Source organism: Nannocystis sp., from assembly GCF_016714285.1.
Classification (GTDB): domain Bacteria; phylum Myxococcota_A; class Polyangia; order Nannocystales; family Nannocystaceae; genus Nannocystis.
Map to the genome: position 1 here is coordinate 402,556 of NZ_JADJNN010000001.1, position 57,671 is coordinate 460,226.

Below are 57,671 nucleotides of genomic sequence, written 5' to 3' on the forward strand. Positions count from 1 at the left end.
CTCGCCGAGCTGGCGCGCCGACCCGGCGTCGACACGGCCCCCGTCGAGCGCGCCTTCGAGCTCGCGCGCCGCTGCCACGCCGGCCAGATGCGCAAGAGCGGCGAGCCCTACCTCATGCACCCGCTGCGGGTCGCGGAGACGATCACCCGCATCGGCCTCGACGTGAACAGCGTCGTCGCCGGCCTCCTGCACGACGCCGTCGAGGACTCCGACCTCTCGATCTTCGACCTCACCGAGGGCTTCGGCAGCGAGGTCGCCAGCCTCGTCGACGGCGTCACCAAGCTCGGCAAGGTGCCCTACCTCTCGCGTCAGGAGCAGCAGGCCGAGAGCTTCCGCAAGATGCTGCTGGCGATGAGCCAGGACATCCGCGTCCTCCTCGTCAAGCTCGCCGATCGCCTCGACAACATGCGGACCCTCGAGCACATGCCGCTCGACAAGCAGCTTCGCATCGCCCGCGAGACGATGGAGATCTACGCCCCGCTGGCCAACCGCCTCGGCATCCAGTGGCTGCACGCCGAGCTGCAGGACCTCAGCTTTCGTTACCTCGAGCCCGCGATCTACCGCGACGTCGCCGCCCGCATCGCCGCCATGCACACGGCCGATCCGGACTACGTCGAGCGCGGCCTGGGTCAGCTGCGCGCCGCCTTCACGCCGACCGCCGCGGACCCCGAGAGCCCGCCCGAGCCCGGCAACCCGATCATCGGGATCACCGGGGTCAACGGCGAGGACGTCCAGTGGTCCGACGATCGCTTCGGCCCGGTCGAGCTGCGAGCCACGCTGCGCACGCCCTACCAGGCCTACAAGCTCGCGGAGGACGCCGATCTCGAGGTCGACAAGGTCTCGAGCCTGGTCAGCTTTCAGATCATCACCCGCGACCGCGCCAGCTGTTACACCGCGCTCGGCGTGCTGCACGGCAGCTTCACGCCGGTGCCCGGCCGCTTCCGCGACTACATCGCCCTGCCGCGCCCGAACCGCTACCAGGCCCTGCACACCGCGGTGGTCCGCGGCGTCCGCCTCGAGCTGCAGATCCGCTCGCAGGTGATGGACGCGGTGGCCGAGCGGGGCATCGTCGCCGAGTGGCAGCGCAGCGGCGGCAAGGACGGCGGCTGGCAGCGCCTCACCTGGTTGCAGGGCCTGATGGACTGGCTCGGCGAGGTTCAGGACCCGCACGAGTTCATCGAGGCCGTGAAGGCCGATCTCTTCGCCGACGAGGTCTACGTGTTCACCCCGGAGGGCGACATCCACACCTTCCCGCGGGGCGCCACGCCGATCGACTTCGCCTTCGCGATCCACACCAACATCGGCGTTCACTGCTCGGGCGCGCGGGTCAACGGCCACCTGGTCCCGCTGCGCTACCAGCTGCGCCAGGGCGACACGATCGAGATCCTCACCAACCCGGCCCCGTGTGTGCGCAAGGAGTGGCTCAAGATGTGCCACACCTCGCGCGCTCAGACGCGGATCAAGCAGTGGCTGCGCCAGGAGGAGCGCCTGCGCCTGCGGGCGCTCGGCCGCAGCCTGGTCGAGCAGGAGCTCTCCGGCCGCGGTCGGACGCTCACCGAGTTCGAGGAGATCGGGCTCGTGGCTCGCCGCGCCGCCGAGTTCGACCTCGGCAAGGATCTGCGCGACGTCCCCGGCGCTGACGGGCTCTACGAGGCCGTCGGCAGCGGTCAGCTCGCCTCGCTGCGGGTCGCCGACGCGCTCGCCCCGCGGGACCTCGGCCGCGAATCTGGCGAGGACGACAACCTCATCCGGCGCATGTTCCGGCGCATGTCGGGCAGCAAGATCGGCGGCAAGATCGGCGAGGGCATCAGCGGCAGCCTGGCCGGGAACTTCGCCGGCTTCGGCCGCGGCAGCAAGTCGACGGCCCGCGGCGAGCGCCCCGAGCCCGGCGAGGGCGCCCCGGGATCGCCGATGATGATCACCCGCGAGCGCACCGAGGGCGCCGGCTCGGGCGTGCCGATGATCCAGCTCGCGCCGTGCTGCTCGCCCGTCCCCGGGGATCCGCTGCTCGGCTACTTCGCGCCGGGCAAGGGGATCATCGCCCACGTCGAGACCTGCCCCCAGGCCCTCGATCGGGTCGAGGAGCGCCGGGTGTACCTCGCCTGGCAGCCCGAGCTCGAGCTCGACGGGGCCCAGGTCGTCGAGGTCCGCACCGCCAACGCCGTCGGCCTGCTCGCCGAGATGAGCCGGGCCTTCTCGCACCACGGCATCAACATCAAACAGGCCAACTGCCGCACCTACGACAGCGGCCAGCGGGCGATCAACACCTTCCACACCTCGGTGAAGACCCTGGCCCAGCTGAGCTCGCTGATGCGCACCTTGAAGGGCATCCCCGGCGTGCTGGGGGTCGAGCGGGTGTTCTCACGCAGCGCCGCGGGTCTCAGCGACTGACTGCAACCGGGCCCGCATGGCCTGGGGCAGGGCGGTTGACAAGCGCGCGTCGCCCGGTTATTTGAGCCCCCCTCCCGTAACCAGGTCTCACCGCAATGGCTTCCTTCGCCCAACGAACCAAACGCAAGCGCTCACGCCGCAAGAAGAACGCGGGGCACGCCCGCAAGATCAAGCTCAGCCGCAAGAGCACGCCGACCAGCCAGGAGTTGTTCGCGGCCCTCGGCGAGCCCGGCAAGCCGGCCCCCAGGTCGGCAGCCACGCCCGCGCCCGCGAGCAAGGCCTGAGCACGGGCCCGATCAGCGCGATCGGGTCCGGGCGCGCCTGTCCGAACGGCCAGCAATCAGCGCCTGATCGGCGCCCAGTGCCCCATCAGCGCCCGGTGTGATCGCCCGCCTGATCGTGCATCGGCGTGATCGTCAACCTGATCGCCAGCCGGGGCCCGATCATCACAAGGGACCTGCCTCTTCGGGCATGTCCTTTTTTTTACTCCGCGAAGGCCGATGCCCCCGGCGATCGGGCGCGTCCGCGTCTAGTTTCCCTGCCCGGCGATTCTGTGCGAAGGTTTGCGCGCGACTCGTCTCGCGCCCGATCCAGGCCTCGCCGCGTCCCCTGGCGTGCGCTTGATCAACCATGCTCCAGCGCATAGTCTCGGCGCGACTGCCCCTTGGAGACCCCCCGATGAACAATGCGACCACCGCGGCGCCCCAGCTGCCTCCGGGTACAGTGATCGATGGGACCTACACGACCGGCGCCGTGGTGCGCAGCCGGCTCGGGTCGGTGACCTACGCTGCCACCGATCTCTCCGGCGCACGCGTCGACGTCACGGTCTACGCCCCGGCCTGCTTCGTCTCGCCGGTGGCCATGGAGCGCAGCCTGCGAGAGCTGCGGCAGCTCGAGAAGGTCCACGCGCCGCAGGTGCTGCAGGTGATCGACGCCGGCAAGCTGCCGCAGGGCGGGATCTACGAGGTGCACGAGCGCTTCGACGCGACCTCGCTGGCGGAGATCGGTCGGCTCCGGCCCGCCGAGGTGAGCCGGCTGATCCCGGAGATCGTCGCGGCCTTGCAGGCGGCCCAAAAGGTCGGTGTGTTGCACCGCAACCTCGGCGCCGAGGCCGTGCTGCGCGGCGAGCGGGGCATCAAGCTGACGGGCTTTGCGGTCGGTGATCCGCAGGGCGGGGTCAGCTTCGGCGCGCTCGACTGCATCGCCCCCGAGCAGGTCGAGGGCAAGAACATCGACGAGCGCACGCTGGTCTACAACCTCGCCGCGCTCACGTATCGCTTCCTCCGCGGCGCCTCGCTGTTCACCGGCGGTGACAGCGGGACCCAGCTGCTGCAGGCCGCGGCCAGCGTACCGCCGTCCGAGTCGATGCCCGCGCCGCTGTTCGCCGCGCTGGCGAAGGACCCGAAGTCGCGGCCCAACCTGCTGCAACGCTTCCTGACCGATCTCGACGCCATCGTCCGGGATTTCCCGCAGGACGAGGCCGTCCCGGAGACGCGCGATCCGGAGCCAGCTTCGATCGCGTCCAAGGGTGGCGAAAGCCGCGAGGTCAGTGATACCCTCGCCGCGCTGATGACCGACCCTGACGCGCCCAAGTTGCCGTCCAGCGACGCGAAGGCCGGTCCAACGGCCACTGCTGGCGTACCTCCTGTATCCCACCTGCCTGCATCTCCTCTGGCTGCATCTCCTCTGGCTGCATCTCCTCTGGCTGCATCTCCTCCGCCTGCAACTCCTCCCGCTGCCGCGCCCGAGCGGCCCGCCACGACGCCGCCACGGCCCGCCATCATCACTGGCCCTGGCACCCTCGGCGCACCCCCGTCGATCGGGGTTCGACCGGTGCCGACGCTCGCGCCGCCGCCGTCGCTCGGCGGGCTGCCCAACGCCCCGTCGCTCGGATCGCTCCCCAACCTCGGCAAGCCCGCCGTCCTCGGTGTCCCGACCCTCGGCAAGCCCGGCGCACCGACGCTGGGCGCACCAGTGTTCGGCGCTCCGTTGGCACCACCCGTGGCACCCCCCGTGGCTTCGGCTCCCAGCGTGGCCCCGCCGGCCGTCGCCGCGCCGAGCGTGACCCCACCCGCGGCGACCGCTGGCGCCGCGGCGACCTCGGCCAAGCCCCGTACCCGCGGCTGGACGATGTTCATGGAGGTCACCGAGGACGAGGCCGGTGCTCCGGCCGCGCCTGGTGTGCCGCAGCCCGGGGCGCCCGTGACGGCAGCGCCACCGACCACCACGCCCGCTGCTGCCGCGCCCGTGGCCGCCCCGCTACCCGTTGTTGCGCCTGCGCCGACGCCGACGCCCGCTCCGGCCCCCGCCGCGCCTGCCGGTGAGGTCAAGCCGAGCACGCGCGGCTGGACGATGATCATGGACGACCCGGCCGAGGCCGAGGCCGCCAGCGGGCTGTCGACGCCCGCCGCAGCCGCTGCTCCGCCGCCCCCGAGCCCGACCACCCGCGGCTGGACGATGCTCGAGGAGCTCAACGATTCGCTGCCCGCCGCAGCGGCCACCCCGGCCACCCCGGTCGCCGCGACTGCGTCCGCATCTCCGGCGACGCCAGCGACCCCGGCCTCCGAGGCCAACGTCGCAGGCAGCGCGCCGAGCTCGCGCGGCTGGACCATGTTCATGGAGGCCGAGCTGCAGGGCGGCGCGGCCAAGCCGGAGGAGGCACAGCCCGAGACCGATCCGGAGTTCTACGACGGCCCGGTCCAGACCGAGACCGGCACCACCGTGGCCTTCGCGCCCACCGCCGACAACCCGAACGCCTCGCTCGCCCGCACCAAGGCCCCCGAGGCGACCCCGGACCTCGGATCGCAGGAGCCGATGACCTCGTTCGGCGCCCGCCTGCGCGGCGAGCCCGAGGAGGCCGCGCCATCGGCCTCGCTCTCGCCCGCGAGCGTCCCGTCAGCGTCCGCCGAGATCCCGAGCTTCGCCGGCAACAACCTCGGCTTCGTCGCGGTCAAGCCAGTCGAGCCCGCCGATGGGCGCCCGCCCGCGCAACCCGACGCGCTCGACCAGGACGACGCCGCTGCCAGCGGCGGGAACACCAAGCTGATCGTCGTCGGTGTGCTCGTGGTGGTGGCGATCGTGGTCGCCATCATCCTCGCCACCAGCAAGTGATCCTGTCCTTCGGGACAGGTCCTGACGCGGGTCGCTGCGAACACGCAGCCGCCCGCGTTCTTGCGGGCAGTGAGCTGCGGCCCCGCCGGAAGCGGGGCTTCGGCCGCGCTACTTGTCAGCAGCCGGGGCCGGAGCTGCAGCCGGAGCCGTGGGCTTGGTGTACTTGGTCACCCGCAGCACGGTCCGGTTGTTCTTGGCCCGGCCCGAGGCCGTCATGTTGACCGCGACCGGCCGCGACGCGCCGAAGCCGACCGCGACGATGCGCTCCGGGCTCACGCCCTTGCCGAGCAGGTAGTTGCGCACGTTGTCGGCGCGCTCGGTCGTCTTCTGCTTGGGGTTGCCGCGGTCGTCGCTGTGCACGCCGATCTCGATCGTCTCGTACTCGGGGTGGACCCGCAGGTACGCGGCCAGCTCGTCGAGCAGCGGCAGGGTCTTCTCGTTCGGGCTGTTACCGTCGTACTTGATCGACTTCTTGAGCCGCAGCGACTTGCCCTTGCCGACCACGTTCGGGGTGCTCGGCGGCACCGATCGCGTGAGCGTCTCCTTGACCACGACCGCCTGGTCGCCCGCGGCCACCGTGAAGCGCAGCGACTTGTCCTCGAAGCCCTCGGCGCGGGCGATCGCCCCGTACTCGCCGGCTGGCAGCTCGAGGCGGATGAGGCCGCTCTCGTTGGCCTGGAACGGCTCGTCGATGCCCATGCCCGTGACCGCGAGGGTCACCGCCACCGGGGCGCCGGCGTCGTCGACGAAGGCGCCGTCGACGAAGCCCGCCGGCGGCGTGTTGGCGACGTCCATCGTGATCGTCAGCGGCGTGTCCTCGCCCGGCTTGACCTCGGCGCTGACCTCCTTCGTCGCCTTGTTCTGCAGCTCGACCAGGATCGTGACCGCGCCCTCGGGGAAGCGGAAGCTGGTGAAGTTGCCGGCCTCGTCGGTGAGGATCGCGTTGCCGGCGGAGCCGGGGAAGCGCACCTGGGCGTTGGCCACCGGCGCGCCCGCGCTGTCGAGCACCTGGCCGACCACGCGGCCGTCCTGCACGGCCGGCGGTGGCAGCGACGTGGCCGGGGCCGGCACCTCCTTGATCACCGGGTTCGGGTCGATCGCCCAGCCGAGGCCCAGGATCACCGACCACGGCGCCACGGGCGGGCCGTACTCGAAGTTCGGCGAGACCATGCCGATGTCGGCCGCGAGGTCGAGGTGCAGGCCCGACACGACGTTGGCGCGCAGGCCGATCGTCGCCCACATGCTCGAGCGCGGCAGCGGCGAGGGCGTCGCCCCCATCTGCTTGAAGGCCGTCATCTCCTGGGTGGCGACGTCCCAGCTGAGCTCGGCGATCGGGTTGAGGCCGTACTGCTTCTCCTTGCCGAGGCGGATCGGGAAGTCGAAGCCGTAGCGCATGCGCACGCGGCTCGGGTTGATGCCGAGGGCGAAGCGCGAGACCTCGCGGCTGGTCGCGTCGCTGATCGCCGCGAAGTCGTAGAGCTTGGCCGAGTTGTCGAGGATCCAGCCGATGTTGGTGGTGAAGCGGAACGGGAACTGCTTCTTCGTCAGGTAGCGGACGTCGACGGTGAACAGCGCGTCGATGTTGAAGTTGACCTTGTCGGCGCGCAGCCGGCCGGGGCCCGAGAGCAGGCCGATGCCCATCTGCCCGCCGATGCCGATCGCCCCGCCCTTGACCATGCGGTGGGCGCCCTTGATGCCGAAGTCGAGATCGCCGAGCGCGAACTGCTGCGGCGGGTCCTGGCGTCCCGGCTGCTTGCGGGTATTGCGGTTGGCCTGGCTGTGGATCGCGACGAACAGCTCGCCCCACTTGAAGGGGCTGTAGCCGAGGTTGATCGTGCCGCGCACGCGGGCGTGCTCGTCGGCGCCGAGGTCGGGGTCGCTGCTGTTGTAGATGAAGCCGGTCTTGCGGAAGAAGTCCGTGTGCAGGCGGAAGCGGACGCTGTGGCGCGCGCCGACGTCGGCGAGGTTGGTGTGATAGAGGCCGACGCCGCCGCGCAGGCTGTTGATCGCCGGCTCACGCCGGCCACGGACCATGCCTGGCTCGTCGCGCTTGACCACATCGGCCTCCGCGCTCGTCGCGGCGCTGGCGTCGGCGCCGGTGCCAGCACTGGTGTCGAACTCGGCGCTGGTGGCCCCCTCGACCGCGGGCGGGTCGGCGGCCACGTCCGGTGGCGCTGCGTCGGTCGGCGGCGCGCCGCTGTCGGGCAGCGTCGGCGGCGCGTCACCTCCGGGGGGGGCCACGGAGGTCGTCGCGTCGGCGGGGGGCAGGCTCGGCTCGGACTCGGCGGGCAGGGGAGGCGGCTCGGCGGCGACGGCCGCCCGGGGCAGCGCGAGGCACAGGCCCGAGAGCGCGAGGAGAGAGGCGCGACGCATATGCAAGGGAGCGTCCACCATCGGCCACGGGGCTGTCAAACCTTTCGGGTGGATCGCGGCCCCGCGGCGGCGTCCTCTCGTAATAGTTGGAGCAGCGGGCGCTGGTGGGCGCTGCAGTGGGCGCTGGTGTGGCGCCGTGGCGAAGGCGGCGGGTCAGCTCCGCGCGGGCCTCACCACACCTCGCAGGCGTTCTCGCCGGCGTGCATCGGCGTGCCGGGGCTGCACTGCCACGCGTCCCAGAAGCCGGGGAAGTGGGCCAGGGGCACGTTGACGCGCTCCCGCGGCGGGCTGTGCGAGTCGATCATGGCGAGCAGGCGCCGGCTCTCGTCGGTCGACAGGGTGCACCAGCCCTGGGCGAAGCCGAGGAAGAACAGCTGGTCGTTGCTCAGGCCCTGGACCAGCGGCGCCTCGCGCTTGTCCTTCTGCCAGTCCTTGTAGCCCGCGTAGGCCGCCTTGATGCCGCCGAAGTCGGCGATGTTCTCGCCGAGGGTGAGCTTGCCGTTGAGCTTGACCCCCGGCAGCGCCTCGATGCCGTCGTAAAGGGTCTCGACGCACTGGGCCCGCTCGTTGAACTTGGTGCTCGCGCTTGGCTCCCACCACTCGCGCAGCACGCCCTTGCCGTCGAACTTGCGGCCCTGGTCGTCGAAGCCGTGGGTCAGCTCGTGGCCCATCACCATGCCGATGCCGCCGAAGTTCATCGCCATCGGGAACTCGGCGCTGAAGTAGGGCGGCTGGAGGATGCCGGCCGGGAACACCATCTCGTTGACCGACGGGTTGTAGTAGGCGTTGACGATCGCCGGCGGCATGTGCCACTCGCGCTTGTCGACGGCCTTGCTGATGCGGTCGGCGTCGCGGACGAACTGAAACCGGCGCGCGGCGATCACGTTGGCGAGGTGGTCCTTGCGCGACAGCTTGAGCTTGCTGTAGTCGCGCCACTCCTCCGGGTAGCCGATCTTGTTGATCACCGCCTTGATCTTCTCAACCGCGCGCGTGCGGGTCGTCGGATCCATCCACGCCAGCGACGGCAGCCCGGCCTCGAAGGCGCGCTCGATGTGGCCGATCATCGTCAGCGCGGTCTCCTTGCTGGTGCCGGCGAAGCGCTCCTTGACGAAGGCCTGGCCGACCAGCTCGCCGAGCCCGCTGTTGGCGACGCCGACGCAGCGCTCCCAGCGGGGCGACAGCTCCTTGGCGCCCGTCAGCGCGCTGGTGAAGGTGAAGTCGGCCTCGACGATCGCCTTGCCGAGGTGCGGCGCCGCGGCCCGCAGCACGTGCCAGCGCAGGTAGGCCTGCAGCGTCGCCGCGTCGGTCTTGCGGACGATGGCGCCCAGCTGCGTGAAGTAGGTCGGCGTGGCGACGTTGAGATCGGGGCCGATCTTTTCGTAGCCCAGCGCGCTGAAGTAGCCGGGCCACGGCGTCGCCGGATCGAGGCCCTGGAGGCCGACCACGCCGAGCATGTGGTAGGTCTTGTCGGGGTCACGCAGCTCGGCCCGCGGCAGGGCGATGTTCGCCAGCTCCGTCTCGAACGCGACGATCTTGGCGGCCTGCTCCAGCGCGCTGGTCGGCGTCTCGCCGAGGAAGCCGAGCATGCGCGCCACGTGCTCCTGGTAGGCGACCAGCAGCGCCCGGCTGCGGGCGTCGGTCTTCAGGTAGAAGTCGCGGTCGGGCAGACCCGTGCCGCCCTGGGCCAGCTGCGCGACGTAGACGTCGGGGCGCTTGGCGTCGGGCTCGATGAACAGCGAGAACAGCGGACCACCGCCGGCGAAGAAGCTGCCCTGCAGCTTGCCGACCACGCGATAGAGGCTGGCCTCGTCCTTGACCGCCGTGATCTGCGAGAGCACCGGGACGAGCGGGGTGATGCCGGCCCGGTCCTGCGCCTCCTCGTCGTTGCACGCCAGCCAGAACGCGCCGAGCTTGCTCTCGACCGGACCCTGCTTGCCCTTGCCCGCGGCGGCGGCCTCGAGGATGCCGCGCAGCACCGCGTTGTTGCGATCCGCCAGCTCGCCGAAGCCGCGGCCGTAGCGGCTCTTGTCGGCCGGGCGCGTCGTCTTCTTGAGCCAGCCGCCGCAGGCGTAGCGGTAGAAGTCGGTGCAGGGGTCGACCGTGGTGTCGAGCGACGCGAGCACCTCGGCGCCGATCGGGTCGCGCGCCACCAGGCTCTCGCGCTGCACCGGCGCGGGCGCCGGGGCGGGGGTCACGACCGGAGCCGAGGTCGCGGGCGCCTGGGTGCCGCCCGGACGATCGCAGGCGGCGGACAGCAGGAGCGGGACGAGGACGAGGCGGCGCACGAGCATTGCGCGCGAGGGTGCCACAGCGGCCCGTCGTCGCGCGTGCCCGCGCCCCGGCGCGGGAGGCGAGGAAGTTCACGCGCGCCGCGCCACGGCGCCGCGAAACCCCCCGACCACGGTCCGGCTCAGCGGTTCCGCGGGTGACCTCCTGGCGAAGGACTGCCTCAGCCCTGCAGGTGCCACTGATCGGCGAGCAGACCGTCGACGATCGCCCGGGTGCGGTGCCCCCAGATCGGGTGCGGCTGCAGGGCCAGCTCGTCGGCCAGCTTGTTGGCCGCGGCCGCGGTGGTGATGCCCTGCGCCGTCGCCAGCTCGAGCGCCCGCCGCGTGATCACATAGACGCTGTTGTCCCAGTCGCGGCCGAAGTGACGCTCGATCGCCGGGTCGTGCGGCACCTGGCCGTACTGCTCGTTGGCGCAGTGGACGATGCCCATCCGGTTGCACAGGTAGTCGGGCACGTAGACGATGCCGCGCGCCGCCAGGGCCCGGGCGTCGCGCTCGTCGTCCAGCAGCTGGTTGTTGGCCGCGCCACAGACCACGCGGGCCTGGATCGCCGGGATCGTGTCCGGGTTCAAGATCCCCCCGAGGGCGTTGGGCGCGAGGATATCGCAGGGCGTGGCGAGCACGCTGTTGTCGCCCGGCTCGGCGGGCACCAGCGCCAGCGGGGCCCCGGCGAACTGCTGCATCAGCTGGGCCCGCCGCTCGAGCGAGAGCTCGCTGGCGACGATGCCCGCGACCCCGCGCTGCAGCAGCTCGCCGATCATCGCCGCGCCGACGTTGCCGGTGCCCTGCATCGCGATCTTCTTGCCGCCGAGGCTGCCGAGGCCGAGGTGATCGAGCGCCCCCTCCATCGCGCACACCACCCCGCGGGCGGTCGCCGGCGAGGGGTTCCCGGAGCCGCCGACCTGCGGCGGGATGCAGGTCGCGAAGCGCGTGCCCTGGTGGACGATCGCCATGTCGTCGGGCCCGGTGCCCGCGTCCTCGGCCGTGATGTAGCAGCCGCGCAGGCTGGTCACGAAGGCCGCGTACTCGCGGTACAGCTCGGCGCGGTGGCCCGGATCGCGGAAACCATCGCCCGGCGCGCGGGCGATGAGCCCCTTGCCGCCGCCCCACCACAGCCCCGCCAGCGCGTTCTTGCGGGTCATGCCCATGGCCAGGCGCAGGCCGTCGCGCAGGAACGCCGTCATCGTCGCGTAGGGCCAGTGGCGCAGCCCGCCCTGGCCCTGACCGCGGTGGGTCTTGTGCACGAAGGCGCCGAACAGCGCCCCGCTGCGCGGCCCGATCGCCAGAAACAAACCCTCGTGCTGCTGGTAGTCGCGGTTGCCCGCCAGCAGGAAATCAGCGAGTTCGCCGAGCGCCGGGTGCGAGCGGTGGATCTGCCCGCTCTGGGGATCGTGGATGAGGTAGGCCCGGTGTTGACCGAGCGAGCGCAGCTGCGAGACGAAGGCTTCGGGGCTCTGGTCCACCAGGCTCATGGCGCGGCAAGATAGCCGAAGCTCCGCCGCCGATCCGTGAGGCCACACACGTCCTTACCAACGCCGGACGATCATCCGATCACGGCGAGACCACTGGAAGCGCGACCAGGCTCAGCCCCTTGGTCCCGGTCTCCTTGTTGAGCACGCCCTCGATGTCGGCGTAGCGCAGCATCGGGTTGCGCGAGCGGTTCTTGCGGTCGCCGAGGCGCTGCTTGAAGTCCGCCAGCGGCTGGACCTGGTAGGCCCACAGCTGATCGGCGTGGACCCACTGCTTGTTGTAGATCGTCCGCAACAGCACAGCCCCGTCGGCGATCGGGAAGGCCTCGAAGTTGGCGACGAACTGCTTGGTGTAGTCGAAGTACTCCTCCGCGTTGCTCAGGTAGATCACCGCGAAGGGCACCCCGAGCTCGCGCGCCGCAGCGGCGGCCGTCTGCAGCGAGTTGGCCCCGGTCAGGTCGCCGCCCATCGCCCGCACGCGGTCGGCCTGGAACAGCGCCCGGATGTGCTCATACATCGCCGGATCGGACAGCCAGGTGCTCGCCAGCTCGCCCTGCTTCCGCTTGATCACGTGGCGCAGGTGGATCAGCACCGTCTCGCGCGCCGCCCCGTAGAGCCGCACGATCCGGCGTCGCTCGGGCTCCGGCAGATCGGCGAACGCGGTCTCCAGCAGCGCCCGGCTGGCCGTCGCCGCCGACTCCTCGAAGCGCCCGAGCAGCAGCTCCGGCGTGTCCGAGGCCTCGATCAGCACCTCGTAGACCCGGTGGAGATCGACCACGCTGCGGTCGATGTCCGAGAGGAACATCAGCTCGCTGCGCGCCGCCGCGGCCACCGTGTAATTCTGGTCCGAGCCGACCCCCAGGTACGCGCCGCCCTTGCCGCGCACGTACGGGAACCACACGTCGTGGCGGACCTCGTTGCTCTTCACGTAGTGGATCGGCGTCGGCGTCAGCGTGTCCTCGGCCCCGGCCAACAGCGTCGCCCGCTGCGAGGCGCTGAGCGGCGTGAGCCCACCGGCACCGCCGGACGCGGGCGCGACGACGGGTGTCGGTGCCGGCGTGGGTGCGGGCGTTGGCGCCGGCGCGGCGACCACGGGTGAGCTGGCCGCAAGGACAGGTGGAGGCGCCGGGCTGGTCCCGGCCGACAGCGCCAGCGGGGCCTGCTTCTCCGGCGCCGACGCGGGCGGGTGGGCGCCGCAGGCCCCTGACGCGGGGATCAGCAGGCAGAGCGCGAGCGAACGGGCGGCGCGGGGCAGGGCGGGGCGGCGTTCCAACATCGGCGCGAGGCTATGCCACAACTCCCGCCGCATTGAGAATTCGCCGCCGTCGCGGGCTCGACGAGATTTCCCCCGCGATCGCCCCAAAAACCGTCGGGACGGCCTCGCCGGGCTTGTCAGGGCCGTGGGGAAGGAATACACATGCGACGCGCGAGGTTTGGCACGCGCCGCGGGGCGCTGACGCTTCAGCGCCTCTCCCTCGCCCTCTCCATCTATCAATTCGACGGGATCCCACGATGACCAAGCAGGACCTCTCCAGCCGAAGCGTCACGATCCGCGCCGAGAACCTCTCCAAGATCTACGGGGACTTCGCCGCCCTGCACTCGGTGAGCTTCTCGGTCCGGCAAGGCACGGTGGCCGCCTTCCTCGGGCCCAACGGCGCCGGCAAATCCACCACCATGAAGATCCTCACCGGCTACCTCGCGGCCACCAGCGGCCGCGCCGAGGTGCTCGGCCTCGATCCCGGGGACCCGGAGCAGCGCATCGCGCTCGCCCGCCGCCTCGGCTACCTGCCGGAGAACGGCCCGCTCTACGCCGACATGACCCCGCGGGAGACCCTCGAGTTCGTGGCCCAGATCCGCGGTCTCGGCAGCAGCACCCCCGCCGCGATCCGCCGCGTCACCGAGCAGTGCGCCATCGGCGAGGTCATGAGCAAGCCGGTCGCCAAGCTGTCTAAGGGCTACCGCCAGCGCGTCGGCATGGCCCAGGCCCTGCTCCACGACCCCGAGGTGCTGATCTTCGACGAGCCCACCTCGGGCCTCGATCCGCTGCAGATCCGCGAGGTCCGCCAGCTCATCCGCGAGCTCGGTCGCAGCAAGACCATCCTGCTCTCGACCCACATCCTGCAGGAGGTCGAGGCCGTCGCCAGCGAGGTCATCGTGGTCGGCGAGGGCCGCCTCGCCTTCGCCGGCACCATCGACGAGCTGCGCGCCAACTCCACGGTCGAGCAGCGCTTCTACGAGCTCATGGACAAGAAAAAGAAGGAGGCGGCCTGATATGTCCGCCAGCGCTGTCATCAGCGCGCTGTTCCGCAAGGAGCTGCGCAGCTTCCTCGGCAATCCCACCGGCTACGTCTTCCTGACGCTGTTCATCGTCGCCTCGGCGGCGGCGGCCTTCCTCACGGACAGCTTCTTCAGCCGCAACCTCGCCGACCTCGCCACCCTCAACCGCTGGATGCCCGCCATCCTGATGTTCTTCGTCCCGGCCATCACCATGGGCCTGTGGGCGGACGAGCGCAGCACCGGCACCGACGAGCTGCTGCTCACCCTCCCGGTGCGCGACGGCGAGGTCGTGCTCGGCAAGTTCCTCGGCGCCCTCGGGGTCTACACCGTCGGCCTGCTGTTCAGCCTGGTCAACGTGGTCGTCCTGGCCTACCTCGGCGACCCCGACGCGGGCCTCATGTTCGCCACCTACCTCGGCTACTGGCTGATGGGCGCGCTGTTCGTCGCGGTCGGCATGGTCGGCTCGATGTTCACCGCCAACACCACCGTCGCCTTCATCCTCGGCGCCCTCGGCTGCGCCAGCCTGGTGTTCGCCGGCACCGCCCCGTGGGCCAGCGCGATCGTCGGCGTGGTCCTGCTCGGGGCCCTCGGCGCGCTCAAGTGGGCCGTCTACTTCGGTCGGGCCGCCAGCATCGGCGCCCTGCTCAGCGCCGCCATCGGCCTGCTGCTGTGGCTCGGCGGGGCTCGCCTCGGCCTCGGCACCTGGTTCTCCGACTTCTTCGGCTCGGTCGGCGCCCCCAGCCACTTCGCCAGCTTCGGCGACGGCGTCCTCCGCCTCGGCGACATCGCCTTCTTCGTCGGCGGCACCGCCGTCGCCCTCTATCTGTGCACGATCCTCATCTCCCGGAGGCACTGGTAGCCATGCACCCGCGCATCCATCGCTTCATCCGCTTCTCCTCGCTCCTCGTCACCGCGGTCTCGCTCGGCTACGTCGCCCAGCGCACCAACGTCCGCGCCGACGTCACCGAGGAGGGCCTGTCCCAGATCACCAAACCCACGCAGGCGTTGATCGCCAGCATCAGCCCCGAGCGACCGGTCGTCATCCACGCCTACGTCTCGAAGGAGGTGCCACGCGAGTACGTGGCCGTCCGCTCGCAGCTGCTGTCGATCCTCCGCGAGATGCAGGCCCGTGGCGGCGCCGGACTCACCGTCCGCATCGTCGAGCCCGAGCCCTACTCGCCCGAGGCCCAGGAGGCCGTCGACAACTACGGCATCAGCCCGTCCCCGGTCACCAGCCGCGAGGCGGGCCGCGTGCAGCAGATGCAGCTGTTCCTCGGCGTCGCCTTCGTCAGCGGCCCGCACGAGGAGGTCGTGCCCTTCCTCGACCGCGGCCTCTCGCCGGAGTACGAGATCGTCCGGGCCCTGCGCACCGTCACCCAGGAGAAGAAGAAGGTCGTCGGCGTGCTCCGCACGGACGCGACCATCATGGGTAACTTCGACCTCCAGGCCCGCCGCCAGCAGCCGGCCTGGCGCGTCATCGCCGAGCTCAAGAAGCAGTACGAGGTCCGCAGCCTGAACCCCGGCGCCGAGATCCCGGCCGACGTCGACGTCCTGCTGGTCCCGCAGCTGAGCAGCACCACCACGCCGCAGCTCGAGTTCATCCAGAAGTACATCGACGCCGGCCGCCCCGCGCTGCTCACCGTCGACCCCATGCCGCTCTTCGACATGAGCCTGTCCCCCAGCGAGCCGATGAAGCCGCCGCCGGGCCAGCAGCAGAACATGTTCGGCCCGCCCCCTCCCGGCGAGCCCAAGGGCGACTTCCGCGGCTTCCTAAGCAAGCTGGGCGTCGACTGGGACCCGGAGAAGATCGTCTTCGACACCGACAACCCGCACCCGAGCTTCGCCGGCACCCCGCCGCACGTCATCTTCGTCGGCAAGCGCCCCGACGGCACCGACCCCTTCGCCGGCGAGGATCCGATCGCCGCCGGCCTCAGCGAGGTCGTGGTCCTGTTCGGCGGCGAGCTCAAGCCCTCCGCCGGACACGAGGCCGAGTTCGTCCCCCTGCTGCGCACCGGCACCCGCGGCGGCTTCAACAAGTTCGATGACATGGTCGAGCGCCACATGCTCTTCGGCCTCCAGGGCCCCGTGCTCCCGCGCCAGCGCACCATGCTCGCCGAGAGCCAGGTGCTCGCCGCCCACGTCACCGCCGGCGAGACCTCCGGCGAGGGCGCCAGCAAGGGCAAGAACGTCGTCGTCGTCGCCGACCTCGACCTCTTCGGCGACCAGTTCTTCGTCCTCAACGAGCGCGGCGGCGACCTCGACGGCGACGGCGTCGACGACATCCGCTTCGACAACGTCACCTTCCTGCTCAACGCCATCGACGCGCTCTCGGGCGACGCCGGCCTGGTCGAGCTGCGCGGCCGCAAGTCCAAGTACCGCCGCCTCAGCAAGGTCGACGACCTGACCAAGGCCGCCAGCGACAAGCGCAACGAGGAGGTCGCCAGCGCCAGCGCCAAGGCCGAGGCCGACATCAAGGCCGCCCAGGACGCCCTCGACGCCGCGGTCAAGAAGATCAACGACGACACCAGCCTCGACGAGACCACCAAGGCGGTGCTGCTCAAGAGCGCCGAGGAGGCCGAGAACCGGCGCCTCAACGCCAAGCGCGAGCTCATCATGCGCGACAAGGTGCGGGCCATGGAGCGCACCGAGTCGGAGCACCTCGCCGAGGTGCGCAAGGTCGAGGACTGGATCCGCGTGCTCGCGGTCCTGGTCCCGCCGGTGCCGGCGATCCTGCTCGGCTTCTTCATCTTCATGCGCAAGCGTCAGCGCGAACAAGACGCCATCCCCAGCTCCCGTAAGCGAGGTGCCAAGTGAACCGCACGACGCTCATCTCCGTGGTCATCGCCCTGGGCAGCCTCGGCCTGGCGATCTGGATGCGACCGGTCGAGATCGCCGCGGTCGCCTACGAGGACACCGGCACGCCGCTGTTCCCCAGCTTCAGCGACCCCGCCCAGGCCAGCAGCCTCGAGGTCACCAGCTGGGACGACACCGCCGCCCGCGTCACCAACTTCAAGGTCGAGCAGAAGGCGGGTCGCTGGGTCATCCCCAGCCACAACGACTACCCGGCCGACGGCACCGAGCGCATGGGCAAGGCCGCCGCATCGTTCATCGACGTGAAGAAGGACGTCCTGCGCAGCGAACGGAGCGAGGACCACGCCCAGTTCGGCGTCGAGGACCCGTCGGACCCCAACGCCAAGGGCCGCGGCCAGCGGATCACCATCAAGGACGCCGCCGGCACCGTCCTGGTCGACATCATCCTCGGCAAGAAGCTGGACGACAAGGAGGGCTTCTTCTACGTCCGCCTGCCCGATCAGAAGCGCGTCTACGCGTCCAAGATCGATGTCGACATCTCGACCAACTTCACCGACTGGATCGAGAAGGACCTGCTGAAGATCGAGCAGGACTCGATCACCCAGTTCCTCAGCGACTCGTACAAGGTCGACGAGGCCCAGGGCAAGGTCACCGAGCGCGACCCGCTGCTCCTCAAGCGTGAGCCGGACCCCAGCAAGCCCGACGACAAAGAGGGCATGTGGGTGATCGGCGAGGGCAGCACCGGCGTCGACGGCAAGGAGCTCGACAGCTTCAAGATCCGCCAGATCCTCAGCGGCGTCGACCGCCTGCAGATCGTCGGCGTGCGCCCGCGGCCCGAGCAGCTCACCCTGCAGGCCCTGCAGAGCAAGGGCTTCTTCGTCACCCCCGACGGCCGGCGCCTGTTCGGCAACGAGGGCGAGGTCAAGGCCATCACCGAAGACGGCGTGGTTTACACCCTCTACTTCGGCGAGATCACGCTCGACTCGGGCCTCGCCCTCACCGCCGGCAGCGAGGATGGTAGCAAGCCCGCCGAGGCCAAGCCCGACGAGGAGAAGAAGGACGCCAACCGCTACATGTTCGTCGACGTGGCCTACGACCCGGCCAGCGACCGCACGATCAACCCGGCAGGTCCGCCGCCCGATGAGCCCGAGGGCCTGAAGCGAGCCAAGCAGCTGCAGGCCCGCTTCGACAAGTGGTTCTATGTGATCTCCGACGCGAGCTTCAAGCAGATCCGCAAGGACAAGGCCGAGTTCTTCAAAGACGCGTCGCCTGGCAGCGGACCGACCGCGCCGACGACCCCCGCGGCGCCCGTGAAGCCCGCGAAGCCCGCGAAGCCGGCCGAGAAGAAGCCCGCCGCGCCCTGAGCCGCGGCGACAACAAGACAGGGCGAGGAGCAGCGCTCCTCGCCCTGTCTCGTCGTCGCCAGACCTGAGCCGCAGCGACGACAACACGGAGCGAGGAGCACTCGTCGCCGTGTTTCGTCGTCGCTATGGCCCACCGGTCGGTATCGCGCCGGGCCCCCCGGGTTGTCACGATCGTCACGGCCGGGCATAAGTCGCAGGGCAGCGCATGAGCACCGAGGACGGCGAAGCTCCGAGGCCCCGCCTCACCTGGCGCGAGGGCCTCTACCTGGTCGGGCCGCACCCGCTGACCACGCCGTACTACGCGTCGGGCGTGCTCCTGGTCGCGGGCGTCGGCTACGCCACCCCGCTGGTCCAGATCGGCCTGTACCTGCTGCTGCTGCTGCTCGCGCCGCTCTACATCGAGGCCGTGCTGCTGACCCTGTCCAACGGCGGCACCTACATGATGACGCGCTACGGCCTCAGCCACCTGGGCCGCCTCGCCCTGCTGGCCGCCGCGCTCGTCGGCGTCATCATCTCGATCTCCTACGTCGCCACCGCGATCGCCAGCCTGCTCGCGTACGGCGACTACATCTCGATCCTCGCCCACATGTTCGGCCGTGCCGGTGGCCTCAGCACGGTCGGTCTCTCGGCCGTGCCTGCGCTGGTGTTCGGCATCTGGGTCACGCCCCGGGCCTGGCGCAGCGTCGTGTGGACGGTGCTCCTCGCAGGCGCCCTCGGCGTCGTGCTCGCGCCAGCCCTCTCGCCGCCAGTCGCCGCCCTGTTCCCGCCGCTCGTGCTGCTGACCCACCTCAACAACCACGGGCTCAAGCAGGGCGTGCGCGTCAGCCGGGCGGTCATGCTGCTAAACCTCGCGATCATGGCCGTGACGATCGTCGGCGGCTGGGTCTGCCTCGCGCTCCAGGGCGTCGACATCGATCCGGTGCTCTACGGCGCCGGCGCGCCGATGGCCGGCGATCCCGGTATCTGGCACAGCGGCGGCTTCCTGCCCGGCCTGGCGCTGATCGGCGCGCCGCTCCTGCTCGCCGGGGTCGGCAACGTGATCCTCGGCGCCTCGGGCGTCGAGTCGGTGATGAACATCCCCGAGGAGCTCGAGAACCCCCAGCGCGACGTGCCCAAGATCTACTGGGCGATGCTCCTCATCCTCCTGGTCGTCGGCGGCTCGCTCGCGCTGCTCGTGTTCCTGCTGCTCCCGCCCGAGGTCCTGCTCGCCCACTCGAGCGACCTGCTTGGCCAGCTCGGACGTCACGTCGGCTTCGGGCTCACCGGCTCGCTCGCCGTCGCCGATGGATGGCGCACCGTCATGCTCGCCAACGCCGCGCTCATGCTCATCGCCGCGACCAACACCGCCTTCGTCGGCGCCCGCGGCCTGTGGCTGGCGATGGCCCGCGACGACCTCCTGCCGCGCGCCCTGCTGGTCTCCAACGATCGCGGCGCCTTCTCGCGGCTGCACCTCATGATGCTGCTGGCCTGCACCCTGCTCGCCGTGCAGGCTGACTGGCACCTCGTCACCCTCGAGCGCTGGTACTGGGCCATGTTCGGCCTGGTCCTGCTCTCGGGCATGGTCGGCTTCGTCCTGCTGCGGCGCTTCAAGGCCGATGACCGCCGCGTCTACACTGCCCCGTGGAACATCACCCTGTTCGGCACACGCCTGCCGATCGGTGCGCTCATCGGCGGTGTGGCGCTCAGCTACACCTTGCTCACCATGTGGACCAACACGCCCGCGCCGATGGGCGAGCTGCGCACCCTCTTCACCACCGTGCTCGTGCTGGTCGGCAGCGTGGTCCTGGTCCACAACCACCGCCCGCTGATGCGCGCCGGCTACCGCTACCTGCGCCGCGTCCTGGAGACCGTCGAGTCGACCGTCATCGATCCGCAGCAGCGCACGATCGTCGTCGCCGTCGGCGGCGTCCGGGTCGGCCGCCTGATCACCAAGGCGATCGACCTCGCCCGCCAGCAGAGCCGCGCCACCGGCATCCCGTACCGCCAGGTCGTCGTGTTCCACATGACCAAGGGCGTGCGCAGCGAGTTCGTCTACCGCGTGACCCGCGACTCGATCCGCCCCGAGGGCATCGAGGGCAACGTCATCCGCATCTTCACCGAGCTCACCGAGATCGCCCCGACCGACATGGACCTCTATCTCGCCCTCGTGCCCAACAAGCACAGCCAGAAGTCGCCGATGGTCGCCGCCCTCGACGCGCTCGTCGCCTTCCATGAGCGCCACAGCTTCAAGGGCCACATGATCATGATCGGCACCTACGGCGTGAAGCCCACTGACATCGAGGAGCTGCAGGGTCGGCTCAAGGGCACGATCCTCGTGCCCGTGCCGCTGTTTGACGACTAGCTCGACGGGCGCGACGACGCGGTCGCCGACCGCCGCGACGACTAGCTCGATGACTGTCCCGAGGACTGCGCCGCGTGGGTGCGCAGCGCCCGGCCGAGCTGCAGCGTCGCCACCAGCATCACGACCGCGGACAGCAGCAGCGCCACCGCCGTGATGCCGAGCGTCGGGCCGAGCGCGGCCACCGAGGCCGCCGCGCACAGCCAGGCGTGGCGCAGCACCCGGTCGAGCCGGGCCGTGCGCGCCAGGCCGCGGACCAACACCGCCAGCTGGGCCTCGTCCTCAGGGCGCAGCGGCCTGGCCTGCCCACGCGCCGGCAGCAGCGCGTGGTTGTACCAGAGCAGGCGGGTGGCGATCTGATGCAGGCGACCGAGCTCGGCCTCGAGGTCGGGGTCGATCGCCATGATCACCGGCACGCTGTAGCCGCGGACCTCCGGCAGGAACACCCGCGCCCGCCCGAGGGCGAGCACGGCCTCGACGAGGAAGCCGCGGGCCTGCGCTGCGCGACGCTGACGGGCCGTTGGACCCTCGCCCTCGCCCTCGTCCTCGAGACACAGCACCGCCAGATTCAGCGCCTCACCGGCGCAGCGCAGCGGTCGCTCGGCCGCGACGCGCAGGTGCTCGTCGTGGCGTTCGCTGCTGCGGTACGCGCAGGGCAGGGGGCTGTGGTGGCGCTCGTTCATCCCGACAGTTCCAGCGTAGGCCAGGCCCCCTGTCGCGCCACCGACCACGGTCGGAACGCCGTCGCGGCGCGGGTCCCCTGGGCTTTGCTGCAACGGGGCCGAACGCGCCTCGGTCTAGGTGCCGCTCGGGGCCCCGCGAGGCACCTGTCCCAAGAGTCAGATCTGGGGCCGGCGGCCCGCGGCCGTCACGACGGGCGACCGATCCCGCGCCGCTTCGCCTCGTCCCAGAACTCGTCGAGTCGCGCGAGCCCGGCCGTCGTCGGGTCGATGCCCTGCTCGTGGCAGGCCTGCATCACGTACCCGAAGCGGGCCTCGAACTTGGCGCAGGTGGCCCGCAGCGCGTCCTCGGCGGCGATCCCGAGCTTCTGCCCGTAGCGCACCAGCACGAACAGCAGGTCGCCGAACTCCTCGCGCACGTGATCGACGTCCCCGGACTCTCGCGCCTGCTCGAGCTCCTCCCACTCCTCGCGGATCTTGGCCGAGGCGCCGGTGATGCTCGGCCAGTCGAAGCCGACGCTCGCCGCCTTGTCCTGCAGCCGCCACGCCCGCTGCAGCGCCGGCAACGAGCGCGGCACGCCGGCCAGCGGTCGCCGCGGACCCGCGTCCTTCGCCTCGCTCGCGCGCTCGTCCTCCTTGATCTGCGCCCACTGCTTGCTCACCGCGTCGGCGTCGGGACGGTCCCCGTCGCGCGCTCCGAACACGTGCGGGTGGCGACGGATCATCTTGTCGCGGATGGCCGCGATCACGCCCTCGAGATCGAATGCGCCCTCACGCTCGCGCAGCGCCGCCTGAAAGACGATCTGCAGCAGGAGGTCGCCGAGCTCGCGACGGTGCGCCTCGGGTTCGTCCATCGCCTCGAGCACCTCGTACGCCTCCTCGATAAGGTAGGGCCGCAGGCTGTCCAGGGTCTGCTCGCGATCCCACGCGCAGCCGTCGGGCGCGAGCAGGCGGTCCATCAGATCGCGCAATCCGTCGAGGCCATCACGCAGCCCGTGGCGACGATGCAGCGGTGTCGTGTCACTCGCCGAGGCGCCTTCATGCTCGCCGGGCGCGCCACTGCTCGGCTTTGCCTGGCCGGGGTCGCGTGGTAAGGTCATCGGCAGCGCCATACCACAGCGGCGCTGCAGGTTGATCCTCGAGAAGGCACGCACAACGAACCAACCGTGACGATCAAACTAAGCTTCGAAGATCAGGTGCCGCTGCAACTCGTACTGGGTTCGGTCGGCGGGCAAGCGATGGAGGATCTGCAGCGGTCGACGGGTGTCACGCTGCATGTGCGCGGGGGGGAGGTGACGATCGACGGCGAAGACGCCGCGGCTGCGCTCGTCGAGCGTCTGCTGCGACAGATGGTCGGCATGGCCCGCGCCGGCACGCCGATCCACGCCGGGGACCTCTCGCGCGCCCTCGAGGTCATGCGCCGCGAGCCTCGCATCGACCTGCGCAGCCTGTTCGACGACACCATCGTCGGCCGCACCGGCAGCGGCCGACCGATCGCCCCGCGCAGCCTGGCCCAGAAGTACTACGTCGACTGCCTGCGCCGCTACGACCTCAACTTCGGGGTCGGCCCCGCAGGCACCGGCAAGACCTACCTCGCCGTGGCCATGGGCGTGCGCATGCTGATGGACAAGCGCGTCCGCCGGATCATCCTGGCCCGCCCCGCGATCGAGGCCGGTGAGAACCTCGGCTTCCTCCCCGGCACCTTCGAGGAGAAGATCAGCCCGTACATGCGCCCGCTCTACGACGCCCTGCACGACATGCTCGACGTGCAGAAGGTCCTGCGCATGATGGAGCAGGGCATCATCGAGATCGCACCGCTGGCCTACATGCGCGGGCGGACCCTCAGCGAGACCTTCCTGATCCTCGACGAGGCCCAGAACACCACCCCCGAGCAGATGAAGATGTTCCTGACCCGCATCGGCACTGGCACCCGGGCGGTGGTCACCGGGGACCCCAGCCAGAACGACTTGCCGAGCGGCAAGCGCTCCGGCCTCTCGCACGCGCTCAAGGTCCTGCGCGGCGTCGACGGCGTCGGCTTCTGCCCCTTCAGCGCCGCCGATGTCATGCGCCACCAGCTGGTCCAGCGCATCATCCTGGCCTACGACCGCGACGACCAGCGCCGTCGCAACCAGCCCCCACCGCGCCGCCACGACCTGGTCGATGACCCCCCACCTGGCAACGGGCATGGCAACGGCCACGGCAACGGCCACGACTCCGAACGCGACCCCGACGACCTGGCGTCGGCGCAGGACCCCGGCCACGCGCACAGCAAGCCTGAAGCCAGCGGCCCCGGCAGCCACTAGCAGCCAGCGAAGACGACGCACCATCGCGGGGTCCCGCTCGTCGCCAAGCCATGGCGACCCCGATCGCCGACCGATCGCCGACCGATCGCCGACCGATCGCCAACTGATCGCCAACCCGATCGCCGTGGCCCGCCGACCTCGCCGGTTTTTGCTTGCAAGCCCGTCGCGCCCCCGTGATAAGTTGCGAGAATGCGCCCCCTCGCAACCACCCTCGCCTCGCTCCTGATCGTCCCCCTGACCGCGTGTACCGGCGATAGCACGGCAGCGAGACCGGCGGCGCCACCAGCGGTGAGAGCGCCCCGACCACGGGTGGCCCCAGCGGCGAGACCGGCGGCCCCGGCAGCGAGACCGGGGGCAGCGCCACGGACAGCGCCACGGGCAGCGGCGGCACCGTCGAGCCGACCTCCGACCCGGGCGGCAGCACCAGCGGCGACCCCACCAGCGACAGCGGCAGCACCACCGACGACAGCACCACCGGCCCGGTCGGCCCGCTCGACTGCCTGTTCGAGCCCTTCGTGAACCAGGGCCAGCTCCTGATCGACTACGCACAATTCGACCCCGTCATCGGCAGCCACTGCAAGGGCACCAACCATCAGGACATCACCGACATCGAGCGCGTCGTGTTCCTCGGTGACTCGGTCACCGTCGGCACCCCGCCGACCCAGGGCAAGGACTTCTACCGCTCCGAGCTCGCTGACATGCTGGTCGAGAAGTTCGGCCTGATGCCACCCAACGACCTGTGGAAGCAGGTCAACCCGATCGACGGCGTCGCCCTGGTCAAGGACTCCGGCGACTTCAGCAGCTGTTCGAAGTGGGGCGCCCGCACCGACGACTTCGTGGGCCAGACCGAGGACTGCTTCCCACCCGACCTGTTCGACAAGCGGACCCTCATCATCACCACCATGGGCGGCAACGACCTCGCCTCGATCGCCAAGGACGGCGCCAACGGCAAGCCGATCGACGAGGTCACCGCCGCCGCCGAGGCGTTCATCCAGCTCCAGCGCGAAGCCGTGCAGTGGTTCGTCGACGACCCGGACAAGTTCCCCAACGGCGTCTTCGTGGTCTACGCCAACATCTACGAGTTCACGGATGGCACCGGCGACCTCATGTCCTGCCCGGCTGCCGGCCTCGGCGGCTTCGACAAGCCGTGGGAGGATCCGCAGCTGCTCAAGGACCTGGTCCTGTGGATCAACGAGCAGTACATGGACATCGCCGTCGACACCCAGACGGACATGATCTTCCTGCTCGAGAACTTCTGCGGCCACGGCTTCAAGGCCGGCGACCCCACCGCCCCCTGCTACCGCGGCCCCGACAACAAGACCCTCTTCGACCTCACCTGCATCCACCCCAACCCCGACGGCCACGACCTCGTGAAGGACCTTTTCACGGCCGTCATCGACGAGTAGCTGGCACCTCGCTGGCATCTCGTTGGCATCTCGCTGGCATTTGGGGCAGGCGCTCGCGCCCCCCGATTCGCCCCGATTCGCCCCGATTCGCCCCGGATTGGGCGCGCTCGCGCCCGGGCCGCTCGGCCGGACGCGGCCCGCGTACCGCCGCGCCTCGCCCCATCGGCCCCCCAGCACCCCCGTGGACGGCGTCCAGGCCGGTCGCTTGCGCGGCGATCGGTGCGCGGCTATGCGTGAGGGCCCGAGGTCGAGATGACAGCCGTTTCGCGCCTGATTCCCCCGTATAACCCCCCTGGGCTGCCCGAGCCGCAGGAAATCCTCGATGTCATGCAGCGGGAGCTGCGGCGTTCGCTGGACGGCATGGTGGTCCCCGGGTCGCCGCGACCCTACTTCATGCTCTACGCGCTGCGGCGGGTCCACGCGCTGCGCCTGCGGGCCGCCCACGGCGCCCTGCTGCGCTCCCGGGACCAGACCCACGCGCACATCTACGCGGATGTCCGGGTCGGCAGCCACAAGTTCGACAACGTGATCGACGGCGGCCTCGGCGAGGGCGCCGAGGAGCGCGAGAGCAACGACTGGATCGACGCCCCCGACGACTTGAACCTCCAGGCCCTCCAGATCGCCCTGTGGAAGCTGACCCAGCTCAAGTTCGACGAGGCCCTCGAGGACTACTACGACCACAAGAAGGCCACCCTCAGCGAGTACCTGCGCGACGAGGTCAGCGCCATGACCCGCGAGCGTCCGATCGTCCACCGCGAGGTCCTGCACCACGACGACTTCCCGCGCGCCGCCTGGGAGCGGGTCCTGGTCGACCTCTCCCGTCGCTTCCTGCAGCACCCCGAGATCTACGATCCCGGCATCAGCCTGTCCGCCGAGCGGGTCCACCGCTGGCTGGTCACCAGCGAGGGCACCCAGGTCCTCACCGAAGATGTGTTCATTCAGATCGGCATCGAAGGCTGGGTCCTCACCGAGGACGGCGTCTACGTCGAGGGCTCGCGCCAGCTGTACCTGCGGGCCGTCGAGGAGGTCCCGGACCGGGCCACGCTCGAGCGTGCGCTCGACGAGGTCATCGTCGAGCTGGCCCAGCTGCGCGAGGCAGAGAGCCCCGGCGCCTTCATCGGCCCGGCGCTGCTCTCGGGCCAGGCCGCCAGCACCCTGTTCCACGAGGCCCTCGGCCACCGCCTCGAGGGCGAGCGCCTGGTCGCCCGCGGCGAGAGCAAGACCTTCGCCCGCAAGAAGGGCGAGCGCATCCTTCCCCCCGGCCTCAACGTCCTCGACGACCCCACCATGACCCATTGCGGCAAGGAGCCGCTGTGGGGCAGCTACCGCGTCGACGACGAGGGCGTGCCGGCCCGCCGCACCCTCCTGGTCGAAGACGGTGTGCTCCGCGGCTTCCTGCAGAGCCGCACCCCCGTGCCGGGCAGCGAGCACAGCAACGGTCACGGTCGTCACGACGGCGTCGAGCGGCCGATGGCCCGCATGGGCAACTTCGTGGTCGAGGGCATCGCGGGCCAGGGCGAGACCTGGGAGGCCCTCAAGCTCCGCCTCGCCGAGCTGGCTCGCTTCCAGGGTCGACGTCAGGGCGTCATCATCCGCCGGATCCTCGCCGGCGAGACCAGCACCGCCGACTACGACTTCCAGGTGTTCAAGGGCGTGCTCGCCGAGGTCCACCTGGTCGACGCGACCACCGGCGTCAGCCGCCGGATCCGCGACGTCGAGCTGATCGGCACCCCGCTCGCGGCCCTCCAGCGCATCGTCGCCTTCGGCCGCGACAGTGAGACCGACCAGGGCTTCTGCTACGCCGAGAGCGGCTCGATCCCCGTCAGCGGCATCGCCCCGCCGATCCTGCTGTCCGAGCTAGAGCTGCAGCAGAGCAGCACCACCGGCTACCACGATCCGCTGCTCCCGCCGCCCTTCGCCGACGACGGCTCGCGCGGCCGCAAGGGCGGACTGCGCTCACGTGGCAAGCGCCGCAAGCCGGTCTGATCCGGTCGGCAGGCACTTCTCAGGTCACCCGTGGAACATCCAACCGGACCGGCCGGGCCCTCGTGAACGCTGGTGGATCCGCAGGCCGGTGTGACCGCGAGGGGTGCGGGGCAGGGGAGTCGGGCCGCGCGAAAGGGCGTGCACGCGCCAGCCCCCGCCGCTAGGCTGGCGCCGTGGAGGCCCCCGTCGCGATGATCGCCAGCTTCGCCGAGGTCATGGCCTGGCTGCGAGGCGAGGTCCGCCGCGAGCCGGGCCTCGGTCGCTTGCAACTGCTCAGCGAATCCAGCGGCGCCGCGCGGGCGGCCGTCCTTATCCGCGACCGCGCCCGCCTGGCGATCGTCGAGGCCGGCCGCGTCCCGCCCGAGGAGTGCGACGTGCTCGTGCTGGTCGGCACCGCCGAGAGCCTCGGCTCCGCGCTCGCTCGCTTGCCCCACCACCGCGTCCACGCCCTGACCCTCCCGACCCCGCGGGCGCTGCTGCAGCGGGCCATCGAGGAGGGCATCCGCGCCGCCCAGACCGTCCTCCAGGGCCGCGTCGCCGACCAGCTCATCGACGTCGGCCTGGCCCTCAACCGTGAGCGCGACCCGAGGCGGGTGCTCGAGCTCATCCTCCGCCACGCCCGCGCGATCACGGGCGCCGACGCCGGCTCGGTCTACGTCGTCGAGGACGAGGGCCGGCGCCTGCGCTTCCGCGTCGCCCACAACGACTCCGTCACCGCCGACCTCGCCGAGTTCACGCTGCCCGTCTCCGACGCCTCGATCGTCGGCCACTGCGTGCGCACCGGCGAGATCATCAACATCCCTGACCTGTCCGCAGAGACAGCCCACGCCCACGACCGCAGCTTCGACGATCGCTTCGGCTACGAGACCCGCTCCATGCTCACCGTGCCGATGCGCCCGCCGCAGGGCCAGGTCGTCGGCGCCGTGCAGCTGATCAACGCCAAGCACGGGCGCGGCCCGCTCGACGGCCCGCAGGAGTTCGCCCGCGTCCACGCCTTCAGCGACGCCGACGCCCGGCTCGTGCAAGCGCTGGCGACCCAGGGCGCCGTGGCGCTGGAGAACGCCGGCCTCTACGCCGAGATCGAGGCCCTCTTCGAGGGCTTCGTGCGGGCCAGCGTCACCGCCATCGAGCAGCGCGACCCGACCACCAGCGGCCACAGCCAGCGGGTCGCCGACCTCACCGTCGCCCTCGCCGAGGTCGTCGACGGTAGCGAGACGCCGGCCTTCCGCGACTACCACTTCACCCGCCAGGAGCTGCGAGAGATCGAGTACGCCGGCCTCCTCCACGACTTCGGCAAGGTCGGCGTCCGCGAGCAGGTGCTGGTCAAGGCCAAGAAGCTGCACGACGCCCAGCTCGAGCGCGTGCTCGAGCGCTTCGAGCACCTGCGCACCGTCACCCAGCTGCGCTGGTTCCAGGCCCAGCTCGCCGCCGGTCGCCCCGACGAGCCGGCCGCGCTCGCCGAGTTGCACCGCGAGTACGCCCGCATCGACGCCTGGCGCGAGGTGGTCCTGCGGGCCAACGAGCCGACGATCCTCATCGAGCAGGTCAGCTCCGCCGTGCACGAGGTCGCCGGCCTGCGCTTCACGGACGCCGGCGGCCGCGAGCTCGCCGTCCTCGACGATGAGCTCCTGCAGGCGCTCCTCGTCCCGCGCGGCAGCCTCACCCGCAGCGAGCGCGAGGAGGTCGAGAGCCACGTCCGTCACACCTACAACTTCCTGATCCAGATCCCCTGGGGCCGCGCCCTCGCCCGTGTCCCGGAGATCGCCGGCAAGCACCACGAATACCTCAACGGCTCCGGATACCCCGCGCGCCTGCCCGCGGCCGACATCCCGATCCAGGCCCGCCTCATGACCGTCGCCGACATCTTCGACGCCCTCACCGCCGCCGACCGGCCCTACAAGCGCGCCGTCCCGGTCGCGCGCGCGCTCGACATCCTCCACCTCGAGGCCAACGCCGGCAAGGTCGACCGCGACGCCCTGCAGGCCTTCATCGAGGCCCGCGTGTACGAACGCGTCGGCCTGCGCCTGATATGACAACCGCCCCCGACGACCACTACGATGGCGAAGCTCACGGCAGCGACGCTCACGACAGCGACGCTCATGACAGCGACGCTCATGACAGCGACGCTCACGACCCCGCAGCTCACGCCGGCCCCGACGACCTGTCCTTTGGGACATCTCATCGTCAAGCCCTGCGCTGGCGCGTGGCCCCGGCGCTCCAGCCCCGCGTGTCACGCTCGCTGGTGCGTGCGCTCGATCGCCGCCTGCGCCGCGCCGCTCGACGGATCGGCGTCCCCGCGGCCGAGCTGCCCGGGGTGAGCGTGGCGATCGTCGACGATCCCGAGATCCAGCGCCTCAACGCCGCGCACATGGGCAAGGACCGCCCGACCGACGTCCTGTCCTTCCCGGCGCGCCCACCCGGCCCCGAGGGTGAGGCCATGGCGGCACTCGGCGTCCCCCTCGGCGACATCGTCCTGTGCTGGGACGCCGTGCTGCGCCAGGCCGCCGCGCGCCTGCCCGCCGATGCGCCCGCGGACGCGCTCGCCGCAGCGGCGCTCGACGAGGCCACCGTGCTGGCGATCCACGGCCTCTGTCACCTCCTCGGGCACGATCATGCCGGCCGCGCCGACGGCCGCTCCATGCACCGCCGCGAGCGTCGCGGCCTGCGAGCGGCCCACGTCGCCGACATCCCACGCCCCTACGGCCTGCGCCCGCACGCCTGAGCGTGCGAGCGGCCCACGTCGCCGACATCCCACGTGCCTACGGCCTGCGCGAGCGGGCCACGACATCCCTGCCAGAGCTCGCGCCGCGCCGACCCTCGATGGCGCTTGCCTCGCGCCTCGCGGCTGGCGATCCTCCGCGTCGATGTCGTCTCATACTCCCGTCATCGTCGTGCACGGCGGCGCCGGCACGGTCGCCCCCGAGAACCACGCCGCCGCGATCGCCGGCACCCGGGCCGCCGCCGCCGCGGGTCAGGCCGTGCTCCTCGACGGCGGCAGCTGCGAGGACGCGGCCGTCGCCGCGGTCCGCGTGCTCGAGGACGACCCCACCTTCAACGCCGGCCGCGGCGCATGCATGAACCGCGACGGCGACTTCGAGCACGACGCCGCGATCATGCGCTCCCGCGACCTCCGCTCCGGCGCGGTCGCCAGCGTGTCCGCGGTGCGCGACGCGGTCCTGCTCGCCCGCCTCGTGATGGAGCAGACCCCCCACTGCCTGGTCGTCGGCGTCGGTGCCGCCGCGCTCGCGCGGGCCCACGGGGTCGGCCACTTCGGCCGTGACGAGGTGTGGACCGCCAAGGCCGAGGCCGCCCACCGCGAGGTCCTCGCCGGGCGCGCGAGCGCCGACAACCGGGCCGACACCGTCGGCGCCGTCGCGCTCGACCGCCACGGCCACCTGTGCGCCGCCGCATCGACCGGCGGCGTGTTGCACAAGCTCCCTGGTCGGGTCGGCGACACCCCGCTGTGCGGCGCCGGCTTCTACGCCCACCCCGGGCTCGGCGCCTGCGGCACGACCGGCGTCGGCGAGGCGATCCTCACCCACGTGCTCGCCTTCGAGGCGCTGCGGCGGGCCAGCGAGCGACCCGGCGAGGCCGCGACGATCGCCGCCTCGCTGTGCGCCGCCGCCTCACGCCACCACAACGGCGCCGCGGTCGGCCTGATCCTGGTCCGCCCCGACGGCGAGGTCGCCATCGTCCACGCCAGCGAGCACATGAGCTGGGCCCTCGCTATCGGCGACGCGGCACCCATCAGCGGCCTGCGCCGCGACCTGTCCCCCGGGACATGAAGCGCCAGCCCGCGCGCGGCCCCCATCAGCGGCCTGCGCCGCGACCTGTCCCCCGGGACATGAATCGCTAGCCCGCGCGCTGGCGCCGGTGCGCCAGCAGCCCGGCGATCGCCGCCACGATCAACAGCAACACCGCCGCCCCGAGGTGGCTAAACAGGTTGTGCCCGAGATCGTCGCTCGGGCAGTGCCAGGTGATCGCGTCGAGGGCCATCAAGCTCACTCCGCCGCTGACCCACAGCGCCCCGCCGGCCCGCCGCCGCTGCGCGGAGGCGCCGCTCAACACCCCGAGCGCCAGCAGCGGCAGCCCCGCGCCGATCGTCGACGCCACGCAGCGGTCGAGCTGCGGCCCCTGTCCCATCGGACCTGACCCTTGGAACATGTCCATCAGGCCAGGTCCGAGCGCGCCCACCAGCGCGGCGACCACCGCCATCAGGCCCAGCGCCACCCGGGTCGCTCGCCCCGGGAACCACAGCCCGACCCCGACTGCCGGCAGCGCGACCAGGCACAGCAGCCACACCGCCATCTGGGCCGCGATCTGCCAGCCCGGCTGCAGCCACAGGTCCGGACGCAGCCCTTCGAGCAGGAGAAACCCGCCGACGAACAACAAGCTGAGCGCCAGCGCCGGCGCGAAGTGCCGCGCCCGTCCGCGTCGCAGCGCCCGCAGATCGCCGACGATCAGCGCGCCCGCGTCGACGCTCACGCCGCACCTCGTTCGCCCAGCAGCTCGACGAACAGCAGCAGCGCCGCCGGCCCGAGCAGTCGGGCCAGGGCCTTGTAGGCGCGGTGCGCCCGCACCCGCACCGCGCCCTCGCGGATCTGCAGGCGCTCGGCGATCTCCGCCATGCTGAGCCCGGCCAGCTTGTGCAGCTCGACGATCTCCCGCTGCCCCGCGGGCAGCTGGGCCAGCGCCGCGTGCACGCGTCCTGCGATCTCCTCCGCCGTCTCACGGTCGACCTGCCACTCCTCGATCGAGGGGAGATCGGCCGCGATCTCGGCGATCGGATCGCGGTCGTCGTGGGCATCGGCCCGCCGCTTGCGGTCGCGGACCTGCCCGCGCAGGTGGTCCAGCGCCAGGTTGCGGGCGATCGTCGCGTACCACGCCTGCACCGCCGCGTCGGCGTGGTCGCCACGGATCTCGAAGCCGCCGCGCGCCAGGTGCGCCTTGAGCAGCGTCGCCTGCAGCAGATCCTCGGCGGTGGCGCTGTCGCGGACGAGCTTGTGCAGGAGGCCTCGCAGGCGGGGGGTCACGGCGGCGTGCAGATGCACGAAGGCCCGCTCGTCGCCATCGAGGTAGCGATCCATCAGCGTGGCCAGCCCCGAGATCCCCGGATTCACGGCGCCTCCGCGGGCAACGACTGCCGGGTCACCGATGTTTCACCCGGGCCCAGCCGCCGGTGCGTCAGCGCCGGCAGCTCGGCGCGCACCCGGGTCAGCAACTCGCCACGCAGGCGGGCCACGACCACCCCATCGCCGCGCGAGGCCTGTGCGACCACCGCGCCCCAGGGGTCGACGATCAGGCTGTGACCATGGCTGTGACGTCCGTGCCCGTGGGCCCCGTGCTGCGCCGGCGCCAGCACATAGGCCTGATTCTCGATCGCACGCGCGCGCAGCAGCGGCTCCCAGTGGGCCAGGCCGGTGTGGAGGGTGAAGGCCGCTGGCACCAGCAACACCTCCGCCCCCGCAGTCACCAGCGCCCGGTACAGCTCCGGGAAGCGCAGGTCGTAGCAGATCGACAGCCCCAGGCAGACCTTCGGCGCCGCGAACACCGTCGGCCGCTCACCGGCCGCGACGGTCGCCGACTCGAGCAGGCGCGAGCCGTCGGGGAGGGTGGCGTCGAAGCGGTGGATCTTGCGGTAGCGGCCGACCACGCGGCCGCGGTGGAGGATCACCAGGGTGTTGTAGATCGCGCCGGCCGGCGCCGCGTCGCCCGGGCCCGGCCGCTCGGGCAGCCCGCCGAGGACGATCAGCGCGTCGCTCCTGTGAGACAGCGCGAGCTGGTCGGCCAGCAGCGGCGGCGCCTCCGCCTCCCCAACCGCGTCGAGGTCGACCGCCCACGCCAGGCGATCGAAGCCCGGCGGCGCCACACCCCAGAAGTTCTCGGGCAGGACCACGAGCTCGGCGCCGCCTGCCAGCGCCTCGGCCGTGAGTTCGGCCGCTCGCGCCAGGCTGACCGTCGGGTCAGGCCCGGCACACATCTGGACGAGCGCGACGTCGATGTCCCGCATCGCCGGCAGGATAGCGGCAAACGATCACCGTGGGATCGACCGACGCACGCCGCGCCAGGCCGTGGGCATCGTCTGGAGCGGGCAGGGCGGGGGTCCCTCGGCAGGACCCGTCACCCACAGCCCGGCACATCCTACGTGAGCTCGAGCATGTCATGCGCTGGTCGAGGTGTGTCTTGGCACCCCCGAGGCCCGTGCGATGGGGGGGTTGCTCGGCTTTGGGCGCTGTGTTACCAAGCGCCTGCATTTTGCCTTTCGCCAGCGAGCAGGCATGAAGCCCAGCTCGCTTTTTCCGTGCCCTGTTCGCAGTCCTCATTGCCTCGCTCGCCGCTCCCGTGCCTCCCTATGGCCGCTAAGACCCCGCAGCACCACAGCCGTCGCCCGCCCCGGGCCACCGAGGACGTCCCCGGCGTCATCGAGGCTGCTGATGATCTGCACGCCAGCGACGGGCAGCACGACACCGAGGGTGGCGAGGGCGGCGAGGCCTCGGCCTCTCTGCTCGAGGCCGCGGTCGAGGGGGCGGCGCGGGCCATGGGCTACGAGGTCGTGCTGCTCGAGTGGCTCGGTGGTCGCGGCGGGCGCGTGGCCCGGATCTACCTCGACCACCCGAACGGCGTCAGCCTCGACGACTGCACGCGCATGAGCCGGATCTTCAGCAACGCTCTGGACGCCGCCGAGGCCGACCCGGAGACCCCGGCCCTCGCGGCCCTGCTGGCCCAGCCTTACACCCTCGAGGTCTCCTCGCCCGGCGTCGACCGACCGCTCGTCCGCCTCAGTCACTTCGCCCGGGTCGTCGGCGGCCGCGCCGTCATCCGCACCCGGGCCCCGCTCACCCCCGGCAGCGAGCAAAAGACCTTCCACGGTCACATCGTCGGCACCGAGGTCGACCCGACCCATCCCGCGGATGATCGCCGCGGCACGGTGCGCCTCAAGGCCCTCGAGGGTGATACCATCCACGCCATCGCGCTCCCCGACATTCGGCGGGCCAACCTCGTGTACGAACTCCCTGGCCCGGCGCACCCCGGCGCCGGCCACAAGCACCCCGGCGCGCCGCATTCCGGCGCCGCCCAGAAGACCGCCCCTCCCGCCACCGGCTCGAAGGGCGAGCACTGAACGTCAGAGGCGAAGATCCCATGGAAGAAGTAGTCAACCTCAATACCGTGCTCGAACAGGTCTGCGCCGAGAAGAACATCTCGCGCGAGGTCCTGATCGAGACTGTTGAGCAGGCGGTGGCGACGGCGGCCAAGAAGGTCTTCGAAGATCGAGAGATCGAGGCCAGCTTCGACCCCGAGACCGGCAACGTGAACCTCTTCCAGGTCCTCTATGTCGTCGAGGACGTGCAGTCGCGGCACCGCGAGATCAGCCTGGAGCAGGCCCATCGCGCCGGACTCGAGGCCGAGGTCGGCGACGAGCTGCTGTTCCAGATCTTCTATCTCGACGGCGACAAGAAGCGCGCCGAGCAGCAGTCGAAGGACTACGCCGAGATCGACGCCCTGCAGTTCGGTCAGCACGGCTTCGGTCGCATCGCCGCCCAGACGGCGAAGCAGGTGATCATCCAGCGCGTCCGCGAGGCCGAACGCGAGAACATGTTCGACGCCTACAAGGACAAGAAGGGCGAGCTCATGACGGGCATCGTCCGCCGCTTCGAGCGCGGGTCCATCGTGGTCGAGGTCGACAACGGCAAGGCCGAGGCGCTGCTGCCCGCCCGCGAGCAGGTCCCGCGCGAGTCGCTGCGCCCCGGCGACCGCATCGTCGCCTACGTGAAGGACGTCGACAAGTCGGCCCGCGGCCCGCAGATCATCCTCTCCCGCACCCACCGCGGCCTGGTCGAGAAGCTGTTCGAGCACGAGGTCCCCGAGATCTACGAGGGCATCGTCCGCATCGAGGCCTGCGCCCGCGAGCCCGGCGCCCGCAGCAAGATCGCCGTGTCCTCGCGCGACCGCGACGTCGACCCGGTCGGCGCCTGCGTCGGCATCCGCGGCAGCCGGGTCCAGGCCGTCGTCCAGGAGCTGCGCGGCGAGAAGATCGACATCGTCCCCTACAACGACGACCCGGCCCGCTTCGTGTGCAACGCGATCCAGCCGGCCACCGTCTCGCGCGTGCTCATCGACGCCGAGCGCCACACGATGGAGCTCGTGGTCCCCGACGACAAGCTCAGCCTGGCGATCGGCAAGAAGGGCCAGAACGTCCGCCTGGCCTCGCGGCTCACCGGCTGGCGTATCGACATCTACTCCGAGAGCAAGCTGCGCCAGATGGAGCGCCGCAGCCTCGCCGAGATGGCCGCCATCCCCGGGGTCGGGGACGCCGTCGCTGGCGCCCTGTTCCAGATGGGCTGGCGCAACCTCCGTGACCTAGCCATCGCCGACGCCGACGAGCTCGCCCAGGTCCCCGGCGTGGGTTCGGTCGACCGGGCCGAGTCCATCATCGAGGTCGCCAATGACGCCGCCAGCGGCAAGCTGACGCTCGCGGTCAAGTATCCGGAGCCCGCGTCCGACGAGAACCGCATGGTCGTCGATCCCAGCGAGGACGAGGGCTACGCCGGGGGTGACGCCTGAATATGCACGTGCCGATGCGCACCTGTGTCGGTTGTCGACACGTCCGCCCGCAGGCGGAGCTCCTGCGCACTCGCTGCCAGAGCGGCATGCCCGTGCCTGCCTTGCGCCCGACCGCACCGGTCTCCGCCCTTGGTCCCACGCCCTCCGGGCCTGGCCCCAAGGACAGGATCGGTCGCTCGGCTTACTTGTGTCCGTCGCGGTCCTGCCTGGTACAGGCGGTCCGCCGCGGCGGCTTCGCCCGGACGTTCCAGGCGGGGCCCGTCACCGCCGACGTGGACCTGTTGTGGGCGGCCCTGAGTGAATCCGTGAACCGAGAATCCGACCTGATGCAGAGAAGCGGCCCCGGCCGTGTCCACCGACTCCAATCGCTGGCGGCCGCGCTGAACGCCTCGGGGAGGGGTGCCTGAATTATGGCGAAGATCCGCGTCTACGAGCTGGCCAAAGAGCTGGGCAAAGATAACAAGGACATGGAGAACCACATCCGTGGCCTCGGTGTCGAAATCAAGGGCGTGATGAGCACCCTCGACGACGACCAGGCCGAGCTGGTTCGCCGTCACCTCCAGAGCGGTCGCCGCGAGCCGGAGCGTCGCCCCACAGGCGGCCCCGCGCCCGCAGGTCAACCCGCCCCTGGCAACCCCGGCAAACCCTGGTGGCCACCCTGGTGGCAATCACCCTGGTGGCAATCACCCGGTTGGGAACAGCCAACACCCCGGCAACACCGCCGCGGGGGCCCAGCCTGCGCCGGTGATCCGCCGTCGCAGCGTCGGTCCGCGCCCCGGCGAGGACGACGAGGCCCCGACGCCGCCCACCCCGACCCGCGTCGAGGCGCCGCGCCCGACCTTCACGAGCAACGCCCCGAACCCGGCGCTCCGACGTCCCGGCGGTCCCTCGGGACATGTCCCGACGACCAGCCCCGCGCCGGTCGTGCGAGCGAGCGTCACCCCGCCCGTCGCCCACGTCCCACTGCCGGCGCCGCTCGCCCACGCAGCTCCGCATGCCGACCCGACGCCCGCTCCGACGCCCGCTCCGACGCCCGCGCCCGTCCCCACGGCGCTCGGTTCGTCGCAGGCCGTGACCCCGCCCCGCGCTGTCGCCGACCCGCCCCGCGTGAGCGCGAGCCCCGAGCCCCCGCGGCCCGAGCCTCGCGTCGTCGTCCCCGACGAGCACACCGCTGCGGCCAGCGCCCCGCCGGCCGCGTCACGCACAGAGCCGCGGACGGAGCCGATCGCCGCGCGCGAGCCGACCCCGAGCCAGCCGCCCCCCGCGGCCCGTCCGCAGCCGCAAGCCCCGAATCGGCCGGCCCCGACGACCGCCGCTCCGGTCCAGTCGCGCCCGACGACGCCCACGCAGCAGCCCAGTCGCCCCAACAGCGCCAGCCCGGCCAGCCGCACCCCCGCACCCCCGCAGCCGCGGGCCAGCGAGGTTGAACCCAAGCCGGCCGTAGGCAGCCGCATCCAGCTGCCCGCCAACACTCGCCGCCTGCCCGGCGGCATCGCTGCCCGCATGGACGACGACACCCCGCGGCGTGACAGCCCGCGCGAGATGCCGCAGGTCCGCCACGGTGGTGAGCGTCGCGGCGACAGCCAGACCAGCGCCCACGCCCAAAGCCCAAGCAGTGGGCCGAGCCCGATCGGCCAGCCGCTCAAGCCCGGGGTGCAGACGCGGCCCGGCCCCGGCCGCCCTGGTGCCACCGGTATCACCGGCACGCGCCCGCTGCAGACCACCGGCACCAAGCCGCTGACCTCCGGTTCGCAGCCGCAGCAACAACCGCCGCAGCAGCAGCAGCAACAACAGCCGCAGCAGCAGCACCACCAACAGCACCATCAGGCCCCCTCGCGCCAGAGCGCTTCGGATCGCGCCCACGGCGGCCTGACCCGCGGCGTCGAGGTCACCCGCGGCCCGCAAGGCACGCCGATCGCGACCCGCGCGGCCAATCCTGTCGCGGCGCCGGTGCCCCAGACCATCATCGAGACCGACGAGGCCACCGGCCGCCGCGTCGTCCGCAACGAGTCCGGCGTGATCGTCGGCGCCGCCTCGCAGCGCGCCGAGCCGAAGATCGTCGGCTTCATCCCGCTGGCCAACCGCGCTCGCCCGCAGCAGGTGATCATCACCGACGCCAGCGAGACGGAGCAGCGCGGCCGCGCCACCGTCCGCAAGCAGCGCGAGGAGCGGGCCCAGGCCCAGGGTCGCCGCCGCAAGATGACGGTGCGCAACATGGGCCGGCGCCCGGGCGGCCCGGCCACCCGCATCACCACCCAGGAGATGAGCGACGCGAAGAAGCGCATCCGCGTCGACGAGGTCATCCAGATCGCCGATCTGGCGCACCAGATGGGCAAGAAGGCCACCGCCGTGCTGCGCCTCCTGTGGGGCATGGGCATGCGCGGCCTGACGATCAACAACGTGATCGACTCCGACACCGCCGAGCTGGTCGCCAGCGAGTTCGGCTACACGATCGACAACGTCGCCTTCCAGGAGGACGAGTTCATCGAGGGCTGGGACGAGGCCGCCGGTGAGACCCGGGCCCCGGTCGTGACCTTCATGGGGCACGTCGACCACGGCAAGACCTCCCTGATGGACGCGCTGCGCAAGAGCGCGGTCGCCAAGCACGAGGCCGGCGGCATCACCCAGCACATCGGCGCCTACAAGGTCTCGACGCCCAAGGGCGACGTGGTCTTCCTCGACACCCCTGGCCACGAGGCCTTCTCGGCGATGCGTACGCGCGGCGCCCAGGTCACGGACGTGGTGGTCCTGGTGGTCGCCGCCGACGACGGCATCATGCCGACCACGATCGAGGCGATCAAGCAGGCCCGCGACGCCAACGTCCCGATCGTCGTCGCCATCAACAAGGTCGACAAGCCCGACGCCAACCCCGGACGCATCAAGCAGATGCTGATGGAGTACCACCTCGTCGGCGAGGAGTTCGGCGGCGACACGATCATCTGCGAGGTGTCCGCCAAGACCGGCAAGAACATCGACCAGCTGCTCGAGATGCTGGCGGTCCAGGCCGAGATCCTCGACCTGCGCGCCACCAGCGCCGGCCGCGCTCAGGGCGTCGTGCTCGAGGCCCGCGTCGACAAGGGCCGCGGCCCGATCTCGACCGTGCTGGTCGAGGCGGGCACCCTCATCAAGGGCGACATCGTGGTCGCCAACGAGTACAGCGGCAAGGTCCGCGGGCTGCTCGACGATCGCGGCAAGACCCTCGAAGCCGTCGGTCCGTCGACCCCGGTCGAGCTGCTCGGCCTCGACGGCGTGCCGTCCGCGGGCGACCGCTTCAACGTCGTCGAGAACGAGAAGGCCGCCCGCCAGCTCATCGCCCACCGCCGCGAGACCCGGCGCCGCAAGGAGTCGGTCCGCACCGGGCCGAGCATCCAGGACTTCATCCAGCGCAAGAAGACGCCGACCCTGAAGATCGTCATGCGGGCCGACGTGCAAGGCTCCGCCGAGGCGCTCAAGCAGGCCCTGCTCGAGCTCTCCACCGATAAGGTCAAGGTCGAGGTCATCCTCGCGGGCGTCGGCGCCATCACCCAGACGGACGTCAAGATGGCCTCCGCTGGCGAGGCCGTGATCATCGGCTTTAGCACCAAGCCGGTCGGCAAGGCCGCGCCCACCGCCGAGGCCGAGAAGGTCCCGATCTTCGTCTTCAACATCATTTACGAGGCGCTCGACAAGGTCCGCGAGCTCATGATCGGGCTGCTCGAGCCCGAGTACCGCGAGCGCGAGCAGGGCGAGGCCGAGGTCCGCGCGCTGTTCCCGATCCCCAAGATCGGCGTCGTCGCCGGCTGCCGCGTCACCCGCGGCATCATCCAGCGCAGCAGCCACGTCCGCGTGGTCCGCCGCGGTGTGGTGATCCACAAGGGCAAGATCGCCAGCCTTCGCGTCATGAAGGATGACGTGAAGGAAGTCCGCGACGGCTTCGAGTGCGGCATCGTCGTCGACAGCTTCCCGGAGATCGAGCCCGGGGACATCATCCAGGCCTTCGACATGGAGACCTTGACCCCGACCCTGTAACCTTTGCGGGCCCCCAGCGGCCCCCGAGGGGCGCAGGGGAGAGCAGGGCCTCGGGCGTCCCGGAGAGCCGGGACGCCCGAGTCAATTCACTGCCAGCTTGAAGGTTGGCGTCAATCTTGGCTTCATCGTTGGGACAGCACGCATGAGCACACGCATGGAACGAGTCGAGGAGACGCTGCGGCGCGCCATCGCCGACGTCCTGTTGGTCGGTGGTCTGCGCGACCCCCGGCTGCAGGGCGTCACCTTCAGCGTCACCGGCGTCAAGGTCGACGCCGACCTCACCCTCGCCCGCGTCTTCGTCGACATCCTCTCGCAGGGCGCCGATGAGGCCGCTGTGCTCGCCGGTCTGCGCGCAGCCGCGGCCGCCGTCCGCCACGAACTCCGCGAAAAGGTGCAGATGCGCCGACTCCCGACCCTCCGCTTCGAGCGCGACACCAGCATCCACCAGGGCCTGCAGGTCGAGCGCATCCTCGCCGAGATCCGTGACCAGGACGCCGGCCGCACGCCCGACAAGGACGGGGCATGAACGAGGCGACGGCGCCCTCCGCCTCCGCACCGTGGGGCGTGCTCCTCGTCGACAAGCCCGAGGGCCCCACCTCGCACGACGTCGTCGGCTGGGTCCGCTGGGCCCTCGGCGAGTCGCAGGTCGGCCACTGCGGCACCCTCGACCCGGCCGCCTCCGGACTCCTGGTCCTCTGCATCGGCCCGGCCACCCGCCTGGTCCCGTACCTCACCGGCGTCGACAAGTCCTACCGCGCCCGCTTCGCCCTCGGCCGCAGCACCACCACCGAGGACCGCGAGGGCAGCACCGTCGCCTACGCCGAGGTCAGCCCGCGCAAGCGTGCCGCAGCCCGCACCGCCCTCGCCGAACTCCACGGCCTGCTCATGCTCTCGCCGCCCGCCTTCTCCGCGGTCAAGGTCGCCGGTCAGCGCGCCCACCGACTCGCGCGCCGCGGCCAGACCGTCGAGCTCCCCCCACGCCCCATGACCGTGCTCTCGGTGCACGACCTCCTCGCCGACCCCGATCCCGCCGCGCTCGAGCCCTGGATCGAGGCGACAATGACAGTGAGCAAGGGCACGTATTTGCGCACCCTCGCCGTCGAGCTCGGTCGTCGCGTCGGCGTCCCCGCCCACCTCGGCGCCCTGCGCCGCGTCGCCAGCGGCCCGCTCGACCTCGCTGATCCCCGCACCGTCACCGGCCTCCTCGCCGAGCCCCTGCCAGCCCGACCTGGCTTGCCCCCCAAGCTGCGCCTGCGCTGGCCCGCCATCGAAGGCACGACTGTCGTAGGCGCCAGCGGGGCCAGCGGGGCCAGCGAGGGCAGGGGAGACGCTCGCCAGGCGATCAGCGCCGCCTTGCAAGCGGCCCTCATCGATCCCTGCGACGCGCTCGGCCTCCCGCTGGTGGTGATCGGCCCCGACGATCCCCGCGTCGCCACCCTCACGCGGCTGCGTCAGGGCCAGGCCGTGACGGTCGACGCCGGTCACGCCGCCTGGCTCCCGAGCGCGCCGATCCTCTCGGGCGAGGGCCTCCCGCCGGCGCCTCGTCTGGTCCTGCGCGACGCTGACGGCATCGTCGTGGTCCGCCGCGAGGCCACCGCCGACGGCGAAGTCCTGCGCCCCGAGCGGGTCCTCGGCCCCTCGCGCGTACCTGCACCAACGGCTTGACAACGCCGCCCGTCACCACGATTCTCCCGGTCGCAAAAGCAACACTTACTTCCCGGAGGCATGGGCCTCCCCCCACGAGCTACGAGCCATCATGTCCCTTTCTGTCGATCGCAAGGCCGAGGTTGTCAGCAAGTTCCAGACCCACGAGGGCGACACTGGATCGCCCGAGGTTCAGGTCGCGCTGCTGACCACCCGCATCAACTACCTCACCGAGCACTTCCGGACCCACGCGAAGGACTTCCACTCGCGCCGCGGCCTGCTCAAGCTGGTCGGCCAGCGCCGCCGCCTCCTCGACTACCTCCGGGGCAGCAGCGTCGACCGCTACCGCTCCCTCATCGGCGCCCTCAACATCCGCAAGTAACCCCGCAAAGGCGCCCTCCTGGGCGCCTTTTTTCTGGGCTCATTCTCTGTTCCGTTCTTTGGGGGCGCCGCGCGCCGAGCCATGGCCGAGCTGCCGTGGGATCGCCAGGGCTGACGCGCAGGCCAGGTCCCCTCTCCACAAGTTCCTCCCACGGCGGAAAGCTCCGCCACCATGAATACCGTCACCGAGAGCTGCTCGATCGGCGAGGTCGAGATCAGCATTGAGACCGGCAAGCTCGCAAAGCAGGCCAGCTCTGTCGTCATCCGCTGCGGCGAGACCACCGTCCTCGTCACCGCCGTCTCCCAGCGCGAGCCGAAGGACCTGCCCTTCCTCCCGCTCACCGTCGAGTACCGCGAGTACAACGCCGCCGCCGGCAAGATCCCCGGCGGCTACTTCAAGCGCGAGGGTCGCCTCACCGACCAGGAGACGCTGACCTGCCGCTTCATCGACCGGCCGATCCGGCCGCTCTTCCCCAAGAGCTACCGCTGCGACACCCAGGTCATCGGCACCGTGCTCTCGCACGACAAGGTGCACGAGCCCGACGTCCTCGCGATCACCGGCGCCTCCGCGGCGCTGGCCCTGAGCGACGCCCCGTGGGCCGGCCCGATCGCCGGGGTCCGCGTCGCCCGCGTGCAGGGCAAGTTCATCGCCTTCCCCTCGTGGGACCAGATCAAGATCGCCGACATCGTCATCGTCGTCGCCGTCAGCCGCGACGCGATCGTCATGGTCGAGGGTGGCGCCGAGCAGGCCACCGAGTCCGACATGATCGACGCCCTGATGTTCGCCAAGGACGCCGCGGCCCCGCTGATCGCCCTGCAGGACCGCCTGCGCGAGCGCGCCGGCAAGCCCAAGCGCATCCACATCGAGCCCGCCGTCGACCAGGACTTCCGCGGCGCCGTCATGGCCGCCGCCGAGCCCGAGCTCAAGGTCGCCTTCGCGATCGTCGGCAAGGCTGAGCGCCGTGAGGCGATCGAGGCGGTCACCCGGGCCATCACCGCCAAGTTCATCGTCGAGCACCCGCACCGCGGTCAGGAGATCGCCAGCGCGCTGTCCAAGCTCGAGAAGAAGATCGTCCGTCAGCGGGTGATCAAAGAGGGCAAGCGCATCGACGGCCATGGCACCCGCGACGTCCGCCCGATCTACATCGAGGCCCACCCGCTGGCACGCCCGCACGGCTCGGCGCTGTTCCAGCGCGGCGAGACCCAGGCGATCGTCACCACCACTCTCGGCACCGAGCAGGACGTCCAGCGCCTCGACACGATCCGCGGCGACGTCCACCGCCACTTCCTGCTCCACTACAACTTCGCCCCGTTCTGCACCGGCGAGGCCAAGCCGCTGCGCGGCCAGTCGCGCCGCGAGATCGGCCACGGCGCCCTCGCCGAGCGGGCGCTCCGCTACGTCCTCCCGACCCACGAGCGCTTCCCCTACATGATCCGCATCGTCAGCGAGACCCTCGAGTCCAACGGCTCGAGCTCGATGGCCGCGGTCTGCGGCGGCTGCCTCAGCCTCATGGACGCCGGCGTCCCGATCAAGGCGCCGGTCGCCGGCATCGCCATGGGCCTCATGCAGGAGGGCAAGGAGATCGCGATCCTCTCCGACATCCTCGGCGACGAGGACCACCTCGGCGACATGGACTTCAAGGTCACCGGCACCCGCACCGGCATCACCGCCCTGCAGATGGACATCAAGGTCGAGGGCCTCACCCGCGAGATCCTCACCGCCGCGCTCGACCAGGCCCGCGAGGGTCGCCTGCACATCCTCGGCAAGATGCTCGAGGTGCTCCCCGAGCCGCGCGCCGACATCAGCAAGTACGCCCCGCGCATCGTCACCGTGCAGGTCAAGGTCGACAAGATCCGCGACATCATCGGACCCGGCGGCAAGACGATCCGCGCGATCATCGAGCAGACCGGCTGCGCCATCAACGTCGACGACAGCGGTCGCGTCAGCATCGCCTCCGACGACCCGGCGCGGATCGCCAAGGCCAAGGCGATCATCGAGGGCCTCACCGCCGAGGCCGAGGTCGGCGCCGTCTACCACGGCGTCGTCAAGCGCATCGTCGACTTCGGCGCCTTCGTGGAGATCCTGCCCGGCACGGATGGCCTGGTCCACATCTCCGAGCTGGACGACCGCCGCGTCGAGCGCGTCACCGACGTCGTCCAGGAGGGCGACGAGGTGGTGGTGAAGGTCCTCAATGTCGACCAGACCGGCAAGATCCGGCTGAGCCGCCGCGCCGCCTTCGGGGTCGACCCGTCGGAGGTCCAGAACCTGCGCGGCTAGCCCTACATCCGCGCAGGGACGCCGACCATGGCCATGACGGCGAACCACGATACGCGGGACACGCATCGGGATAACCACCCGCCGCTGCTCGTGCGGCGGCTCCACCCGGATGCCGCCCTCCCGCGACGGATGAGCGAGGGGGCCGCCGGGCTCGACCTGGCCGCCTGCCTACCCGCAGGCCCGGTGCTCCTGGCCCCCGGAGAACGTCGTTTGGTCGCCACAGGCCTGGCCCTGGCGATCCCCGACGGCTACGAGGGCCAGGTCCGTCCGCGCTCTGGCCTGGCGCTACGCCACGGCGTCGCGATCGTCAATGCACCAGGTACAATCGACGCCGACTACCGTGGCGAGCTCCAGGTCATCCTCATCAACCTCGGCGATGTACCCTTCGAGGTCCGTCACGGCGAGCGCATCGCCCAACTGGTGCTCGCGCCGGTCGCCATGCTCGCCCCACGCGAGGTCGACGAGCTCCCAGCTGCAGGCACCACTCTCTTCGCTGCAGGCACTCCTTTCGCTGCAGGCATGGCCGGCGGCACCCCGATCGCCCGTGGCACTGGCGGCTTCGGCAGCACCGGGCGCTGATCTCCGGAGGCAGTTTGGAGCATAACGTCGGCACCACGATCCTCGGTCGCGTCGAGCTCCTCCGCGAGGAGCCCGCGAGCGTCGGCGTGCAGGTGTTCGGCCCGACCTGGGCCGTGCTCGACAGCGAGTCCGGCGAGCTCGCCCGTGCCTGTGTTCTCGACGCGGAGCTGCTCCCCGACCGCGAGCGCCGCGACGCCTTCGTCGCCAGCCTCAGCAGTCTCGCCAACCTCCGCGAGCCCACGCTCGTCCCCCAGCTCCAGGTCGGCGCCGATGACCACGGCGCCAGCGTCCTCTACGAGCCCCTCCCCGGCGGCGTCGCCTTCGACGACCTGTACGACGGGACAGGCTCCTTCGAGCTCTCCGCCGAGGTCGGCCGGCTCGCCCGCCAGCTCGCGCGCGCACTCGCCTCGTTGCACGCCCACGGCGTCGTCCACGGCATGCTCACCAGCGCCTGCGTGTTCGTCGGCCCGCGCGGCCCCGCCGTCTACCAGTACGGCCTCGCCCCGCTGTGCGACCGCGCCGTGCTGCTCCGCCGGGTCCGCGCCTTCGGTCTCCCCAACCTCGCCCCCGAGGTCGCCAGCGGCGGCGAGTTCACCCCCGCGGCCGACCTCTACGCCTGGGCCGTCACCGTGGCTCAGTTCGCCACCAGCTTCCGCGGCACCGCCGCGATCGAGGCCGTGCGCGCCGGTCAGGAGCTGCCAGGCCTGGGCCCCGCGCTGCGCGGCGTGCTCCAGGCCTGCCTCGCGGACGACCCCGCCGCCCGCCCACGCGACGGCGGCGAGCTGCTCCGCCTCATCGAGGTCGCCGGCCTCGGCGAGGGCTCCGGCGCCGCCCGCCCTGAGGACCTGGCACCTCCACCTGTCCCCGAGGACAGCTCACGTGTCCCCGAAGCCAGCCCCGGACCGAGCCCGACGAACCTGTCCCGAGGGCCAGATTCAGACCCTGCCCCGGCTGTCGCCTCGGCTGGGATCCACGCGGTCCCCGAGGCCGCGAGCCCGGCGGGCAGCGCCCCGGTCGTCGCCTCGCCGCAGCGCGGCCCGGCCGTGGCAAGGCCGGCCACGATCCCGCCGCGCCGGCCTCCGTCGATCCCGGTCATTTCACCCGCGCTCACGTCCGCCCCGCCCAGCTCGATGCGAGCCAGCAAGGATCGTCCGGGCACGATCCCACCGACCGGCATGTCGCTCCCCGTCACCAGCTTCGAGGAGATGCTGATGACGGGCGATCGCCAGCGCCGCCCCGGCACCATCCCCCCGGGCAGCATGCAGGCCGTCTCGGCCGCGTCCGCCGTCACACTGGCGACCAGCACCGCCGCGCCAGCGGCGGCCGCGAGCGCCTCCAACCGCATCGAGCTCTCGCCCGAGGACCTCATGCACGAGTCGGGCTCGTGGTCTCGCAGCGGTCAGGCCACCGGCAAGCCCGGCACACGCCGCGTCCGTGTGCTCACCGACCCGCTCAAGCGCACCGGTGAGCACAGCGCCCTGACCCCCGTCGGTCGCGCCACTCAGCCCGAGGATCTCTCCGGGGACAGCTCGCTCACCCCCATCGACAGCTCGGCGACCAGCGCCGTGCCCGGCGATCTCATCATCGGTGGCACCCGCGAGGAGCTCGATGCCGTCAGCCGCGCAACTACCGTGCGCCTCGATCCTGCATCCGCCGCCGCTGCGGTCCACGCGGCCACCGGCGCCGCCCAGGCCGAGCACGATCGATCGAGCACCCCCGCCGCCGAGCCGGCCCACAGCTCCGTTGCGGACGCGGTGCTACCAGCCCCCGCGGGTGCCAGCGGTCCCACACTCGCGCCCGCCGACACCGCCGAGGCCCCGTCCAGCGTCATCGCATCCGCCGACGCGACGAGCGGGGCTCCGGTCAGCAGCAGCGCCGCTCGCCGCCGCAGCAGCGCCATGTCGGCCTCCAACAATGGTGAGCCACGCGACTGGGGGACCATCCCACCAATGGGCCCCTCCCCGATGGGCCCCCCACCACCGGGCCCCCCCGCGGGCGCACCGCTCGGCCCGCCGAGCAGCCCCGTCCCCGTCGCATCGACACCCGTGGCGACCGACACCGACGTCCGCCCGCCCTCCCGCCTGATCCCGATCCTCGTCCTCGTGGCCCTCGCCCTGCTGGCGATCCTCTTCGCAAGCAGCTGAGCACCCGCCCGATCCTCGAGGCCTTCGCCCGCCTCGCCAGCAGCGGAGCACCCGCGTGCGGAGAGTCGCGGCCCGGGTCGCCCGCGCACCACGCCGCCGCGGCTATCCTGCGCCGCCATGCCGGTCCCCGACGCCCTGCTCCGCAGCGCCCTGGCCCCTGGTGGCACGCTCGCCGCGCTCCCGCCCGAGTTCGCCGCGCTCGGCCGCCACTACAGCGGCAAGGTCCGCGAGAACTACACCCGCGACGGCGAGCGCCTCATCATCGTCACCGACCGCGTCAGCGCCTTCGACGTCGTCCTCGGCACCATCCCGCTCAAGGGCCAGGTGCTCAACGGCCTCGCCGAGCACTGGTTCGCCGCCACCGCCCATATCTTCCCCAACCACCTGATCGCCGTCCCCGATCCGCAGGCCATGCGCGTCGTCGAGTGTCGCCCGATCCCCGTCGAGTTCGTGGTCCGCGGCTACCTCACCGGCGTCAGCGACACCAGCATCTGGCGGGCCTACGAGCAGGGCCGGCGCGAGTTCTGCGGCCACCACCTCCCCGCCGGCCTGCGCAAGCACGAGCGCCTGCCCGCGAACCTGCTCACGCCCTCCACCAAGGCGCCCAAGGGCCAGCACGACCTCAGCGTCAGCAAGGACTGGCTGATCGCCCACGGCCTCATCGACCCCGATCGCTTCGCCACCCTCGAGCGTCGCTGCCTCGACCTGTTCGCCGCCGGCCAGGCCATCGCCGCCGCCCGCGGCCTCCTCCTCGTCGACACCAAGTACGAGCTCGGTCTGCGTGACGACGGCGAGGTCGTGCTCATCGACGAGATCCACACCCCCGACAGCTCGCGCTACTGGTACGCCGACAGCTACCCCGCCGCGATGGCCCGCGGCGAGGACCCGCGCAGCCTCGACAAGGAGTTCCTGCGCCGCTGGCTGGTCGAGCAGGGCTTCCGCGGCGAGGGCCCGCCGCCCGCGCTGCCCGACGAGATCCGCCTCGAGGCCGCGCGCCGCTACATCGAGGTCTACGAGCTGCTCACCGCTCGCCCCTTCGCCGCCGACCCCGAGCCGCCCCTGCAGCGCCTGCGTCGCACGCTCGGCCTGCGCTGATCGACCCAGGCACGCCGCACCGCCGCAGGCTTGAATTCTCGCCCTGCGCGGGCCACTCTCGGCCAGGGAGCGCGCGCCATGCATTCGATGATCGCCTCGTGTCTGGCCTTTGCCTTCGGCCTCATGTTCCTCTCGGCGCTGCTGCCCGGCATGGTCGTGCGCGACCTGTGGAGCGCCGTGAAGGCCGCCGTGATCTGCGGCCTGCTCAGCGCCGTCCTCGGCAAGCTGCTGTTCGCGCTGCTCTCGCTGATCTTCTTCTTCCCGATCCTCATCACCGGCCCGCTCGGCGTGTTCCTCGTCCAGACCTTCGTGAACGCCGTCCTGCTCACGGTCACCGAGAACCTCGTCGACGGCGTCCGGTTCCAGCGCTGGCGCACCGCGCTGTGGGCCGCCGTCGGCCTCACCCTCCTGCAGATGCTCGTCGCCGCGGGCGAGTGACCGCGGCCTTCTCACCTGCGGCCGACGCTCGTCGCCGCGGGCGCACACAGGCGGGTTGGCTCACAGCCGCGGTCGACCCGCGAACGGCGCGCGCAAACGTCGTCCTGCTAGGCTCCGCCCGCGATGTGTGGAGTTTTCGGCGTCTTCAATCACCCCGAGGCTGCGAACCTCACGTATCTCGGCCTCCACGCGCTGCAGCACCGCGGCCAGGAGTCGGCGGGCATCGTCACCAGCCAGGGCGGCACCCTGCACGCCGTGCGCAAGATGGGCCTCGTCGCCGAGGTCTTCACCTCCGAGGTGTTCGCCCAGCTGCCCGGGCGCGTGGCGATCGGCCACGTCCGCTACACCACCTCCGGCGGCTCGCTGCCCAAGAACATCCAGCCGCTCACCGCCGAGGCCCGCCACAGCTCGATCGCCGTCGCCCACAACGGCAACCTCATCAACGCCGAGCAGCTGCGCGACGACCTCGAGGAGGACGGCTCGATCTTCTCGTCCCAGTCCGACACCGAGGTCATCCTCCAGCTCATGGCGCGCAGCCGGGCCGGCGGCTTCGTCGAGCGCCTCATCGACGCCCTCGGCCGGGTCCGCGGCGCCTACAGCCTCGTGTTCACCACCGACGATCGCCTGATTGCCGCCCGCGATCCGCACGGCTTTCGCCCGCTCGTGCTCGGTCGCCTGCGCAGCCACCCGGACTGCTACGTCGTCGCCTCCGAGACCTGCGCCTTCGATCTGATCGAGGCCGAGAAGATCCGCGACATCGCCCCCGGCGAGATCCTCATCATCGACGAGGCCGGCCTCCAGAGCGTCCAGATGCGCCGCGAGACCCGGCGCTTCTGCGTGTTCGAGCACGTCTACTTCGCCCGCCCCGACAGCGTCCTCGACGACCTCTCCGTCTACGACGCCCGCATCGCCATGGGCGAGCAGCTCGCCCGCGAGACCGCCGTCCCCGCCGACGTCGTCGTGCCGGTGCCCGACTCGGGCGTGGTCGCCGCCCTCGGCTTCGCCAAGGCCAGCCAGATCCCGTTCGAGATGGGCCTCATCCGCAACCACTACGTCGGCCGCACGTTCATCGAGCCCAAGGACTCAATCCGCCACTTCGGCGTCAAGCTCAAGCTCAACCCCGTCCCGCAGGTGCTCAAGGGCCGCCGCGTGATCGTCGTCGACGACTCCCTCGTCCGCGGCACGACCTCCCGCAAGATCGTCAAGATGATCCGCGCCGCCGGAGCCGCGGAGGTGCACCTTCGGATCTCCTCGCCGCCCGTCATCAGCCCTTGCTACTACGGCATCGACACCCCGACCCGCGCCGAGCTCCTCGCCTCGACCCACAACCCCGAGGAGGTCGCGCGCTACGTCACGGCCGACACGGTCCGCTATCTCTCGCCCGAGGGCCTCATGCAGGCGGTCCGCGGCGATTCTGGGGTAACCTACTGCACCTCCTGCTTCACCGGCGAGTACCCGCTCCGCTTCACGCCCCCGCAGGGGCGCCGTCAGCTCCGGCTGATCGAGGTGTAGCGACGGCGAGAGCACCATGAACGACCCGCGCAGCCTCCCAGAGCACAACAAGATCACCGAGCAGCTCGCTCGCCTCGCGGCCCGATTGGCCGAGCTGCGGAGGCATCTTTGACTACGTCGGCAAGCGCGAGCGCCTCGAGGAGCTAGACGCCCACACCGCCGACCCGTCGTTCTGGACCAAGAACGACAAGGCCAAGGAGCTGCTGCGCGAGCAGGCCACCACCAAGAAGGTCGTCGACGACCTCGACGAGGCCCAGAAGCGCCTCGACGACGCCGTGACCCTCTACGAGCTCGGGCGCGAGGCCGAGGACGCTGACAGCATCCTCGAGGCGGCCGCCTCGCTCGCCGCGCTCGAGGAGCGCGTCGCCAAGATGGAGTTTCGCCGCATGCTCGGCGGCCGCTTCGACAACGCCAACGCCATCGTCTCGGTCAACGCCGGCGCCGGCGGGGTCGACAGCCAGGACTGGGCCCAGATGCTGCAGCGCATGTACCAGCGCTGGGCCGAGCGCCACGACTTCAAGGTCGAGCTGCTCGACGTCCAGGACGGCGAACAGGCCGGCATCCGCAGCGCCGAGCTGGCGATCGAGGGCGAGTACGCCTACGGCTACCTGCGCTCGGAGATCGGCGTCCACCGCCTGGTCCGCATCAGCCCCTTCGACGCCAACGCCCGCCGCCAGACCAGCTTCGCCAGCGTGATGGTGCTGCCCGACGTCGGTGACAACGACGAGTTCGACGTCGAGATCGTCGACACCGACCTCCGCGTCGACACCTACCGCTCCTCCGGCGCCGGCGGTCAGCACGTCAACAAGACCGAGTCCGCCGTCCGCCTCACCCACCTCCCGACCGGCCTGGTCGTCGCCTGCCAGCTCGAGCGCTCGCAGCACAAGAACATGGCGACCGCACGCCGCATGCTCAAGGCCAAGCTGTGGGACCTCGAGCGCCAGAAGCGAGACGCCGAGCGCGAGCGCATGGAGGGCGAGAAGAAGAAGATCGAGTGGGGCAGCCAGATCCGTTCCTACGTGATTCACCCCTACCAGCAGGTCAACGATCACCGGACCGAGCTCAAGAGCTCCGCCGTCAACGCCACCCTCGACGGTGATCTCGACCCCTTCATCGAGGCCTTCCTCCTCCAGCAGTCCAAGCCCCCCGACGCCGCTGAAGCCAACTGAGCGCCGTGTCCAGCCCCGCATCGTCCCGCCTGCACTGGCACATCGCCTGGCGCCACCTCCGGGTCGGCGAGCGGCCCCCGGCGTGGGTGCGGTCGGTCCTCGCGGTCTCGTTCTACCTCGTGATCGTCGGCCTCGGCCTGGTGCTGTTCGCCCAGTACGGCCTCGCGCCCGAGCCGATCGTCGACACCGGCGCGCTCGCCTTGCCCGCCGGCATCGAGCCCCTCGATCTCATCCCGACCCCGCGGCAGAGCTACTACGGCGCCTTCGGCGGGCTCACCCTGCTGCTCGGCGCGATGCTCCTGCTCGGCGGCGTGCTGTCGCGGATCTTCACCGTCCTCGCCACCGTCATCACCATCTCCGTGATGCTCGGCTGCATGGCCCTCGTGGTCGTGCTCAGCCTGATGACCGGCCTCGAGAACGACCTCCGCGACAAGATCCTCGGCCAGCGCGCGCACATCCGGATCAGCCGCGAGGATCTCAAGCCCTTCGCCGACTACCGCCCGCTCGCCGAGGCCGTCGCCGCCGAGTCTGGCATCCTCGGCGCAAGCCCGTACCTGCAAGGCGAAGTGATGGTGCGCAGCGGCTTCCAGCGCCAGGGCGGCATCCTCCTCGGCATCCTCCCGACCTCCACGCCAGCGTCTCGAACCTCCCGGAGATCCTGCAAGAGGGCGAGTACCGCTTCCTCGCCGAGCCAGCCGCCGTCCCCGAGTCGCAGTTCAACTTCGAGATGCTCCCGCCCGTGCGCGAGCCCGACGAAGTGGACGAGCCAGCCGCCGATCCAGGCGAGCTCGGTGACAAGCCCGCTGGCAAGCCCGCGACCCAGTTCGAGAAGCAGCCCTTCGCCGGCACCGGCGCGACCAGCCTGCCGCCCTCGCCCTTGCCGATCGTCGTCGCCGATCCCGACGATGGCGGCGGCTGGGAGGACCCCGAGCTCGAGATCAACGCGCTGCGAGCCGCTGGCAAGCTGCCACCTGCCCGCGCCACAAACGAGAAGGCGACGCCGGTCAGCCCCGCCGCCGCGCTCCCACCGTTCCCACGCGAGGTCGTCCTCGACGACGAGGAGGGCTGGGAGGACCCCGAGGCCGAGATAGCGAAGCTGCGTAAGCAGGGCAAGCTGCCCCCCGCGTCCGCGACCCCGCAAGTCGAGCCCGAGCCCGAGCCCGAACCCGAACCCGTCGAATCCCCCGACGCGGCCGTCGACGCCGCCGCCACGGCCCCGCTCGACGGCGTGTTCATCGGCAGCGAGAAGGCCAAGGAGCTCGCGGCTCACCTCGGTGATCCCGTCCAGCTCATCACCCCGATCGGCCGCCTGACCCCCGCCGGCCGCATCCCCGGCGTCATGAAGGTCAAGGTCGCCGGCGTGTTCGACGCGCATCACTACGAGTACGACCGCTGGCTCGTCTACGCCGAGCTGAAGCTCGCCCAGGCCTTCCTGCGCGCCGGCGACCGCGTCTCGGGCATCGAGATCAAGGTCGACGACGTCCACCGCCTCGCCGATCGCAAGGCCCAGGTCCAGGCCATCGTCACCCACCTGGGTCGCGACGACCTCGTCGTCCAGGACTGGCAGGAGCTCAACCGCAGCCTCTTCTCCGCGATGGCCCTCGAGAAGATCGCCGTGTTCATCGCCCTGCTCTGCGTCATCCTCGTCGCCTCCTTCGGCATCCTCGGCTCCAACCTCATGAGCGTGCTGGAGAAGGCCAAGGAGATCGCGATCCTCAAGACGATGGGCTGCACCGACCGCCTGATCCAGCGCGTCTTCATCGCCGAGGGTCTGTGCCTCGGCGTCCTCGGCGGCGCGCTCGGCATCGTCGCCGGCATCGGCCTCTGCCTCGTGCTCGACCGCTTCGGCCTCCCGCTCGGCGGCACCCTGCAGGGCTTCGAGGAGCTGCCCGTGGCGATCGACCCGCTCGAGGTTGCGCTGGTCGGCCTCTCCTCGCTGGCGATCGTCTGGCTCTCGAGCCTGTACCCCGCCCGCGTCGCCTCGCGCATGCGACCGGTCGACGCCCTGCGCCAGGCCGAGCGATGAACCGTCTCGAGTGGTGGACCGCGTGGCGCCACCTGCAGGCCCGACGCCCGCCCGCGTGGCTGCGCAGCGTCACCGTCGCCGCGCTCTACGTCGCCCTGATAGGCGGCGGCTTCCTGCTCAGCTCGGCCCTGACCCCGCGCCCTGGTCTGTTCTCGCCGATGGTCCTGCGCGCCGCTCCGGTCGACTACGCCGGCGGTGTCGGCGTCGTCAGCCTCGGCCTCGCCGCCATCGTCCTGGCCTTCTGCGGCCTCGCCCGCCTGTTCAACCTGCTCGCCACGATCATCACCTTCTCGGTCGCCCAGGGCTGCATGGCGCTGGTCCTGGTGCTCGGCCTCATGAGCGGACTGGAGCTCGACCTCCGCGGTCGCCTCCTCGATCACAAGGCTCACCTTCGCATCGCCCGGGCCGACGGCGCCGGCTTCGTCGCCGACGACGCCCTCCTCACCGGCTTGCTCGCCGCCCCGGAGGTCGCCGGCGCCAGTCCGATCCTCGAGGGCGAGGTCCTCCTGCGCACCGCCTACGCCCGCGAAGGCGCCACCCTCCTCGGCATCGACCCCGCGCGCCACCGCGGCGTCACGGCCCTCGCCACCGAGGTCGAACAGGGCTCCTACGCCTTCCTCGGCGCCCCGGAGCGGATCCCTCGCTTCGCCGCTCCGCCGCCACCGGAGCCAGGGCCCGAGCTGCCGCCATCACCTGTCCCTTCAGACACATCACCGGCAGCCGAGGCACCGCTCCCGGCCGACACCGCCGCAGCACCTGTCCCTTCGGCCATGCCAGCCGCCGTCCCCGACGACGAGGACGCCGCCGACGATGGCGGCTGGGAGGACCCCGCGGTCGAGATCCCACGCCTTCGGGCCGAGGGCCAGCTCCCCGCGGCCCTGCCACCCGCGCAGCCCGCGATCTCCGACGATCCCGACGAGACCAACGCTCCCGAAGAGCCCGACGACAGCTCCGAGCCGGTGCTGCCGCCGATCCTGCTCGGACGGGAGCTCGCCAGCCAGCTCGGCGTCGGCCTCGGCGATCCGGTGCAGATCGTCACCCCGGTCGGCCGCATCACCCCCCAGGGCGTCGTGCCCGGCCTGCTGGTCGTGCGCGTCGCCGGCGTGTTCTTCACCGGCATCTTCGACTTCGACCGCAAGCACGTCTACCTCCCGCTCCCGCAGGCCCAGGCGTTTCAGCGGGCCGGCGCGCAGGTCACCGCGATCGAGGTGGCGCTGCGTGACGTCACCGCGATCGACCGCGGCAAGGCGGCCGTGCTCGCCGCGCTCGCTGGCCGCGAGCTCGTGGTCCTCGACTGGCGCGAACAGAACCGCGACCTGTTCTCCGCCATGTTCCTCGAGAAGGTCGCCATGTCGATCGCCCTCGTCTTCGTGATCCTGGTCGCCGCCTTCGGCATCCTCGCCACGAACCTCATGTCCGTCCTCGAGAAGGCGCCGGAGATCGCCATCCTCAAGACGATGGGCTGCAGCGACCGCAGCGTCGCCCGGATCTTCGCCCTCGAGGGCCTGTGCGTCGGGATCCTGGGCACCCTCGGGGGAATCACGGTGGGCGTCGGCCTCGGCCTCGCGCTCGGCATCCACGGCGTTCCGCTGCAGGGCAGCGTGTTCTACCTGGAGCGGCTGCCGATCCAAATTATTCCCGCCGAGGTCGTGACCGTGGCCCTGCTCGCGTTGCTCATCGTCGGCCTGTCGAGCGCCTGGCCCGCCCGTTCGGCGGGCCGCCTGCGACCAGTCGACGGCCTGCGCCTCCGCGACGAGTAGCCACCCACGAGGCGCCGTTGACACGCTGGAGGCCCACGTCTAGGGTTGCGCCATCTTGACCCCCGGCGCCGCGCAGGTTGCGCCCGCACTCGTGCGGGTCGTTCATATGTACAAGGAGTTCACCCACGGGGCGCGAGTCCTGCCGGTGCTCCGCGACGTCAACCTGACCCTGATGCCCGGCGAGATGGTCACCATCATCGGCGCATCGGGTGCCGGCAAGTCGACCCTGCTGCACTGCCTCGGCACCCTCGATCTGCCCACGCGCGGCCAGATCCTGTTCGGCGACACCGACATCACCCGCTTCTCACCGCCGCAGCTGGCCAGCTTCCGCAACGAGACCATCGGCTTCGTGTTCCAGTTCCATCACCTCCTCGGCGAGTTCACCGCCCTGGAGAACGCGATGATGCCGGCGTTGATCGGCCGCGTCGCCCACAAGGAGGCCCGCGAGCGGGCAGGGGACATGCTCCACGCCGTCGGCCTGTCGCACCGCCTCAATCATCGCCCCGGCGAGCTCTCGGGCGGCGAGCAGCAGCGCGTCGCCATCGCTCGCGCGCTGGTCATGCGGCCGCGTCTGCTCCTCGCCGACGAGCCCACCGGCAACCTCGACACGCGCACCTCCGACGAGGTCCACGACCTCCTGTTTCGCATCAACGACGAGCACAAGATGACCCTCCTGGTCGTGACCCACAACATGGACCTCGCGTGGAAGGTCCCGCGGCGGATCCGGATGGAGGACGGCAAGCTCGTCGACGACGTTCGCCACGACCCCAGCGCGGCTCGCGAGCCGCCCCCAGCAGGGACCTCGAGATCCTCGTGAGCCGCCGGCCCCTCACGCGTGCGCTCGCCGCCGCTTTCACGCTGATCCTCGCGGCGCTGCTCGGCGTCCTGCCGGGCCGCGCCGCGGCGTTGCCCTTCGCCGGCGTCGCCGCGGGCGACGACATGATGTTCCGGATGCTCTACCTCGCCGAGGTCCCGCAGGGCCTGTTCGGCCAGCCGATCAGCGAGATCCGCATCGAGGGCAACCGCCGCGTCGAGACCGAGGCGATGATGCTCGAGCTCGAGAGCGGCGTCGGTGAGCTCGTCTCCTCGCGCAACCTCGCCGCCGACATCCGCCGCCTGTGGGCGATGGGCAAGTTCGAGGACATCCGGGTCTCCGGTGAGGCCGCGCCGGACGGCGTCATCCTCACCTACGCGGTCAAGGAGCGCCCCACGGTCCGCAAGATCGTCGTCGAGGGCAACAGCAAGATCAAGCTCGACGACATCAACGAGGTCCTCGACCTCAAGCTGAACTCGATCCTCGACCTCGGGGCCGTCAAGGCCAACGTCGAGAAGGTCAAGCAGGCCTACGTCGAGAAGGGCTTCTTCCTCGCCGAGGTCACCTACGGCCTCAAGCCCGTCGAGGACGAGCCCGGCAAGGTCGACATCCTCATCGTCATCAGCGAGGCCGCCGAGACCGTCGTCCGCAAGATCACCTTCATCGGCAACCAGGCCTTCTCCGACGAGGAGCTGCGCAAGCACATGCTGACCCGCGTCGGCGGCTACCTCAGCGTCGTCACCAAGCGCGCCGGCGGCGTCTTCAACAAGGAGGCCTTCGCCGGCGACTTCCAGATGCTCAAGAACTTCTACAGCGACCAGGGCCACCTGGACGCGAGCATCAAGGACCCCGAGCTGTCCCTCAGCCCCGACCGCCGCTTCGTCTACATCACGATCCCCGTCGACGAGGGCCCGCAGTACAAGATCGGCCGCATCCGCGCCAAGGAGACCCTGGCCCGCGGCGAGAAGGCCCTCTACGACGAGCGCACCCTCGCCGAGTCGATCAGCCCCGTCCTCAAGGAGGGCGACGTCGCCTCGATGGGCAAGGTCCAGACCATCCAGCAGGACATCGAGCGCCGCTACAAGGACGCCGGGCACGCCTACGTCAACGTCATCCCCGACGCCCGCCTCGACAAGGAGAACCTCAAGCTCTACATGACCCTCGAGGTCGGCAAGGGCCCGCTCGTCTACGTCGAGCGCATCAACATCAGCGGCAACGACAAGACCGCCGACAAGGTCATCCGCCGGGAGATGATGCTGCGTGAGGGCGACCTCTACTCCGAGACCGGCAAGGAGGTCTCCGAGTTCAACGTGATGCGCCTCGGCTACTTCAACGACGCGACGCTGTCGACCTCCCCCGGCAGCGCGGAGGACCGCATCGTCCTCAACGTCGAGGTCACCGAGCGCCTCACCGGCACCTTCCAGGTCGGCGCCGGCTTCAGCACCATCGAGAACTTCGTGCTGCAGGCCCAGATCCAGTACGACAACTTCCTCGGCCGCGGCACCACCGTCACGCTCATCGCCCAGATCTCGAGCCTGCGTCGCCTCTTCAACCTCGCGTACGTCACCCGCTACTTCCTGGACTCGCGCTGGAACTTCTCGTTCAACGTCTTCAACTCGCGCAACGTCTTTCCAAGCTTCACCCGCGACAGCACCGGCGTGCGCGTCAGCTGGGGCTACCCGATCCCACGGGTCCCCAACCTCATCGTCTTCGCCGGCTACTCCTTTGAGTACGTGAAGGTAGGCTTCGGCAGCTTCGGCTACGGCTCGGGCGGCGGCCTCTACGGCGCTGGCGCCTACGCCACCCAGTACAGCCAGTCGGCGCTGATCAACAACCTGTTCAACAACGGTATCACCTCGGCCGTCACCGCGCGCATGCGCTACGACACCACCGACAACTACCTGTTCCCCACCGAGGGCATGCGCCATGAGATCGGGGCCGAGGTCGCCAGCAAGTACCTCGGCTCGCACAACCAGTTCAACCGCTACGACGCCAACTTCCGCTTCTACTTCCCGATCATCAAGAGCAAGAAGCCCTTCCGTGCCTGGCTGGTGTTCAAGACCCGCCTGATGCTGGGCTTCATCCACAGCCCGCAGGACAAGGGCGTGCCGATCTTCGAGCGCTACTTCCCCGGAGGCATCTACGGCGACGGCGGCATCCGAGGTTACCGTCTGCGCAGCCTCGGGCCGCAGATCCAGGTCCAGGGCTCGTCGGACCCGACCGCCGGCCTCGTGCCCTACGGTATCGGCGGCAACCTGCTCACGGCACTCAACCTCGAGTTCGAGTTCATGATGGTCCCGCCCGCCAACATCAAGGGCGTGTTGTTCATGGACATCGGCAACGCTTACAACACAGAGCCCCTGTACTGCGTCGCGCCCAACCCGACCGACCTGCCGAAGTCCGACCCCTGCAATCACTTCAGCTTCAAGTCGCTGCGTCGCTCGGTCGGCTTCGGCTTCCGTTG

The 57,671-nt window shown here is 71.0% G+C and carries 42 protein-coding genes and 1 pseudogene (2 of these 43 only partly in view); 33 read left to right on the forward strand and 10 right to left on the reverse strand.

Annotation, left to right across the window (positions count from 1 at the left end; genetic code table 11):
• The 3 genes from IPJ59_RS01710 to IPJ59_RS01720 form a co-directional block, all read left to right on the forward strand.
• Window positions 1-2,391 carry the 3' portion of a RelA/SpoT family protein gene (locus tag IPJ59_RS01710; protein ID WP_293269488.1) on the forward strand. The gene continues 135 nt to the left of window position 1, outside the view, so the window shows 2,391 of its 2,526 coding nt (coding positions 136-2,526); its start codon lies beyond the left edge, outside the window; its stop codon occupies window positions 2,389-2,391.
• A gap of 95 nt (window positions 2,392-2,486) precedes the next feature.
• Window positions 2,487-2,675, forward strand: a complete 189-nt coding sequence (locus IPJ59_RS01715) for a hypothetical protein (RefSeq protein ID WP_293253990.1) — start codon at window positions 2,487-2,489, stop codon at window positions 2,673-2,675.
• 394 nt (window positions 2,676-3,069) lie between these two features.
• Window positions 3,070-5,502 (forward strand): serine/threonine protein kinase, encoded by a 2,433-nt coding sequence (locus tag IPJ59_RS01720; RefSeq protein ID WP_293253993.1) that lies wholly within the window; start codon window positions 3,070-3,072, stop codon window positions 5,500-5,502.
• A gap of 108 nt (window positions 5,503-5,610) precedes the next feature.
• Here the strand turns inward: IPJ59_RS01720 and IPJ59_RS01725 are convergent, their stop codons facing one another.
• From IPJ59_RS01725 to IPJ59_RS01740, 4 genes are all read right to left on the reverse strand, one after another.
• Complete coding sequence (locus IPJ59_RS01725) at window positions 5,611-7,875, reverse strand: OmpA family protein (RefSeq protein ID WP_293269489.1); 2,265 nt, start codon at window positions 7,873-7,875, stop codon at window positions 5,611-5,613.
• Between the two features lie 170 nt (window positions 7,876-8,045).
• A complete protein-coding gene (locus IPJ59_RS01730) occupies window positions 8,046-10,166 on the reverse strand; it encodes a M13 family metallopeptidase (RefSeq protein WP_293269490.1) in 2,121 nt (706 codons plus the stop codon).
• A 158-nt stretch (window positions 10,167-10,324) separates the two neighbouring features.
• The gene (locus tag IPJ59_RS01735) at window positions 10,325-11,635 is read right to left on the reverse strand and encodes a Glu/Leu/Phe/Val dehydrogenase dimerization domain-containing protein (RefSeq protein ID WP_293269491.1); all 1,311 of its coding nucleotides are present in this window, start codon (window positions 11,633-11,635) and stop codon (window positions 10,325-10,327) included.
• A 79-nt stretch (window positions 11,636-11,714) separates the two neighbouring features.
• Entirely contained in the window at window positions 11,715-12,908 is a 1,194-nt protein-coding gene (locus IPJ59_RS01740; RefSeq protein ID WP_293254005.1) for an LIC_10091 family protein, read from the reverse strand.
• Between the two features lie 236 nt (window positions 12,909-13,144).
• Between IPJ59_RS01740 and IPJ59_RS01745 the strand changes: the two genes are divergently transcribed.
• The 5 genes from IPJ59_RS01745 (at window position 13,145) to IPJ59_RS01765 (ending at window position 20,425) form a co-directional block, all read left to right on the forward strand.
• On the forward strand, window positions 13,145-13,903 hold the full coding sequence (locus IPJ59_RS01745) for an ABC transporter ATP-binding protein (protein WP_293269492.1): 759 nt from the start codon (window positions 13,145-13,147) through the stop codon (window positions 13,901-13,903).
• Between the two features lies 1 nt (window position 13,904).
• Window positions 13,905-14,768 (forward strand): ABC transporter permease, encoded by an 864-nt coding sequence (locus tag IPJ59_RS01750; protein WP_293254011.1) that lies wholly within the window; start codon window positions 13,905-13,907, stop codon window positions 14,766-14,768.
• Window positions 14,769-14,770: 2 nt separating this feature from the next.
• Entirely contained in the window at window positions 14,771-16,723 is a 1,953-nt protein-coding gene (locus tag IPJ59_RS01755; protein WP_293254014.1) for a Gldg family protein, read from the forward strand.
• Window positions 16,720-18,084 carry a DUF4340 domain-containing protein gene (locus IPJ59_RS01760; protein WP_293269494.1) on the forward strand — a complete coding sequence of 455 codons (1,365 nt, stop codon included), beginning with the start codon at window positions 16,720-16,722 and terminating at the stop codon, window positions 18,082-18,084. Before IPJ59_RS01755 ends, IPJ59_RS01760 begins: the two co-directional genes overlap by 4 nt.
• Window positions 18,085-18,289: 205 nt before the next feature.
• Window positions 18,290-20,425 carry an APC family permease gene (locus IPJ59_RS01765; RefSeq protein WP_293269495.1) on the forward strand — a complete coding sequence of 712 codons (2,136 nt, stop codon included), beginning with the start codon at window positions 18,290-18,292 and terminating at the stop codon, window positions 20,423-20,425.
• 41 nt (window positions 20,426-20,466) lie between these two features.
• Here IPJ59_RS01765 and IPJ59_RS01770 read toward each other — a convergent pair whose 3' ends face one another.
• On the reverse strand, window positions 20,467-21,105 hold the full coding sequence (locus IPJ59_RS01770; protein ID WP_293254023.1) for a hypothetical protein: 639 nt from the start codon (window positions 21,103-21,105) through the stop codon (window positions 20,467-20,469).
• Between the two features lie 185 nt (window positions 21,106-21,290).
• On the reverse strand, window positions 21,291-22,202 hold the full coding sequence (gene mazG / locus IPJ59_RS01775; protein ID WP_293254026.1) for a nucleoside triphosphate pyrophosphohydrolase: 912 nt from the start codon (window positions 22,200-22,202) through the stop codon (window positions 21,291-21,293).
• 66 nt (window positions 22,203-22,268) lie between these two features.
• Here mazG and IPJ59_RS01780 point away from each other — a divergent pair, with 66 nt between their 5' ends.
• From IPJ59_RS01780 to IPJ59_RS01805, 6 genes are all read left to right on the forward strand, one after another.
• Window positions 22,269-23,405 (forward strand): PhoH family protein, encoded by a 1,137-nt coding sequence (locus IPJ59_RS01780; RefSeq protein WP_293269496.1) that lies wholly within the window; start codon window positions 22,269-22,271, stop codon window positions 23,403-23,405.
• A gap of 515 nt (window positions 23,406-23,920) precedes the next feature.
• Window positions 23,921-24,811, forward strand: a complete 891-nt coding sequence (locus IPJ59_RS01785) for an SGNH/GDSL hydrolase family protein (protein WP_293269497.1) — start codon at window positions 23,921-23,923, stop codon at window positions 24,809-24,811.
• A 327-nt stretch (window positions 24,812-25,138) separates the two neighbouring features.
• Window positions 25,139-26,797, forward strand: coding sequence for a TldD/PmbA family protein (locus IPJ59_RS01790; RefSeq protein WP_293254035.1), 1,659 nt, complete (start codon window positions 25,139-25,141; stop codon window positions 26,795-26,797).
• A 173-nt stretch (window positions 26,798-26,970) separates the two neighbouring features.
• Window positions 26,971-28,830: an HD family phosphohydrolase gene (locus IPJ59_RS01795; protein ID WP_293254038.1), complete on the forward strand. Its 1,860-nt coding sequence runs from the start codon at window positions 26,971-26,973 to the stop codon at window positions 28,828-28,830.
• Window positions 28,827-29,519 (forward strand): rRNA maturation RNase YbeY, encoded by a 693-nt coding sequence (gene ybeY, locus IPJ59_RS01800; RefSeq protein ID WP_293269499.1) that lies wholly within the window; start codon window positions 28,827-28,829, stop codon window positions 29,517-29,519. The genes IPJ59_RS01795 and ybeY overlap by 4 nt, the downstream gene beginning before the upstream one ends.
• 142 nt (window positions 29,520-29,661) lie before the next feature.
• The gene (locus IPJ59_RS01805) at window positions 29,662-30,582 is read left to right on the forward strand and encodes an isoaspartyl peptidase/L-asparaginase family protein (protein ID WP_293269500.1); all 921 of its coding nucleotides are present in this window, start codon (window positions 29,662-29,664) and stop codon (window positions 30,580-30,582) included.
• A gap of 67 nt (window positions 30,583-30,649) precedes the next feature.
• Here IPJ59_RS01805 and IPJ59_RS01810 read toward each other — a convergent pair whose 3' ends face one another.
• The 3 genes from IPJ59_RS01810 to IPJ59_RS01820 are packed head-to-tail and all read right to left on the reverse strand — an operon-like array spanning window position 30,650 to window position 32,807.
• A complete protein-coding gene (locus IPJ59_RS01810) occupies window positions 30,650-31,282 on the reverse strand; it encodes a hypothetical protein (RefSeq protein WP_293269501.1) in 633 nt (210 codons plus the stop codon).
• A complete protein-coding gene (locus IPJ59_RS01815) occupies window positions 31,279-31,917 on the reverse strand; it encodes an RNA polymerase sigma factor (protein WP_293269502.1) in 639 nt (212 codons plus the stop codon). The genes IPJ59_RS01810 and IPJ59_RS01815 overlap by 4 nt, the downstream gene beginning before the upstream one ends.
• Window positions 31,914-32,807 (reverse strand): nitrilase-related carbon-nitrogen hydrolase, encoded by an 894-nt coding sequence (locus IPJ59_RS01820; RefSeq protein ID WP_293254053.1) that lies wholly within the window; start codon window positions 32,805-32,807, stop codon window positions 31,914-31,916. Before IPJ59_RS01820 ends, IPJ59_RS01815 begins: the two co-directional genes overlap by 4 nt.
• A gap of 342 nt (window positions 32,808-33,149) precedes the next feature.
• Between IPJ59_RS01820 and IPJ59_RS01825 the strand changes: the two genes are divergently transcribed.
• From IPJ59_RS01825 to prfB, 15 genes and pseudogenes are all read left to right on the forward strand, one after another.
• On the forward strand, window positions 33,150-33,917 hold the full coding sequence (locus IPJ59_RS01825; RefSeq protein ID WP_293254055.1) for a ribosome maturation factor RimP: 768 nt from the start codon (window positions 33,150-33,152) through the stop codon (window positions 33,915-33,917).
• A 20-nt stretch (window positions 33,918-33,937) separates the two neighbouring features.
• Window positions 33,938-35,359 carry a transcription termination factor NusA gene (gene nusA / locus IPJ59_RS01830; protein ID WP_293269503.1) on the forward strand — a complete coding sequence of 474 codons (1,422 nt, stop codon included), beginning with the start codon at window positions 33,938-33,940 and terminating at the stop codon, window positions 35,357-35,359.
• A gap of 86 nt (window positions 35,360-35,445) precedes the next feature.
• Window positions 35,446-35,766 carry a YlxR family protein gene (locus IPJ59_RS37485; protein WP_366524519.1) on the forward strand — a complete coding sequence of 107 codons (321 nt, stop codon included), beginning with the start codon at window positions 35,446-35,448 and terminating at the stop codon, window positions 35,764-35,766.
• 3 nt (window positions 35,767-35,769) lie between these two features.
• Window positions 35,770-35,910: pseudogene (locus IPJ59_RS37490) on the forward strand (translation initiation factor IF-2 N-terminal domain-containing protein); the annotation flags it as partial.
• Between the two features lie 193 nt (window positions 35,911-36,103).
• The gene (infB, locus tag IPJ59_RS01835) at window positions 36,104-39,367 is read left to right on the forward strand and encodes a translation initiation factor IF-2 (protein WP_293269505.1); all 3,264 of its coding nucleotides are present in this window, start codon (window positions 36,104-36,106) and stop codon (window positions 39,365-39,367) included.
• A 154-nt stretch (window positions 39,368-39,521) separates the two neighbouring features.
• Window positions 39,522-39,893, forward strand: a complete 372-nt coding sequence (gene rbfA / locus IPJ59_RS01840; protein WP_293254064.1) for a 30S ribosome-binding factor RbfA — start codon at window positions 39,522-39,524, stop codon at window positions 39,891-39,893.
• Window positions 39,890-41,032, forward strand: a complete 1,143-nt coding sequence (truB, locus tag IPJ59_RS01845; protein WP_293269506.1) for a tRNA pseudouridine(55) synthase TruB — start codon at window positions 39,890-39,892, stop codon at window positions 41,030-41,032. The genes rbfA and truB overlap by 4 nt, the downstream gene beginning before the upstream one ends.
• 91 nt (window positions 41,033-41,123) lie before the next feature.
• Entirely contained in the window at window positions 41,124-41,393 is a 270-nt protein-coding gene (gene rpsO / locus IPJ59_RS01850; protein ID WP_293254070.1) for a 30S ribosomal protein S15, read from the forward strand.
• A gap of 171 nt (window positions 41,394-41,564) precedes the next feature.
• Window positions 41,565-43,670, forward strand: a complete 2,106-nt coding sequence (gene pnp, locus IPJ59_RS01855; RefSeq protein ID WP_293269507.1) for a polyribonucleotide nucleotidyltransferase — start codon at window positions 41,565-41,567, stop codon at window positions 43,668-43,670.
• A gap of 27 nt (window positions 43,671-43,697) precedes the next feature.
• Window positions 43,698-44,249: a dUTP diphosphatase gene (gene dut, locus IPJ59_RS01860; protein ID WP_293254078.1), complete on the forward strand. Its 552-nt coding sequence runs from the start codon at window positions 43,698-43,700 to the stop codon at window positions 44,247-44,249.
• A 14-nt stretch (window positions 44,250-44,263) separates the two neighbouring features.
• The gene (locus IPJ59_RS01865; RefSeq protein WP_293269508.1) at window positions 44,264-46,393 is read left to right on the forward strand and encodes a protein kinase; all 2,130 of its coding nucleotides are present in this window, start codon (window positions 44,264-44,266) and stop codon (window positions 46,391-46,393) included.
• Window positions 46,394-46,510: 117 nt separating this feature from the next.
• On the forward strand, window positions 46,511-47,488 hold the full coding sequence (locus tag IPJ59_RS01870) for a phosphoribosylaminoimidazolesuccinocarboxamide synthase (protein ID WP_293254084.1): 978 nt from the start codon (window positions 46,511-46,513) through the stop codon (window positions 47,486-47,488).
• A 78-nt stretch (window positions 47,489-47,566) separates the two neighbouring features.
• A complete protein-coding gene (locus IPJ59_RS01875; protein WP_293254087.1) occupies window positions 47,567-47,926 on the forward strand; it encodes a phage holin family protein in 360 nt (119 codons plus the stop codon).
• A gap of 123 nt (window positions 47,927-48,049) precedes the next feature.
• The gene (gene purF, locus IPJ59_RS01880; RefSeq protein ID WP_293269509.1) at window positions 48,050-49,438 is read left to right on the forward strand and encodes an amidophosphoribosyltransferase; all 1,389 of its coding nucleotides are present in this window, start codon (window positions 48,050-48,052) and stop codon (window positions 49,436-49,438) included.
• A gap of 16 nt (window positions 49,439-49,454) precedes the next feature.
• A protein-coding gene (prfB, locus tag IPJ59_RS01885) for a peptide chain release factor 2 (RefSeq protein WP_463673344.1) occupies window positions 49,455-50,607 on the forward strand; the annotation gives its coding sequence in 2 pieces (ribosomal slippage) (window positions 49,455-49,538 and window positions 49,540-50,607; 1,152 coding nt in all).
• Between the two features lie 253 nt (window positions 50,608-50,860).
• Here the strand turns inward: prfB and IPJ59_RS01890 are convergent.
• Window positions 50,861-50,983 (reverse strand): hypothetical protein, encoded by a 123-nt coding sequence (locus tag IPJ59_RS01890; protein WP_293269510.1) that lies wholly within the window; start codon window positions 50,981-50,983, stop codon window positions 50,861-50,863.
• A gap of 363 nt (window positions 50,984-51,346) precedes the next feature.
• Between IPJ59_RS01890 and IPJ59_RS01895 the strand changes: the two genes are divergently transcribed.
• The 4 genes from IPJ59_RS01895 to bamA form a co-directional block, all read left to right on the forward strand.
• Complete coding sequence (locus IPJ59_RS01895; protein WP_293269512.1) at window positions 51,347-52,633, forward strand: ABC transporter permease; 1,287 nt, start codon at window positions 51,347-51,349, stop codon at window positions 52,631-52,633.
• The gene (locus tag IPJ59_RS01900; RefSeq protein ID WP_293269513.1) at window positions 52,630-54,393 is read left to right on the forward strand and encodes an ABC transporter permease; all 1,764 of its coding nucleotides are present in this window, start codon (window positions 52,630-52,632) and stop codon (window positions 54,391-54,393) included. The genes IPJ59_RS01895 and IPJ59_RS01900 overlap by 4 nt, the downstream gene beginning before the upstream one ends.
• A 106-nt stretch (window positions 54,394-54,499) precedes the next feature.
• The gene (locus tag IPJ59_RS01905; protein WP_366524538.1) at window positions 54,500-55,210 is read left to right on the forward strand and encodes an ABC transporter ATP-binding protein; all 711 of its coding nucleotides are present in this window, start codon (window positions 54,500-54,502) and stop codon (window positions 55,208-55,210) included.
• Window positions 55,207-57,671, forward strand: the 5' portion of a protein-coding gene (gene bamA, locus IPJ59_RS01910) for an outer membrane protein assembly factor BamA (protein WP_293269514.1). The gene runs 124 nt beyond the window's last position; the window shows 2,465 of its 2,589 coding nt (coding positions 1-2,465); its start codon is at window positions 55,207-55,209; its stop codon lies off the right edge, out of view. Before IPJ59_RS01905 ends, bamA begins: the two co-directional genes overlap by 4 nt.

What these genes read in the sequence shown, in the direction of transcription:
- IPJ59_RS01870 (WP_293254084.1), top strand. Translation starts at nt 46,511, where the DNA reads ATGCCGGTCCCCGACGCCCTGCTCCGCAGCGCCCTGGCCCCTGGTGGC.
- rbfA (WP_293254064.1), top strand. Translation starts at nt 39,522, where the DNA reads ATGGAACGAGTCGAGGAGACGCTGCGGCGCGCCATCGCCGACGTCCTG.
- IPJ59_RS01820 (WP_293254053.1), bottom strand. Translation starts at nt 32,807, where the DNA reads ATGCGGGACATCGACGTCGCGCTCGTCCAGATGTGTGCCGGGCCTGAC.
- nusA (WP_293269503.1), top strand. Translation starts at nt 33,938, where the DNA reads ATGGAAGAAGTAGTCAACCTCAATACCGTGCTCGAACAGGTCTGCGCC.
- IPJ59_RS01750 (WP_293254011.1), top strand. Translation starts at nt 13,905, where the DNA reads ATGTCCGCCAGCGCTGTCATCAGCGCGCTGTTCCGCAAGGAGCTGCGC.
- IPJ59_RS01720 (WP_293253993.1), top strand. Translation starts at nt 3,070, where the DNA reads ATGAACAATGCGACCACCGCGGCGCCCCAGCTGCCTCCGGGTACAGTG.
- IPJ59_RS01770 (WP_293254023.1), bottom strand. Translation starts at nt 21,105, where the DNA reads ATGAACGAGCGCCACCACAGCCCCCTGCCCTGCGCGTACCGCAGCAGC.
- IPJ59_RS01745 (WP_293269492.1), top strand. Translation starts at nt 13,145, where the DNA reads ATGACCAAGCAGGACCTCTCCAGCCGAAGCGTCACGATCCGCGCCGAG.
- ybeY (WP_293269499.1), top strand. Translation starts at nt 28,827, where the DNA reads ATGACAACCGCCCCCGACGACCACTACGATGGCGAAGCTCACGGCAGC.
- IPJ59_RS01740 (WP_293254005.1), bottom strand. Translation starts at nt 12,908, where the DNA reads ATGTTGGAACGCCGCCCCGCCCTGCCCCGCGCCGCCCGTTCGCTCGCG.
- mazG (WP_293254026.1), bottom strand. Translation starts at nt 22,202, where the DNA reads ATGACCTTACCACGCGACCCCGGCCAGGCAAAGCCGAGCAGTGGCGCG.
- IPJ59_RS01755 (WP_293254014.1), top strand. Translation starts at nt 14,771, where the DNA reads ATGCACCCGCGCATCCATCGCTTCATCCGCTTCTCCTCGCTCCTCGTC.
- purF (WP_293269509.1), top strand. Translation starts at nt 48,050, where the DNA reads ATGTGTGGAGTTTTCGGCGTCTTCAATCACCCCGAGGCTGCGAACCTC.
- IPJ59_RS01730 (WP_293269490.1), bottom strand. Translation starts at nt 10,166, where the DNA reads ATGCTCGTGCGCCGCCTCGTCCTCGTCCCGCTCCTGCTGTCCGCCGCC.
- truB (WP_293269506.1), top strand. Translation starts at nt 39,890, where the DNA reads ATGAACGAGGCGACGGCGCCCTCCGCCTCCGCACCGTGGGGCGTGCTC.
- rpsO (WP_293254070.1), top strand. Translation starts at nt 41,124, where the DNA reads ATGTCCCTTTCTGTCGATCGCAAGGCCGAGGTTGTCAGCAAGTTCCAG.
- IPJ59_RS01900 (WP_293269513.1), top strand. Translation starts at nt 52,630, where the DNA reads ATGAACCGTCTCGAGTGGTGGACCGCGTGGCGCCACCTGCAGGCCCGA.
- IPJ59_RS01805 (WP_293269500.1), top strand. Translation starts at nt 29,662, where the DNA reads ATGTCGTCTCATACTCCCGTCATCGTCGTGCACGGCGGCGCCGGCACG.
- IPJ59_RS01875 (WP_293254087.1), top strand. Translation starts at nt 47,567, where the DNA reads ATGCATTCGATGATCGCCTCGTGTCTGGCCTTTGCCTTCGGCCTCATG.
- IPJ59_RS01905 (WP_366524538.1), top strand. Translation starts at nt 54,500, where the DNA reads ATGTACAAGGAGTTCACCCACGGGGCGCGAGTCCTGCCGGTGCTCCGC.
- dut (WP_293254078.1), top strand. Translation starts at nt 43,698, where the DNA reads ATGGCCATGACGGCGAACCACGATACGCGGGACACGCATCGGGATAAC.
- IPJ59_RS01725 (WP_293269489.1), bottom strand. Translation starts at nt 7,875, where the DNA reads ATGCGTCGCGCCTCTCTCCTCGCGCTCTCGGGCCTGTGCCTCGCGCTG.
- IPJ59_RS37485 (WP_366524519.1), top strand. Translation starts at nt 35,446, where the DNA reads ATGCCCGTGCCTGCCTTGCGCCCGACCGCACCGGTCTCCGCCCTTGGT.
- pnp (WP_293269507.1), top strand. Translation starts at nt 41,565, where the DNA reads ATGAATACCGTCACCGAGAGCTGCTCGATCGGCGAGGTCGAGATCAGC.
- IPJ59_RS01765 (WP_293269495.1), top strand. Translation starts at nt 18,290, where the DNA reads ATGAGCACCGAGGACGGCGAAGCTCCGAGGCCCCGCCTCACCTGGCGC.
- IPJ59_RS01825 (WP_293254055.1), top strand. Translation starts at nt 33,150, where the DNA reads ATGGCCGCTAAGACCCCGCAGCACCACAGCCGTCGCCCGCCCCGGGCC.
- IPJ59_RS01890 (WP_293269510.1), bottom strand. Translation starts at nt 50,983, where the DNA reads ATGCAGCCGAGCATCACGGAGATGGTGATGACGGTGGCGAGGACGGTG.
- IPJ59_RS01715 (WP_293253990.1), top strand. Translation starts at nt 2,487, where the DNA reads ATGGCTTCCTTCGCCCAACGAACCAAACGCAAGCGCTCACGCCGCAAG.
- IPJ59_RS01790 (WP_293254035.1), top strand. Translation starts at nt 25,139, where the DNA reads ATGCAGCGGGAGCTGCGGCGTTCGCTGGACGGCATGGTGGTCCCCGGG.
- IPJ59_RS01735 (WP_293269491.1), bottom strand. Translation starts at nt 11,635, where the DNA reads ATGAGCCTGGTGGACCAGAGCCCCGAAGCCTTCGTCTCGCAGCTGCGC.